At 60.0% G+C, this 56,764-nt stretch carries 51 protein-coding genes, 6 tRNA genes and 1 pseudogene (1 of these 58 running past the window's edge); 46 read left to right on the top strand and 12 right to left on the bottom strand.

The window, feature by feature from the left end:
• From gltX to OC605_RS14325, 10 genes are all read left to right on the top strand, one after another.
• Positions 1-1,445: the 3' portion of a glutamate--tRNA ligase gene (gene gltX, locus OC605_RS14370; protein ID WP_016773920.1), read on the top strand. 37 nt of this gene lie to the left of the window's left edge; the window shows 1,445 of its 1,482 coding nt (coding positions 38-1,482); the start codon falls outside the window, past its left edge; its stop codon occupies positions 1,443-1,445.
• Positions 1,446-1,690: 245 nt separating this feature from the next.
• Positions 1,691-1,766, top strand: a tRNA-Ala gene (locus OC605_RS14365).
• An 80-nt stretch (positions 1,767-1,846) separates the two neighbouring features.
• Positions 1,847-1,922 (top strand) — tRNA-Glu (locus OC605_RS14360).
• A gap of 182 nt (positions 1,923-2,104) precedes the next feature.
• The gene (locus tag OC605_RS14355) at positions 2,105-2,644 is read left to right on the top strand and encodes a TetR/AcrR family transcriptional regulator (RefSeq protein ID WP_262137828.1); all 540 of its coding nucleotides are present in this window, start codon (positions 2,105-2,107) and stop codon (positions 2,642-2,644) included.
• 30 nt (positions 2,645-2,674) lie between these two features.
• On the top strand, positions 2,675-3,508 hold the full coding sequence (locus OC605_RS14350; protein ID WP_186565644.1) for an alpha/beta fold hydrolase: 834 nt from the start codon (positions 2,675-2,677) through the stop codon (positions 3,506-3,508).
• Between the two features lie 46 nt (positions 3,509-3,554).
• On the top strand, positions 3,555-3,998 hold the full coding sequence (locus OC605_RS14345; protein ID WP_016773923.1) for an acyl-CoA thioesterase: 444 nt from the start codon (positions 3,555-3,557) through the stop codon (positions 3,996-3,998).
• Between the two features lie 174 nt (positions 3,999-4,172).
• Complete coding sequence (locus OC605_RS14340) at positions 4,173-5,132, top strand: tRNA dihydrouridine synthase (protein WP_016773924.1); 960 nt, start codon at positions 4,173-4,175, stop codon at positions 5,130-5,132.
• Between the two features lie 118 nt (positions 5,133-5,250).
• Complete coding sequence (locus OC605_RS14335; RefSeq protein ID WP_016773925.1) at positions 5,251-5,697, top strand: Hsp20 family protein; 447 nt, start codon at positions 5,251-5,253, stop codon at positions 5,695-5,697.
• A 191-nt stretch (positions 5,698-5,888) separates the two neighbouring features.
• On the top strand, positions 5,889-6,584 hold the full coding sequence (locus OC605_RS14330; protein ID WP_262137826.1) for a DUF1266 domain-containing protein: 696 nt from the start codon (positions 5,889-5,891) through the stop codon (positions 6,582-6,584).
• The gene (locus tag OC605_RS14325) at positions 6,581-9,253 is read left to right on the top strand and encodes a DUF805 domain-containing protein (protein ID WP_262137825.1); all 2,673 of its coding nucleotides are present in this window, start codon (positions 6,581-6,583) and stop codon (positions 9,251-9,253) included. Before OC605_RS14330 ends, OC605_RS14325 begins: the two co-directional genes overlap by 4 nt.
• Here the strand turns inward: OC605_RS14325 and OC605_RS14320 are convergent.
• From OC605_RS14320 to OC605_RS14310, 3 genes and pseudogenes are all read right to left on the bottom strand, one after another.
• Positions 9,250-10,941 carry a molecular chaperone HscC gene (locus OC605_RS14320; protein WP_262137823.1) on the bottom strand — a complete coding sequence of 564 codons (1,692 nt, stop codon included), beginning with the start codon at positions 10,939-10,941 and terminating at the stop codon, positions 9,250-9,252. The genes OC605_RS14325 and OC605_RS14320 overlap by 4 nt on opposite strands.
• 94 nt (positions 10,942-11,035) lie before the next feature.
• Positions 11,036-14,315 (bottom strand): annotated as a pseudogene (locus OC605_RS14315) (PAS domain S-box protein).
• Between the two features lie 63 nt (positions 14,316-14,378).
• Positions 14,379-15,269, bottom strand: a complete 891-nt coding sequence (locus OC605_RS14310; RefSeq protein WP_024012384.1) for a LysR family transcriptional regulator — start codon at positions 15,267-15,269, stop codon at positions 14,379-14,381.
• A gap of 139 nt (positions 15,270-15,408) precedes the next feature.
• Between OC605_RS14310 and leuC the strand changes: the two genes are divergently transcribed.
• From leuC to OC605_RS14195, 23 genes are all read left to right on the top strand, one after another.
• A complete protein-coding gene (gene leuC / locus OC605_RS14305; protein ID WP_041478531.1) occupies positions 15,409-16,839 on the top strand; it encodes a 3-isopropylmalate dehydratase large subunit in 1,431 nt (476 codons plus the stop codon).
• 2 nt (positions 16,840-16,841) lie between these two features.
• On the top strand, positions 16,842-17,486 hold the full coding sequence (gene leuD, locus OC605_RS14300) for a 3-isopropylmalate dehydratase small subunit (protein WP_024012386.1): 645 nt from the start codon (positions 16,842-16,844) through the stop codon (positions 17,484-17,486).
• A 132-nt stretch (positions 17,487-17,618) separates the two neighbouring features.
• Complete coding sequence (locus OC605_RS14295; RefSeq protein ID WP_262137821.1) at positions 17,619-18,386, top strand: class I SAM-dependent methyltransferase; 768 nt, start codon at positions 17,619-17,621, stop codon at positions 18,384-18,386.
• Between the two features lie 55 nt (positions 18,387-18,441).
• Positions 18,442-19,524: a 3-isopropylmalate dehydrogenase gene (gene leuB, locus OC605_RS14290; protein ID WP_262137820.1), complete on the top strand. Its 1,083-nt coding sequence runs from the start codon at positions 18,442-18,444 to the stop codon at positions 19,522-19,524.
• 66 nt (positions 19,525-19,590) lie between these two features.
• Positions 19,591-20,703, top strand: a complete 1,113-nt coding sequence (gene asd / locus OC605_RS14285; protein ID WP_071171651.1) for an aspartate-semialdehyde dehydrogenase — start codon at positions 19,591-19,593, stop codon at positions 20,701-20,703.
• 247 nt (positions 20,704-20,950) lie between these two features.
• Entirely contained in the window at positions 20,951-21,961 is a 1,011-nt protein-coding gene (locus OC605_RS14280) for an aspartate-semialdehyde dehydrogenase (RefSeq protein WP_130899643.1), read from the top strand.
• A gap of 209 nt (positions 21,962-22,170) precedes the next feature.
• Positions 22,171-24,828, top strand: a complete 2,658-nt coding sequence (locus tag OC605_RS14275; RefSeq protein ID WP_262137817.1) for a FimV/HubP family polar landmark protein — start codon at positions 22,171-22,173, stop codon at positions 24,826-24,828.
• A gap of 267 nt (positions 24,829-25,095) precedes the next feature.
• Positions 25,096-25,920, top strand: coding sequence for a tRNA pseudouridine(38-40) synthase TruA (gene truA / locus OC605_RS14270; RefSeq protein ID WP_016773937.1), 825 nt, complete (start codon positions 25,096-25,098; stop codon positions 25,918-25,920).
• Between the two features lie 64 nt (positions 25,921-25,984).
• Entirely contained in the window at positions 25,985-26,617 is a 633-nt protein-coding gene (locus OC605_RS14265; RefSeq protein ID WP_186565630.1) for a phosphoribosylanthranilate isomerase, read from the top strand.
• A 199-nt stretch (positions 26,618-26,816) separates the two neighbouring features.
• Positions 26,817-27,737 (top strand): acetyl-CoA carboxylase, carboxyltransferase subunit beta, encoded by a 921-nt coding sequence (gene accD, locus OC605_RS14260; protein WP_016773939.1) that lies wholly within the window; start codon positions 26,817-26,819, stop codon positions 27,735-27,737.
• Positions 27,734-29,041, top strand: a complete 1,308-nt coding sequence (folC, locus tag OC605_RS14255; protein WP_262137815.1) for a bifunctional tetrahydrofolate synthase/dihydrofolate synthase — start codon at positions 27,734-27,736, stop codon at positions 29,039-29,041. The genes accD and folC overlap by 4 nt, the downstream gene beginning before the upstream one ends.
• Positions 29,025-29,687: an SPOR domain-containing protein gene (locus OC605_RS14250; RefSeq protein ID WP_024012393.1), complete on the top strand. Its 663-nt coding sequence runs from the start codon at positions 29,025-29,027 to the stop codon at positions 29,685-29,687. Before folC ends, OC605_RS14250 begins: the two co-directional genes overlap by 17 nt.
• A 98-nt stretch (positions 29,688-29,785) precedes the next feature.
• Complete coding sequence (locus tag OC605_RS14245; protein WP_016773942.1) at positions 29,786-30,346, top strand: CvpA family protein; 561 nt, start codon at positions 29,786-29,788, stop codon at positions 30,344-30,346.
• 41 nt (positions 30,347-30,387) lie between these two features.
• On the top strand, positions 30,388-31,893 hold the full coding sequence (purF, locus tag OC605_RS14240; protein ID WP_016773943.1) for an amidophosphoribosyltransferase: 1,506 nt from the start codon (positions 30,388-30,390) through the stop codon (positions 31,891-31,893).
• A 69-nt stretch (positions 31,894-31,962) separates the two neighbouring features.
• A complete protein-coding gene (locus OC605_RS14235) occupies positions 31,963-33,174 on the top strand; it encodes an O-succinylhomoserine sulfhydrylase (protein WP_041478539.1) in 1,212 nt (403 codons plus the stop codon).
• Positions 33,171-33,947, top strand: a complete 777-nt coding sequence (locus OC605_RS14230; RefSeq protein WP_262137812.1) for an SDR family oxidoreductase — start codon at positions 33,171-33,173, stop codon at positions 33,945-33,947. The genes OC605_RS14235 and OC605_RS14230 overlap by 4 nt, the downstream gene beginning before the upstream one ends.
• A gap of 266 nt (positions 33,948-34,213) precedes the next feature.
• A tRNA-Val gene (locus OC605_RS14225) sits at positions 34,214-34,289 on the top strand.
• Between the two features lie 55 nt (positions 34,290-34,344).
• Positions 34,345-34,421, top strand: a tRNA-Asp gene (locus OC605_RS14220).
• 93 nt (positions 34,422-34,514) lie between these two features.
• Positions 34,515-34,591 (top strand) — tRNA-Asp (locus tag OC605_RS14215).
• A gap of 489 nt (positions 34,592-35,080) precedes the next feature.
• Positions 35,081-37,912 carry a xanthine dehydrogenase family protein molybdopterin-binding subunit gene (locus OC605_RS14210; protein WP_262137810.1) on the top strand — a complete coding sequence of 944 codons (2,832 nt, stop codon included), beginning with the start codon at positions 35,081-35,083 and terminating at the stop codon, positions 37,910-37,912.
• Positions 37,905-38,444 carry a (2Fe-2S)-binding protein gene (locus OC605_RS14205; RefSeq protein ID WP_186565622.1) on the top strand — a complete coding sequence of 180 codons (540 nt, stop codon included), beginning with the start codon at positions 37,905-37,907 and terminating at the stop codon, positions 38,442-38,444. The genes OC605_RS14210 and OC605_RS14205 overlap by 8 nt, the downstream gene beginning before the upstream one ends.
• A 2-nt stretch (positions 38,445-38,446) precedes the next feature.
• Positions 38,447-39,682 (top strand): c-type cytochrome, encoded by a 1,236-nt coding sequence (locus tag OC605_RS14200; RefSeq protein ID WP_262137809.1) that lies wholly within the window; start codon positions 38,447-38,449, stop codon positions 39,680-39,682.
• Between the two features lies 1 nt (position 39,683).
• The gene (locus OC605_RS14195) at positions 39,684-40,655 is read left to right on the top strand and encodes an XdhC family protein (protein ID WP_262137807.1); all 972 of its coding nucleotides are present in this window, start codon (positions 39,684-39,686) and stop codon (positions 40,653-40,655) included.
• 59 nt (positions 40,656-40,714) lie between these two features.
• Here OC605_RS14195 and OC605_RS14190 read toward each other — a convergent pair whose 3' ends face one another.
• Complete coding sequence (locus tag OC605_RS14190; protein WP_262137806.1) at positions 40,715-41,998, bottom strand: NAD(P)/FAD-dependent oxidoreductase; 1,284 nt, start codon at positions 41,996-41,998, stop codon at positions 40,715-40,717.
• 183 nt (positions 41,999-42,181) lie between these two features.
• Here OC605_RS14190 and OC605_RS14185 point away from each other — a divergent pair.
• Positions 42,182-42,258 (top strand) — tRNA-Val (locus OC605_RS14185).
• Between the two features lie 35 nt (positions 42,259-42,293).
• On the opposite strand, the gene OC605_RS14180 is transcribed toward OC605_RS14185, so the two are convergent.
• Complete coding sequence (locus tag OC605_RS14180) at positions 42,294-42,437, bottom strand: hypothetical protein (protein WP_262137805.1); 144 nt, start codon at positions 42,435-42,437, stop codon at positions 42,294-42,296.
• A 286-nt stretch (positions 42,438-42,723) separates the two neighbouring features.
• Here OC605_RS14180 and OC605_RS14175 point away from each other — a divergent pair, with 286 nt between their 5' ends.
• On the top strand, positions 42,724-43,179 hold the full coding sequence (locus OC605_RS14175; protein ID WP_262137804.1) for a DUF2214 family protein: 456 nt from the start codon (positions 42,724-42,726) through the stop codon (positions 43,177-43,179).
• Between the two features lie 217 nt (positions 43,180-43,396).
• Here OC605_RS14175 and csrA read toward each other — a convergent pair whose 3' ends face one another.
• Positions 43,397-43,591 carry a carbon storage regulator CsrA gene (gene csrA, locus OC605_RS14170; protein ID WP_003179932.1) on the bottom strand — a complete coding sequence of 65 codons (195 nt, stop codon included), beginning with the start codon at positions 43,589-43,591 and terminating at the stop codon, positions 43,397-43,399.
• 250 nt (positions 43,592-43,841) lie between these two features.
• Between csrA and OC605_RS14165 the strand changes: the two genes are divergently transcribed.
• Positions 43,842-44,207, top strand: coding sequence for an SPOR domain-containing protein (locus OC605_RS14165; protein WP_024012401.1), 366 nt, complete (start codon positions 43,842-43,844; stop codon positions 44,205-44,207).
• Positions 44,208-44,289: 82 nt separating this feature from the next.
• Here OC605_RS14165 and OC605_RS14160 read toward each other — a convergent pair whose 3' ends face one another.
• The 3 genes from OC605_RS14160 to OC605_RS14150 form a co-directional block, all read right to left on the bottom strand.
• The gene (locus OC605_RS14160) at positions 44,290-44,979 is read right to left on the bottom strand and encodes an endonuclease (protein ID WP_024012402.1); all 690 of its coding nucleotides are present in this window, start codon (positions 44,977-44,979) and stop codon (positions 44,290-44,292) included.
• 4 nt (positions 44,980-44,983) lie between these two features.
• Positions 44,984-45,253, bottom strand: coding sequence for a DUF1654 domain-containing protein (locus OC605_RS14155; protein WP_016774035.1), 270 nt, complete (start codon positions 45,251-45,253; stop codon positions 44,984-44,986).
• 198 nt (positions 45,254-45,451) lie between these two features.
• Positions 45,452-46,540 carry an asparaginase gene (locus OC605_RS14150; RefSeq protein WP_262137802.1) on the bottom strand — a complete coding sequence of 363 codons (1,089 nt, stop codon included), beginning with the start codon at positions 46,538-46,540 and terminating at the stop codon, positions 45,452-45,454.
• 336 nt (positions 46,541-46,876) lie between these two features.
• Between OC605_RS14150 and OC605_RS14145 the strand changes: the two genes are divergently transcribed.
• The 8 genes from OC605_RS14145 (at position 46,877) to OC605_RS14110 (ending at position 54,490) form a co-directional block, all read left to right on the top strand.
• The gene (locus OC605_RS14145; protein ID WP_262137801.1) at positions 46,877-47,326 is read left to right on the top strand and encodes a hypothetical protein; all 450 of its coding nucleotides are present in this window, start codon (positions 46,877-46,879) and stop codon (positions 47,324-47,326) included.
• A 198-nt stretch (positions 47,327-47,524) separates the two neighbouring features.
• The gene (locus OC605_RS14140) at positions 47,525-48,481 is read left to right on the top strand and encodes a sugar ABC transporter substrate-binding protein (RefSeq protein WP_262137800.1); all 957 of its coding nucleotides are present in this window, start codon (positions 47,525-47,527) and stop codon (positions 48,479-48,481) included.
• 55 nt (positions 48,482-48,536) lie between these two features.
• Positions 48,537-50,090 (top strand): sugar ABC transporter ATP-binding protein, encoded by a 1,554-nt coding sequence (locus OC605_RS14135; protein ID WP_262137798.1) that lies wholly within the window; start codon positions 48,537-48,539, stop codon positions 50,088-50,090.
• Positions 50,087-51,064 carry an ABC transporter permease gene (locus OC605_RS14130; protein WP_133338757.1) on the top strand — a complete coding sequence of 326 codons (978 nt, stop codon included), beginning with the start codon at positions 50,087-50,089 and terminating at the stop codon, positions 51,062-51,064. The genes OC605_RS14135 and OC605_RS14130 overlap by 4 nt, the downstream gene beginning before the upstream one ends.
• 3 nt (positions 51,065-51,067) lie before the next feature.
• Positions 51,068-52,087 (top strand): LacI family DNA-binding transcriptional regulator, encoded by a 1,020-nt coding sequence (locus OC605_RS14125; protein ID WP_262137796.1) that lies wholly within the window; start codon positions 51,068-51,070, stop codon positions 52,085-52,087.
• Between the two features lie 24 nt (positions 52,088-52,111).
• Entirely contained in the window at positions 52,112-53,029 is a 918-nt protein-coding gene (gene rbsK, locus OC605_RS14120; protein WP_262137795.1) for a ribokinase, read from the top strand.
• Entirely contained in the window at positions 53,026-53,430 is a 405-nt protein-coding gene (gene rbsD / locus OC605_RS14115) for a D-ribose pyranase (protein WP_130899501.1), read from the top strand. Before rbsK ends, rbsD begins: the two co-directional genes overlap by 4 nt.
• Before the next feature lie 31 nt (positions 53,431-53,461).
• Complete coding sequence (locus OC605_RS14110) at positions 53,462-54,490, top strand: nucleoside hydrolase (RefSeq protein WP_262137793.1); 1,029 nt, start codon at positions 53,462-53,464, stop codon at positions 54,488-54,490.
• A gap of 33 nt (positions 54,491-54,523) precedes the next feature.
• Here OC605_RS14110 and OC605_RS14105 read toward each other — a convergent pair whose 3' ends face one another.
• Complete coding sequence (locus OC605_RS14105) at positions 54,524-54,724, bottom strand: hypothetical protein (RefSeq protein ID WP_122506567.1); 201 nt, start codon at positions 54,722-54,724, stop codon at positions 54,524-54,526.
• Positions 54,725-54,855: 131 nt separating this feature from the next.
• Between OC605_RS14105 and OC605_RS14100 the strand changes: the two genes are divergently transcribed.
• Together OC605_RS14100 and OC605_RS14095 are read left to right on the top strand one after the other, a co-directional pair.
• A complete protein-coding gene (locus tag OC605_RS14100) occupies positions 54,856-55,158 on the top strand; it encodes a hypothetical protein (protein ID WP_262137792.1) in 303 nt (100 codons plus the stop codon).
• A gap of 166 nt (positions 55,159-55,324) precedes the next feature.
• A complete protein-coding gene (locus OC605_RS14095; RefSeq protein WP_262137791.1) occupies positions 55,325-55,642 on the top strand; it encodes an I78 family peptidase inhibitor in 318 nt (105 codons plus the stop codon).
• A 65-nt stretch (positions 55,643-55,707) separates the two neighbouring features.
• Here OC605_RS14095 and OC605_RS14090 read toward each other — a convergent pair whose 3' ends face one another.
• Both OC605_RS14090 and OC605_RS14085 read right to left on the bottom strand, forming a co-directional pair.
• On the bottom strand, positions 55,708-55,920 hold the full coding sequence (locus OC605_RS14090; protein WP_003179963.1) for a cold-shock protein: 213 nt from the start codon (positions 55,918-55,920) through the stop codon (positions 55,708-55,710).
• A 290-nt stretch (positions 55,921-56,210) separates the two neighbouring features.
• The gene (locus OC605_RS14085) at positions 56,211-56,513 is read right to left on the bottom strand and encodes a hypothetical protein (RefSeq protein ID WP_130899498.1); all 303 of its coding nucleotides are present in this window, start codon (positions 56,511-56,513) and stop codon (positions 56,211-56,213) included.
• Positions 56,514-56,764: the final 251 nt, after the last annotated feature.

Here is a 56,764-nt window from a genome sequence, read left to right as displayed (position 1 = left end):
CCGGGGACCCCCACGTAGGTACCGCTTACATCGCATTGTTCAACTACTGCTTTGCCAAGCAGCATGGCGGTGAGTTCATCCTGCGCATCGAAGACACCGATCAGTTGCGTTCGACCCGCGAGTCCGAACAGCAGATCTTCGACGCCCTGCGCTGGCTCGGTATCGACTGGAGCGAAGGCCCGGACGTCGGCGGCCCGCACGGCCCGTATCGGCAGAGCGAGCGCGGCGACATCTATCAGAAGTACTGCCAGCAACTGGTCGACATGGGTCATGCGTTCCCGTGCTTCTGCACCGCTGAAGAACTCGATCAGATGCGCGCCGAGCAAATGGCTCGCGGCGAAACTCCGCGCTACGACGGCCGCGCGCTGCTGCTGTCGAAGGAAGAAGTCGCCGCGCGTCTGGCCGCTGGCGAGCCGCACGTGATTCGTATGAAGGTGCCGAGCGAAGGCGTCTGCGTGGTGCCGGACATGTTGCGTGGCGACGTCGAGATCCCGTGGGATCGCATGGACATGCAAGTGCTGATGAAGACCGACGGCCTGCCGACGTACTTCCTCGCCAACGTGGTCGACGATCACCTGATGGGCATCACCCACGTGCTGCGTGGCGAAGAATGGCTGCCATCGGCACCGAAACTGATTTTGCTGTACGAATACTTCGGCTGGGAACAACCGGAGCTGTGCTACATGCCGCTGCTGCGCAACCCGGACAAGAGCAAGCTGTCCAAGCGCAAGAACCCGACCTCGGTGACGTTCTACGAGCGCATGGGCTTCATGCCGGAAGCGATGCTCAACTACCTCGGGCGCATGGGCTGGTCGATGCCGGACGAGCGCGAGAAGTTCTCGCTGCAGGAAATGGTCGACAACTTCGACCTCAAGCGTGTCTCCCTCGGCGGGCCGATCTTCGACATCGAGAAGCTATCGTGGCTCAACGGCCAGTGGCTGCGCGACCTGCCGGTGGAAGAGTTTGCCGCCCGCGTGCAGAAGTGGGCGTTCAATTCCGAATACATGATGAAGATCGCGCCGCACGTGCAGGGCCGGGTTGAAACGTTCAGCCAGGTCGCACCGCTGGCGGGGTTCTTCTTTGCCGGCGGCGTGAATCCGGATGCCAAGCTGTTCGAGTCGAAAAAGCTCTCCGGCGATCAGGTTCGCCAGTTGATGCAGTTGATCCTGTGGAAACTGGAAAGTCTGCGGCAGTGGGAGAAGGACAGCATCACCGCGACGATTCAGGCGGTGGTCGAATCTCTGGAGCTGAAGCTGCGCGACGCGATGCCGCTGATGTTTGCTGCGATCACCGGGCAGGCGAGTTCGGTGTCGGTGCTCGATGCGATGGAAATCCTCGGCCCGGATCTCACCCGTTTCCGCTTGCGCCAGGCGATTGACCTGCTGGGCGGCGTGTCGAAGAAAGAAAACAAAGAGTGGGAAAAGCTCTTGGGCGCCATCGCCTGATTGCTTTTGCTTCTTTGTAGGAGCTGCCGCAGGCTGCGATCTTTTGATCTTGTTTTCAAAAGGCAAAGTCAAAAGATCGCAGGCTGCGCCAGCTCCTACAGGTCTGCCCGCGTTGCAAACCGCCCAGTTTTACGGGGGAGGGCGGTAAGTGATTGTTATCCCGGCAAAAAATTTTGAAATTTTTCAAAAATAAGTTTGACAGGCTTTCGATACGCCCTTAAGATTCGCCCCGTCCTCAGCGATGAGGGGCTATAGCTCAGCTGGGAGAGCGCTTGCATGGCATGCAAGAGGTCGACGGTTCGATCCCGTCTAGCTCCACCAATTTTACACTTCGAGGTCTGGCCACACCGGCCTTGAAGCGATCAACACTCAGCGTTGATCAGTTGTATAGAAGGGTTTGTGTCCCCTTCGTCTAGTGGCCTAGGACACCGCCCTTTCACGGCGGTAACAGGGGTTCGAGTCCCCTAGGGGACGCCACGATTACCCGCTCTGCGGGATTTTATAAGGGTCATTCAATTGTTGAATGGCCCTTTTGTTTGTCTGGCGTTTGGCCAACTCTCCTTTTTCCTTACACTGTGCTTCAGACCAGCGGTCATATTCATGACTTGCGGAATATTATTATGCGAATAATATTCTAGTCGTAATATTCGGAGGCAACGATGAACGATAAAAAAGCTCAAACCCGCGAACGCATCCTCAAGGCTGCCAGCGCCGCGTTGATTCAGCGCGGCCCGGCAGACCCGAGCGTGGGCGAAGTGATGGGCGCCGCCGGCCTGACCGTCGGCGGCTTCTACGCACACTTCGAAAGCAAGGACGCGATGATGCTCGAAGCGTTCAAGCAACTGCTGGGCCGCCGCCGCGACCTGATTGCCGACATGGACGCCGATTTGACCGGCGAAGAGCGTCGCGCTTTGGTGGCTGCGTTCTACCTGTCACGCAAACACCGGGATTCCAGCGAAGCCGCATGCCCGATTCCGGCCTCGATTGGCGAATTGGGTCGTTTGCCGGAGTCGTTCCGCATCGCGTTGAACGAGCATCTGGAGCTGATGGTCGCGCAACTGGCCGCCAGCCCTGAAGACACCGACAAGGCTTTGGCCGATGTCGCGTTGATGGTCGGTGGTCTGGCCTTGGCCAGGGCGCTGAGTCCGGGAGAGTTATCCGATCGATTGCTGCGCGCCGCCAAGTCGGCGGTGCGTTGACCTGAAGGCAACAAGCCTGAGGAGAGTGCGATGAACGCGTTGAAGTGGGTTCGTGGCGTTAACGGTACCTTGGGCTGGTTTGCACCGAAGCTGGTGGCAAGCAAAATGCGTCTGGCATTCATGACGCCCCGCGCGCTACCGCTGCGGGATTGGGAGCTGCCGCTGTTGGCCAGCTCCGAACGCATCACGTTGCGCTTCGGCCTGTCGGCGCTGCGCTGGGGCCAAGGCCCTACGGTGCTGTTGATGCATGGTTGGGAAGGGCGGCCAACGCAATTCGCCTCGCTGATCAATGCGCTGGTCGATGCCGGCTATACCGTCGTCGCGCTCGACGGTCCGGCTCACGGTCGTTCCCCTGGGCGCGAAGCCAATGTAGTGCTGTTCGCCCGCGCCATGCTCGAAGCCGCTGCCGAATTGCCGCCGCTGCAAGCGGTTATCGGCCATTCCATGGGCGGCGCCAGCGCGATGCTCGCCGTGCAATTGGGTCTGCGCACCGAAACCCTGGTCAGCATCGCCGCACCGTCGCGGATTCTCGGCGTGCTGCGCGGTTTTGCGCGAATGGTTGGCATGCCGCCGCGCGCGCGTTCGGCGTTTATCCGCCAGGTCGAGCAGGACGTCGGCATGCGCGCCGCTACGCTGGACGTGGCCCACTATCAACTGGATATGCCCGGTCTAATCGTGCATGCCGAGGACGACAATTTTGTCTCGGTCAAAGAATCGCAATTGATTCACGAAGCCTGGTTCGACAGCTGCCTGCTGCGCTTGGAAAGCGGCGGCCATCAACGCGTGCTGGCCGACCCTCGAGTGATTGATGGCGTGTTATCACTGCTCGCCGGTCGCAGCCTTCAGGCGCGCCAATCGGCCTGAGCTCCGTTACACTGCCCCGGTTGAATACTTTGACCGGGAGTGGGGCATGGGCTGGGATCGGGCAACGCCGTTTACCATTGATCTGCAAGTAGGCGCCGAAGACATCGACGGGCTCGGGCACGCCAATAACGCCGTTTACGTGACCTGGCTCGAGCGCTGCGCCTGGCGCCATTCGCAGCGCCTCGGCCTGGACCTGGTCGAATACCGGCGGCTGGATCGGGCGATGGCCGTTGTCCGCCACGAAATCGATTACCTGGCCGCCGCCTATGAAGGTGATGAACTGCAACTGGCGACCTGGATCGTCGACTGGGATCAGCGCTTGAAAATGACCCGGCATTTCCAGCTCAAACGCCCCAGTGACAATGCCACCCTGTTGCGCGCGCAGACCACGTTTGTGTGCATCGAACTGTCGACCGGCAAGCCCAAGCGCATGCCGGCGGAATTTATCGAAGGCTATGGCCCGGCGATCCAGATTGCAGAGGCGATGTAAATCTCACCCTGTGGGAGCGAGCCTGCTCGCGAAAGCGTCAGGTCAGTCACGCATGCATGAACTGACAGACCGTCTTCGCGAGCAGGCTCGCTCCCACAGAGAGATGTGTTGTCCTGCGGTCTTCCACGATATCCAGTAAACTGCCGCACGTTTTTTCTTCAAGTAGTGTTTCCCATGCAAATTGCTCTGGCGCCCATGGAAGGGTTGGTCGACGACATCCTGCGCGACGTGCTGACCCGCGTTGGCGGCATCGACTGGTGCGTGACCGAATTCATTCGGGTCAACGACCAGTTGCTCACCCCGGCGTACTTCCACAAGTTCGGCCCCGAGCTGCTCAACGGCGCTCGCACCGCGTCCGGCGTGCCGCTGCGCGTGCAATTGCTCGGTTCTGATCCGGTATGCCTGGCGGAAAACGCCGCGCTTGCCTGCGAACTCGGTTCTGAGGTGATCGACCTCAACTTCGGCTGCCCGGCCAAGACCGTCAACAAATCCCGCGGCGGCGCCGTGCTGCTCAAGGAGCCGGAGCTGCTCAACCAGATCGTCGAACATGTCCGTCGCGCCGTACCGGCGCACATCCCGGTCACCGCGAAAATGCGCTTGGGTTTCGACAGTCCTGACGGCTCGCTGGTCTGCGCCACGGCGCTGGCCGAAGGCGGGGCAGAGCACATCGTCGTACATGCGCGGACGAAAATGGACGGCTACAAACCGCCGGCTCATTGGGAGTGGATCCCGCGCGTGCAGGACGTGGTCAAGGTGCCGGTGTTCGCCAACGGCGATATCTGGAGCGTCGAAGATTGGCGCCGTTGCCGCGAAATCAGTGGTGTCGAAGACATCATGCTCGGTCGGGGTCTGGTCTCCCGCCCGGATCTCGCTCGGCAGATCGCTGCGGCGCGCGCTGGCGAAGAGGTCGTCGAGATGACCTGGGCCGAGCTGATGCCGCTGATTCAGGACTTCTGGCTGCAGGCCAAAGCGCAGATGACCGCCCGGCAATCGCCCGGTCGCCTCAAGCAATGGCTGGCCATGCTGACACGGAACTACCCGGAAGCCGCCGAGCTTTTCACCGTTCTGCGCCGTGAAACCGAGCCGGATCAAGTCTCGCGTCTGCTCGGATTGCCGCTCGTCGAAGCCGCATAAAAATCTCAAAATAATCTCTTGAAATCAAAACAGTGGTCCCTATCTAAGGGTTACGCGATGCCGAATTCGGGTCGCGGAGACACAAAACCTTGCTGATTGTTTTCAGGAGATTTGAACCATGAGTACTGCATTTTCTCTCGCGCCACTGTTCCGTTCCTCGGTAGGTTTCGACCGTTTCAACGACCTGTTCGAAACCGCCCTGCGCAACGAGCCAGGCAGCAGCTACCCACCTTACAACGTCGAAAAACACGGTGATGACCAATACCGTATCGTCGTTGCGGCCGCCGGTTTCCAGGAAGAAGACCTGGACCTGCAAGTCGAGAAGGGTGTGCTGACCATCAGTGGCGGCAAGCGTGACACTGACGAAAGCGTCACGTTCTTGCATCAAGGCATCGCCCAGCGAGCCTTCAAGCTGTCGTTCCGTCTGGCCGATCACATCGAGATCAAGGACGCTGCCCTGCGCAACGGCCTGCTGAGCATCGACCTGCTCCGTGTGATCCCGGAAGAAGCGAAAGCCAAGCGCATCCCGATCAATGGAGCGCAGCAGCCGGCGTTGCAGCATTGATTCATGTGCTGACACACAATCGCCCGAACCGGCGATAAGCCGCTGAACGAAAGGCCCCGATACGTCGGGGCCTTTTTTGTGCGCGCAAAGAAAGCCGACGCAACGTTTGCCGCTGGCTTTGTGGCTCTTTACAATCCGCGCCAACAAGGCCAGCCCCCCCCTAATTCCCGCTGGCCCCGGAGCCTTTGTTCATGGACGAAATGGAACAGCGCTGGCTATACGCGCTTTCTGCGCCTTTGGTCGCCCTCAATCCCGACGCCGATTACACCGCACCCACCTATTGCTTTGACCTCAAACATGTCGATGTCAAAGGTGGTTGGGGCATCACTACGCGCGAACAGCTGTTGGACATGCTGCGTACTGCCGATGACGGCCACGCTACGCAGTTGAACGAAGCCTATCGGCAGTGGCAGAGGTGTCTGCCGTCCGAATGGCAGGCCTTGCTCGCAACACTCGACACTCGCCAGCGAGCTTTCTACGAATTCGCCAGTCGCACATTTGGCGAGTGCGGTTCAGGTGGCATCCGTGCCTGGGACCTTGGTCGCATGGGTTTTCTGCTGCGTTCTGCAGTGCTGCACGGCTGGATTGATCTCACCGAAAGCCTTTGGCTGCATGGTCGCATGGCGGCACGCGCGCGCTACTACTACGACAGTTGGACGAGCTACCTTAACGGCTTTGTCTTCGGCAAAGCCTTCTGGCATTGCCTGGGCAACAAGGATGAAGAGCTGGAGCACGAATTTGACCGGCAAGGCGATTACATAGGCACCACCGTGGTCATCAGAAAGCTTGATCGTGATGCGCGCGCGCTGTTCGCACAATTGCCTTGGGATATGCCCGTGCATCCACCCGAGCGGCCTGATTCGCTAGGGGAGTTCGACTGGTCATGAGCTGCTGGATTCGCTTGGGTATCGAGCCCACCAAAGACAACGACGTCATTCGCGGCGCCTATCGCGCGCGCTTGCCGCAGCACCATCCAGAAACCGATCCGGAAGGTTTTCAGGCGCTGCGTGAGGCTTATGAGCTGGCATTACGCTTTGCCCGCGAGGAAGCCGTGGAGCCGGATCAACCGGTTGCCGATGAGATCAGTCCTGCCGATCAGACGATGGCCGACTTTGAAGCATTGCTGCTTGATCCAGCGCGTCGCTTCCAACCGGTGGCCTGGCAGGCATTCAACCTTGAGCTGGACCGCCTGCCGCTGGAGGTGCTGGACGAAGTTTGCTGGCCATTGCTGCGCGAGTTGCTCGACGCCGGCCCGATTTCCCATGTCTGCGCCCGTTTGTTGGCCCAGCGCCTGGGCTGGGCGAGCCGCATGCTGGATCTGGATTTCGACAACGCACGGCATGTCGACGAGTTTTTGCAGCGGATCAGTGCGGCGGATCCGTTCGACACCTCGTTGATGAGCCATTGGCCCGCTGTCGCGCAGTTGGAAACTCTCTGGTATGTGCGAACCCTGAATCACCTGCACCGAGAGGCGTCGCTCGACGACTACCGTCATTTCGCCGGCCTGCACACTTGCATCCCGCTGCCTGCTGATGACGGGTTATTGCAACGCCTGGCCATACAGTTCAGTCAGGCTGATATCCCCAACAAAGACTTTCTCGACATTATCAGCGAGCAGCATCGGCTTGCGCCTGAAGATGTCGACTGGCTGTATCTGTTGGCCTGTCAGCGCAGTGCGCTGGGAATGGAAGAGTTGGCACTGCAGGCTTGGGTGCGGCTCTGGCGCGAACATCAGCATCCGAAAGCGGCGACGTGGTTACTGGCATTGTGCGCGCGACATCAGCCTCAGCGCCTGCCGCTGCTGATTCAGGCCTTTGATCGTCTGGAAAACTTCCGCGACTGGTCCGAGGATCTAGGCGATGTCACTCAAGAGTACGGCAGTCCATCACAGCGCCCGGAAACACTCGGGCGTTGGTTCAGGGCCAAGCAGCTCGAGTTGCAGGACATTGCCGGTGCATTTGTCGAATGGCGTGTCAGTGGTGACGAGTTGCCGTTGTTGGCGGCGCTGATCATTGACAGTGATGACCGTCCGTTGCAAACGCTCTACCAGCATGCCTGGGCTTTGCACCGTGGTGATGTGCCATTGCTGCGACGCGTCATGGAGGCGTCCGAGCCGGAGGATGTGCTCGATCAACTGGTGCTGGAAGGCTTGCAGTATCAGGCCGGGCAGCAGATCTGCTGGTTGACCCGAGCGCCGATTCCTCAGGCCCTGGAAGCGTTTCTGGCCAGCGACTCCGCATCGACACTGCCGTCGGCGCTGGAAAAGGGCGAACCGCTTGAGCTCAGCCTGCTGTGGATGCGCCGTTTGCGCGCTTACGACGCCCGATCGCTGGCGCGGCTTGCCGAAGCGTTCAGTCTCGACAAACGTGACGAACGGCTTGCGGGGCTCAAGTTGCAAGCGCAACTGGCCGCGCAAGGCATGCTGCTTCCGGCCGTCGATAGCTACTCTGATGTCTGGGAATGGCATCGTCAGGCGATTTACCTGCTGGCCACCCTCGACGATCCGACGCGTTGGCTGGGCGCGCAATCGGCACACTGCGTCGACGCCATGAACATTGCGCGTGAACACCCCTTGGCCCGTTTGCAGCCGCTGCTCTGTCGCCTGAGTCGCGAGCAGGGCAGCGCCAGTGGCCTGCTCGGCTGGCTGCAAGCGGCGGATCCGGTGCACTCGCTGCTCGCGCGCAAGTTGTTCAGTGTGCATGAGGCGCTCAATAGCACTCGGCTGTTGGGTAATGACCGTTTGTTCGAGTGCATGCGCAGCGACATCGCCAGCTTCAACGAAGATTTGCTCGGGCGCATGCTCTTGGGTGGAGTCCTTTACCACGATCCGTTGCTCACTGCGCAACAGCGTAAATACCTGCTGGAAAGTATCACCGAGGTGGTCAATCCACAGGACTGGTTCGACGGCTTCCGTCACAGTCTGATCAAGGGTGAGCCTGTTCACCCACCCCGTGAGGCTCTCGCGGAGGAGGGTGTCAGCGACGCCTTTTACCTGGCGCTGGATGTGCTGAAGGATCTGGTGCGTTTTGGCAATCTGGGCTTGCCAAGGCAGAAGGTTCTGTTACGCATGCAGCGGGCCAAGGATGACTCGGAAAATGGACTCGGTTTGCGCTTCGCATTCAGCGCGTTGCTGTCGTGGTCCGAGCGTTTGCTGTTAGCCAAGGCAACGACCCGTCCAACCCCCGCCGCTGCGTTCTGGAGCCTGGGTACCCGGCTGGGGCGCGGGGCGTTTATCTGGCAGGTCATTGGCGCGTTGCTGGTGACGCCCGTGGCGGCGTTGCTCAGCGGTACGCCCGTATCCGGCATCGTCGTGTTGCTACTGGGCCTGGCGTTTCTGCTCGGTGCGGTCCTGCGCCGTTTGCATGACATGGGGCGGGGCATTCCGATGTTGCTGATTTTGGTAATGCTGTCGCCGGTATTGCCGTTTCTGCCGCTGATACTGTTCGGTTTTCCCGGAGAGAAGCTGCCCAATCGTTATGGCGTGCCACCGGACAGTGGCGGTGAAGATACCTTGTCCGGTGGTTTGCAGGCGACCTTACGGCGACTTATCGGCTAGAGGCGTAACTCATCCAGAACCTTGTTGAGTTGTGAACGGTGGCTGGCGATTTCTTCCGATCGCTGGTCGCCCAGCACCGTGGTGAAACTGTCCAGCCAGTCGGCAATCCGCTGGCGTTCTTCGCCCAGACTTTGCGTCCACGCCCGTTCCAGTCGAGCCAGCAGGGTTCGATTGGGCAGAGTGTCGCGGGGGTGAATTTTCAGCGTACTCAAGCGTTCATGACTGGTTTGCCGCGATTGCGCATCGAGTCCGGTCGGGCTGCGGTCAATGCTGTGGCTGTGGCGTTCGCCCGTCCTTGGCAGGGTGACGTCAACTTCGAGCAAACCGTTGATGTCATAACTGAACCGCACATCCAGCGCCTGGATATCATCGCTGGGCGTCAGCGTGACATCGAAAGCATCGATAAAAATGTTGTCGCGTACCCACGGACGTTCGCCCTGATAGACCGCTATACGGATGACTTCCTGTCGTGGAGATGTCGTGTGGTAACGCTCCACCCTTGAGGTCGGGATGATGGTGTTACGTTCGATGATCGGCGAGAACGCGCCACTGACGCCTTCGCCACGCATGGTCGAAATCCCCAGCGTATAAGGGCAGACATCCGTCAGAATCAATTCCTCGACCGCACCGTCCCGCGCCTTGCATGCCGCCTGCGTCGCCGCCCCCAGTGCCACGATGGTGTCCGGATCAAGATGCCGATAAGGCAGGCGTCCAAACAACGTGGCGACCATTTGCTGTACCGCCGGCATGCGCGTGGCGCCACCGACCAGCACCAGGCTGTCGAGGTCGCGCGGTTTCAGTCGGGCATCGCGCAGAGCCTGTTCGATCGGCGCGCGCAAGCGGGCCAGCAACGGCTCCCATATTTTCACTGCAGCGGCTTCATCCAGTTCCCATTCGAATGTCTGCTCGGCATACCGCCAGCTCAAGTGCTGCGCGCCTTCGCCGAGTTTGCACTTCAGCTGCTCCAGGGCATCACCGAGGCTGGCCATGGCTTGTGCATCGATCGTTGAGGGTGTGAGTTGCCAGTGTTTCAGGCAGGCCTGCAACAGGGCGGCGGTGAAGTCTTCGCCGCCAAGAAAGTTGTCACCGGTGGAGGCGTGCACTTCGATCAGCGGCAATGCGTATTCGAGCACGGTGACGTCGAACGTACCGCCGCCGAGATCGAATATTAGCGTGCGTTCGAACTTCTGTTCGTGCAGGCCGTACGCCATGGCGGCAGCGGTCGGTTCATTGATCAGGCGCGTCACGGACAGCCCGGCCAGTTCGGCGGCGAACAACGTGCGCTTGCGCTGCTCGTCACTGAAATATGCCGGTACGGAAATGACCGCTTCTGTGACCGCCTGGCCGAGAAAGGCTTCCGCGTCTTGCTTGAGTGAGCCAAGTACCAGCGCCGACAACTCTTCCGGGCTGAACTGGCGAGAGCCGAGCTGGATCTGCCTGTCGCTGCCCATGAAGCGCTTGAACGCGGCGGCAGTGCGTTCCGGGTGCGTGGTCAGGCGGGCGCGGGCGGCTTTGCCGACCAGAATCGTGTCGTCTTCATCGAGGCTGACCACCGACGGTGTCAGCACATCGCCGAGGGCGTTGCGGATCAGTTCGGCGCGGCCTTCACGCCAGACGGCGATCAGGCTGTTAGTGGTGCCAAGGTCGATGCCCAGCAGGGCCGGGCGGGGAAGGGATGCATCCTGCATGGTTGATCTCGAAGCGGCGCAAAAAACGCGACCCTACAGGCTGACGCAAACCCTGGCAATTGTTGCTCTGTTGCCAGGCTGTGCGACCACCGATTCAGGGCAGCAGTTTTTTCAGATCCTCCAACCCCACTGGCCGACTGTGCAGATAACCCTGATACAAATGGCATTCCAGCCCCTGCAAAAACGCCAGCTGTGCTGGCGTCTCCACGCCTTCGGCAATCACTTCCAATTCCAGGCTGCGGGCCATCGCGACAATTGCGCGAATGATCTCCGCGACATTGGAATCGGTGGTCGCATCGCGGATGAACGACTGATCGATCTTCAAAGTGTCTACAGGCAGACGCTTCAAATAAGTCAGCGACGAATAACCGGTGCCGAAGTCGTCCATGGCGAAGCTCACGCCGAGCTTTTTCAGCCGGCGCATTTTGCTGATGGTGTCTTCCAGATTCTGGATGACGATGCCTTCGGTGATTTCCAGTTTCAGTAGCGAGCAGGGTAGGCCGTGGCTGGTCATGCTGTGTTCGATGCGTTCGACGAAATCGTTCTGGCGGAACTGTCGGGGGCTGATGTTCACGCACAGGCTGAAGTTGAGCGGGTCGACCAGTTTCAGCGCGATCAGTTGTTTAAAGGCGTTGCAGGCTTCATCGAGGATCCACGTGCCGACTTCGAGAATCAGGCCGCTGTCTTCCAGTACCTTGATGAACTCGGTGGGCGATTGCGCGCCGAGTTCGGGGTGATTCCAGCGCACCAGGGCTTCGGCGCCGATGATGCGGTTGTCGCGGGCATCGACTTGCGGCTGAAAGTGCACGTTGAACTCGCCGCGCGACAGCGCCAGGCGCAGGTCGGTCTCCATGCGCAGGCGCTCGCTGGCCGCTTTCTGCATGGTGTTGTGATACATCTGCGTGGTGTTGCGCCCGGAATCCTTGGCCCGGTACAGGGCGATGTCGGCGCGTTTGAGCAGGTCGGTCGGGGTCGAGCCGTGATCGGGAATCAGCGCGACGCCAATGCTCGGCGTCACTTGCAGGCGCTGGCCATCGAGGAACATCGGCTCCGAGAGCAGTTCGCGAATGGTGTCGGCCAGCGCGCGCACTTGTTCGCTGACTTCACTGCGCGAACCTTCGAGGCCGCTGAGCAACACCACAAACTCATCGCCACCGAGGCGCGCCACCGTGTCTTCCATGCGCACGCTGGCTTCGAGCCGCGCGGTGATGATTTTCAGCACGGTGTCGCCGACCGGGTGACCGAGGGAATCGTTGATGTGTTTGAAGTGGTCGAGGTCGAGAAACAGCAAGGCGCCGCGCAGATTGTGGCGCTTGAGCAGGGCGATCTGCTGGCTCAGGCGATCCATCAGCAGGGCGCGGTTGGGCAGGTTGGTCAGCGGGTCGTGATAGGCCAGGTGACGAATCTGCGCTTCGGCGTTCTTCAACAGGCTGACATCGCGCGCGGTCAACAACAGGCACGCGGTTTCGTTGAGGGTAATCGGCTCGACCGAGACTTCCACCGTAAGCAATTCGCCGCGCTTGTTGCGCCCGAGCATTTCCTGATGATGCACGCGTCCCTTGATCTGCAACTCGGCGAGCAAGGTCGAGCGTTGTTTCTCTTCGGCCCAGATCCCCACCTGATAAACGGTTTTGCCCACCACTTCGTCGGCGCGATAGCCGGTGAGGCGACAGAAGCCATCGTTGACCTCCAGATATCTCCCGGTGTCGCGCTCGGTGATGGTGATGGCGTCGGGGCTGGAGTGGAACGCCTTGGCGAATTTTTCTTCGCTGGCCTTTAGCGCCGCTTCCGAGCGTTGTTGCTGGGTGATGTCGCGCAGGGTGGTGACGATGCACGGCTGGTCGCCGACGCTGATCTGCCGGCTGGAAATCACGCAGGTCAGCGACTGGCCGTCCTTGTGCTGGACGAGAATGGCGACGTTGCTCAGGCCTTGTTCGCGAATGACCCGTTCGATGCGTTGCAGGCTTTTCGCCGAGGCGTCCCACAGGCCGATTTCCTCGGCGGTGTGGCCAATCACATCGGCGGCGCTCCAGCCAAAGGTCTGGCTGAAGCTGGAATTGATCTCGATGAATTCCCCGGTTTCCTGGCGCGTGACGCAGATCGGATCGGGACTGACCTGAAACAGCGTGGCGAATTTCTCTTCCGAGGCCACCAGACGCTGTTCGCGCTCGACCTGATCGGTGATGTCCAGCAACGTGCCGGCCATGCGCAGCGGTGCGCCGTTGTCGTCGCGATAGAGACGCGCGCGGCTTTCCAGATAGCGCGAGCTGCCGTCGGGCAGTTGCACGCGATAGGTCAGTTGATAATTGCCGGCCGGACCTTCGCGCAGGCTGCGGTAGGCATCGCGCATGCTGTCGCGTTCCTCGCCCGGCACGCCTTCGAAAAACTCCTCGAATGATTCATGGAATGGAATCGGCTCCAGCCCGTGCAATTGCGCAGCGCGCGCCGAGCCGTAAAGCATGCCGCTGGGGATGTGCCAGTCCCAGGTGCCGAGTTGCGCCGAGTCCAGCGCCAGGTCGAGGCGTTCCTGGCTGTCCTTCAAGGCCAGTTCGGCGGCTTTGCGTTCGGTGGTGTCGAGGAAGGTGCTGAGCAGATAGGGCTGGCCTTCGAGCTCGACCTTCTGCGCGCTGAGGATGCCGTCGTGGACCTGGCCGTTGCTGGCACGGAACTGCACTTCCATGCTGATCAATTCGCCCTTGGCTTTGGTTTTCTTCACCAGTTCGGTGCGTTGCTCGGGGTGCACCCACAGGCCCAGTTCCAGGGTGGTGCGGCCGATCGCGCTTTGCACCGGCCAGCCGAACAGGCTTTCGAAATACTGGTTGGCCTCGCTGATCAGGCCGTCCTCCTGACGGGTCAGCAAAACCATGTTCGGGCATAGGTGGAAAAGTGTAGCGAAACGTTTCTCCGAGCTGCTCAAGGCCTGCTCGCGCTGGCGCTGGTGGGTGATTTCGCGAATCACCCCGATCATTCGGGGCCGGCCGTTCTTGTCCGGCAGCAGGCTGCCGCTGATCTCCAGCCAGTGCAGGCTGCCGTCGGGCCAGCGGATGCGGTGATGCATCGCCTGCTCCAGCGGGGCGCCGGCGATCACCGCGTGGAAGGCACGCACGGTTTTTGCGAGGGTCCTCCGGTGGCAACAGGTCGAGGTATTCCAGGTCGGCGGGTAATGGCTGCCGTGGATCGAAACCGAACAACGCCTGGGTGCCTCGCGACCAGCTGATCTGCCCGCGCTCGATGTCCCAATACCAGGCACCGAGCCGCGCGCCGTTGAGCGCGGCGAGCAATTGCGGCGCGCTTTCCCAGCTCTGCTCGGAATGGCGCGGATCAACAGCCTGGATTCGCGGCATCGGCGGAATTCGGTCAACAGATTTCGGCATTGTCAGCGGGCCTTGAGCTGAGTGGCGTTAGGCACAGGAGCGGCTCTATAGAAGTAGCACAAGTCAGGCCGGGATCCCTGGCCGATCGATTTGTGCATCCAGCAGGGCCATGAAGGCGCGTGCTGCATTCGATAGCGTCCGTTCGGTGTGCAAGATATAGCCTAGCTGGCGAGTGAGCTGTATGCCCGGCAATGCGATGCTTGCCACTTGTTCGTCGAGCATGGTGCGCGGCAGCACGCTCCAGGCCAGGCCGATGGAGACCATCATCTTGATGGTTTCCAGGTAGTTGGTGCTCATGGCGATGTTCGGCGTCAGGCCCTGAGCTTCGAACAAACGCTGGACGATGTGGTGGGTAAACGTGTTGCCGCCGGGGAAAACCGCCGGATGGCCGGCGATGTCCGCCAGACTGACGGCACCGTTGTTGATCAGCGAATGCTCCGGGGCGACGACGAAATCCAGCGGGTCGTCCCACACCGGCGTGGCTTTGACCAAGGTATGCGGCTCCGGCGCGAGGGTGATGACCGCCAGTTCGGCGCGGCCGTGGAGAATTTCCTCGTAGGCCACTTCCGAATCAAGGAACTGAATATCCAGCGCGACCTGTGGGTAGCGGCGGGTGAACTCCCTTAATAGAGGCGGCAAGCGGTGCAGGCCGATGTGGTGACTGGTGGCCAGGGTCAGGCGGCCGCTGACTTCACCGGTCAGGTTGGTCAGGGCGCGGCGGGTGTCGTCGAGCACGTTAAGAATCTGATAAGCCCGTGGCAGCAGGGCACGACCGGCCTCGGTCAGGCCGACTTCGCGGCCCAGTCGATCGAAAAGGCGCACCTTTAATTGCTGCTCAAGACCGGCGATGCGCTTGCTGATTGCCGGTTGTGTCAGGTGCAGGCGTTCGCCAGCGCCGGAGAAGCTGCCGGTCTCGGCGATGGCAATAAAAGCGTTGAGGTTAGCCAAGTCCATGTCGCATTCCAGTTGGTTATCCAAAGCATAAAAAATATGAATTTGAGTTATTTAATCTAACCCCATAGGATCGGCCTCACAAGCCAAAGGGTTATTGATAAGCCCAGGGCATAGAAACAAGCTGATGAGGAACCGTCTGATGGCCGGCAAAACGCTCTACGACAAGCTCTGGGATTCGCATTTGGTCAAGCAGCGCGACGATGGCTCGGCGCTGATCTACATCGATCGTCACATCATCCACGAAGTGACTTCGCCGCAGGCTTTCGAAGGCTTGCGTCTGGCCGGGCGCAAGCCTTGGCGCATCGATGCCAACATCGCGACCCCGGACCACAACGTACCGACCACCCCTGAGCGTAAGGGCGGCATCGAAGCCATTGCCGACCAGGTCTCGCGTTTGCAGGTGCAGACCCTCGACGACAACTGCGATGAATACGGCATCGTCGAGTTCAAGATGAACGACGTGCGTCAGGGCATCGTTCACGTGATCAGCCCGGAGCAGGGCGCGACGTTGCCGGGCATGACCGTAGTCTGCGGCGACTCGCACACTTCGACCCACGGTGCATTCGGTGCGTTGGCCCACGGCATCGGCACCTCCGAGGTCGAGCACGTGCTCGCCACCCAGTGCCTCGTCGCCAAGAAAATGAAAAACATGCTGGTGCGCGTCGAAGGCCAATTGCCGTTCGGCGTGACCGCCAAGGACATCGTCCTTGCGGTGATCGGCAAGATCGGCACCGCCGGCGGTAACGGCCACGCCATCGAATTTGCCGGCAGCGCGATCCGCGATCTGTCCGTTGAAGGCCGCATGACCATCTGCAACATGTCCATCGAAGCCGGCGCCCGCGTCGGCCTGGTGGCGGCGGATCAGAAGACCATTGACTACGTCAAAGGTCGTCCATTCGCGCCGAAAGGCGAGCAGTGGGACATGGCCGTCGAAGCCTGGAAAGACCTGGTTTCCGATGCCGATGCCAAATTCGACACTGTGGTCGAGCTCGACGCCGCGCAGATCAAGCCGCAAGTCAGCTGGGGCACTTCGCCTGAAATGGTCTTGGCCGTGGATCAGAACGTGCCGGACCCGGCCAAGGAAATGGATCTGGTCAAGCGCGACTCGATCGTCCGCGCCTTGAAATACATGGGTTTGACCGCCAATCAGGCGATCACCGACATTCAGCTCGATCGCGTGTTCATCGGTTCCTGCACCAACTCGCGCATCGAAGACTTGCGCGCCGCTGCGGTGATCGCCAAGGGCCGCAAGGTGGCCTCGACCATCAAGCAGGCGATCGTGGTGCCGGGCTCGGGTCTGGTCAAGGCGCAGGCGGAAGCCGAAGGCCTCGACAAGATTTTCCTCGAGGCCGGTTTCGAATGGCGTGAGCCGGGCTGCTCGATGTGCCTGGCGATGAACCCGGACCGTTTGGAGTCCGGCGAGCATTGCGCCTCGACTTCCAACCGTAATTTCGAAGGCCGTCAGGGCGCCGGTGGCCGTACCCACCTGGTCAGCCCGGCGATGGCGGCGGCAGCAGCGGTGAACGGCCGTTTCATCGACGTTCGTGAATTGATCCAAGGAGCACAGTAAAGATGAAGGCATTTACTCAGCACACGGGTCTTGTGGCGCCTCTGGATCGTGCCAACGTCGACACCGATCAGATCATTCCCAAGCAGTTCTTGAAGTCGATCAAGCGCACCGGTTTCGGTCCGAACCTGTTCGACGAGTGGCGTTATCTGGATGTCGGCCAGCCGTATCAGGACAACTCCAAGCGGCCGTTGAACAAGGATTTCGTCCTTAACGCCGAGCGTTATCAGGGTGCCAGCGTATTGCTCGCCCGCGAGAACTTCGGTTGCGGTTCGAGCCGTGAACACGCGCCGTGGGCGCTGGAAGAGTACGGTTTCCGCAGCATCATCGCGCCGAGTTACGCCGACATCTTCTTCAACAATAGTTTCAAGAACGGCCTGCTGCCGATCATCCTCAGCGATGCAGAAGTTGATGAACTGTTTAAGCAGGTTGAAGCCGAGCCGGGTTATCAATTGCAGATCGACCTGCAAGCACAAACCGTGACCCGTCCCGATGGCAAGGTTTACAGCTTCGAGATCGACGCATTTCGCAAGCACTGCCTGCTCAATGGCCTGGACGATATCGGCCTGACCTTGCAGGACGGCGATGCGATTGCGACGTTTGAAGCCAAACATCGGGTCAGCCAGCCGTGGTTGTTTCGCGACGCGTGATTCGAGATTGATGTAGTCAGGGCGGGCCCCTTCGCGAGCAGGCTCGCTCCCACCTTGGAATGCATTCCCCTGTGGGAGCGAGCCTGCTCGCGAAGACGGCAGCCCAAACAACATAGATACCAGGATGTGACCATGACCAGCACCGCCCAGCACACCCAGGTCGTCCAGAAGCAATTCGGCGAACAGGCCGCCGCTTACCTGAGCAGCGCCGTTCACGCCCAAGGCAGTGAATTCGCACTGCTACAAGCTGAACTGGCCGGGCAGGGCAGTGCGCGGGTGCTGGATCTGGGGTGTGGCGCCGGTCACGTCAGCTTTCATGTGGCACCGCTGGTCAGGGAAGTGGTGGCTTACGACCTGTCGCAGCAAATGCTTGATGTGGTTGCCGGCGCTGCCGTCGATCGCGGCTTGAGCAACATCATTACCGTCAACGGTGCTGCCGAGCGCTTGCCGTTCGCCGATGGCGAGTTCGATTTTGTGTTCAGCCGCTATTCGGCGCATCACTGGAGCGACCTCGGTCTGGCCTTGCGCGAAGTGCGCCGGGTGCTGAAGCCGGACGGGGTGGCGGCGTTCGTTGATGTGTTGTCACCGGGCAGTGCGTTGTTCGACACTTACCTGCAAAGCGTTGAGGTGTTGCGCGACACCAGCCATGTCCGCGACTACTCCGCCGGCGAGTGGCTGCGCCAGGTCAGCGAAGCCGGTCTGCATGTGCGCAGTACCACCCGGCAGCGCCTGCGTCTGGAGTACAGCAGTTGGGTCGAGCGCATGCGCACACCTGACGTGATGCGCGCGGCGATCCGCCAGTTGCAGCAGTCGATGGGCAACGAAGTGCGTGAGTATTTTGAGATAGATGCCGACGGCTCGTTCAGTACCGATGTAATCGTACTGATGGCTGAGCGATAAGAATTTTTCCCGGCGCGCCGTTCACTGGCGCACCGCTTGAAGACACGAGGAAAGCATGAGCAAGCAGATTCTGATTCTCCCGGGTGACGGTATTGGTCCGGAAATCATGGCCGAAGCGGTCAAGGTGCTGGAATTGGCCAATGACAAGTACAGCCTGGGCTTCGAGCTGAGCCACGACGTGATCGGTGGCGCGGCCATCGACAAGCATGGCGTGCCGCTGGCCGACGAAACCCTTGATCGCGCCCGCGCTGCCGACGCTGTGCTGCTGGGCGCTGTCGGTGGGCCGAAATGGGACACCATCGAGCGTGACATCCGCCCTGAGCGCGGCCTGCTGAAAATTCGCGCGCAACTGGGCCTGTTCGGCAACTTGCGTCCGGCGATCCTCTATCCGCAACTGGCCGATGCGTCGAGCCTGAAGCCGGAAATCGTTGCCGGCCTGGACATCCTCATCGTCCGTGAGCTGACCGGCGGCATTTACTTCGGCGCGCCGCGTGGCACCCGTACGCTGGACAACGGCGAGCGTCAGTCCTACGACACCCTGCCGTACAGCGAAAGCGAAATCCGCCGCATCGCCCGTGTCGGTTTCGACATGGCCATGGTTCGTGGCAAGAAGCTCTGCTCGGTGGACAAGGCCAACGTCCTGGCGTCCAGTCAGTTGTGGCGTGAAGTGGTCGAGCAAGTGGCCAATGATTACCCGGAAGTCGAACTGAGCCACATGTACGTCGACAACGCCGCCATGCAACTCGTGCGCGCACCCAAGCAGTTCGACGTGATCGTCACCGACAACATGTTCGGCGACATCCTCTCCGACGAAGCGTCGATGCTCACCGGCTCGATCGGCATGCTGCCGTCGGCCTCGCTGGATTCCAACAACAAGGGCATGTACGAGCCTTGCCACGGTTCGGCGCCGGACATTGCCGGTAAAGGCATTGCCAACCCGCTGGCGACGATCCTGTCGGTGTCGATGATGCTGCGTTACAGCTTCAATCTGCACGACGCTGCCGATGCCATCGAAAAAGCCGTCAGCGTCGTGCTCGATCAGGGCTTGCGCACCGGTGACATCCACTCGGCCGGTTGTACCAAAGTCGGTACGCAGGAAATGGGCGACGCAGTAGTCGCCGCGCTGCGGAATCTGTAATCTCTCGGGCCCGCTGCGAAATTCAATACAAAGCAGCGGCCCACTTTTCAAGAAGGTGTAGTTGCGATGAAACGTGTAGGTCTGATCGGTTGGCGCGGGATGGTCGGTTCCGTGCTCATGCAGCGGATGCTGGAAGAGCAGGATTTCGATCTTATCGAGCCGGTGTTTTTCACCACGTCCAATGTCGGTGGCCAAGGCCCGTCCGTGGGCAAGGACATTGCTCCGCTCAAGGACGCTTACAGCATTGACGAGCTGAAGACCCTCGACGTGATCCTGACCTGCCAGGGCGGCGACTACACCAGCGAAGTATTCCCCAAGCTGCGCGAAGCCGGCTGGCAGGGTTACTGGATCGACGCGGCGTCGAGCCTGCGTATGAACGATGACGCTGTGATCATTCTCGACCCGGTCAACCGCAAGGTCATCGACCAGCAGCTGGACGCGGGCACCAAGAACTACATCGGCGGCAACTGCACCGTCAGCTTGATGCTGATGGGTCTGGGCGGTCTGTTCGAGGCCGGTCTGGTCGAGTGGATGAGCGCCATGACCTATCAGGCGGCCTCCGGTGCCGGCGCGCAGAACATGCGTGAACTGATCAAGCAGATGGGTGCGACCCACGCCGCTGTCGCCGATCAGCTGGCCGACCCGGCCAGCGCGATCCTCGACATCGACCGTCGCGTGGCCGAGGCCATGCGCAGCGAAGCGTACCCAACCGAAAACTTCGGTGTACCGCTGGCCGGCAGCCTGATCCCGTGGATCGACAAGGAACTGCCGAACGGCCAGAGCCGCGAAGAGTGGAAGGCCCAGGCCGAGACCAACAAGATCCTCGGTCGCTTCAAGAGCCCGATCCCGGTCGACGGCATCTGCGTGCGCATCGGCGCCATGCGCTGCCATAGCCAGGCACTGACCATCAAGCTCAACAAAGACGTACCGATCGCCGATATCGAAGGGCTGATCAGCCAGCACAACCCGTGGGTCAAGCTGGTACCGAACAACCGCGAAATCAGCATGCAGGAGCTGAGCCCGACCAAGGTCACCGGCACCCTGAACGTACCGGTCGGTCGTCTGCGCAAGTTGAACATGGGTTCGCAATTCGTCGGCGCCTTCACCGTCGGCGACCAACTGCTGTGGGGCGCGGCCGAACCGCTGCGGCGCATGCTGCGGATCCTGCTGGAGCGTTGATCGCTTGAAGCAATGAAGAAGCCCGTGCCTTGTGAGAGGTGCGGGTTTTTTTATGCGCAATGATCGTTCCCATGCTCCGCGTGGGAATGCATCCCGGGACGCTCTGCGTCCCTTCCAAAGCAGAACGCGGAGCGTCCGTTGAGGCATTCCCACGCAGAGCGTGGGAACGATCGGTACGGGCAGAAATTGCCTGTGCGCCACCCACCCGGTAAAGTGCCGCTCCCCCCGTTTTGCCAGAGGTAGCTCCATGACCCAGACTTTCGATATCGCCGTTATCGGCGCCACCGGTACTGTCGGCGAAACCCTCGTACAGATTCTCGAAGAGCGCGACTTTCCGGTCGGCAACCTGCACCTGCTGGCCAGCAGTGAATCGGCCGGCAGCTCGGTGCTGTTCCGCAACAAAAACGTCCGCGTGCGCGAGGTCGACGAGTTCGATTTCAGCAAGGTCAGACTGGTGTTCTTCGCCGCTGGCGCTGCGGTGTCGCTGAGCTACGCCGCTCGCGCCCATGCTGCCGGTTGCTCGTTGATCGACCTGTCCGGCGCGCTGCCTGCGGATCAGGCGCCACAAGTGGTGCCCGAGGCCAATGCCGATATTCTCGCCAGTCTGAAAAGCCCGTTCCAGGTCAGCAGCCCAAGCCCGTCGGCCACTACGCTTGCCGTGGTGCTGGCGCCGTTGCTCGATCTGCTCGATCTGCAATACGTTAACGTCACTGCCAACCTGGCCGTTTCGGCGCAAGGCCGCGAGGCGGTCACCGAGCTCGCGCGGCAGACCGCCGAGCTGCTCAACATGCGTCCGCTGGAACCGACGTTCTTCGACCGGCAGATGGCGTTCAACCTGCTGGCACAAGTTGGTACGCCTGATGCTCAGGGTCACACGCTGCTGGAAAAACGTCTGGTACGCGAGCTGCGCCAGGTGCTGGCAAAACCTTTATTGAAGATTTCTGCCACTTGCGTTCAAGCCCCGGTGTTTTTTGGCGATAGCTTTAGCGTGACCTTGCAGTCAGGCAGCGCTGTTGACCTGAAAAAGGTCAACGCCGCGCTCGAGGCTGCACCGGGCATCGAGCTGGTCGAGGCCGGCGATTATCCGACCGCGGTCGGCGATGCGGTGGGGCAGGACGTGGTCTATGTCGGCCGCGTGCGCAGTGGTGTCGACGACCCGGCGGAACTAAATCTTTGGCTGACGTCAGATAACGTACGCAAAGGCGCGGCGCTCAATGCCGTGCAACTGGCTGAGTTGTTGATAAAAGACCTGCTGTAAAAGATACTTGGCAACAATTTGTCGACTGATTCTAGGTGAGCGCTATGCTTGCCCGAAGCGCGTCGATGACGAGTCACCCTCCGGGACTTTCCGGGGCAGCACCGAAATGATCGCGCGCGGCGACCCCCGTCGTCGCGTGCAATGCCTTACGGCAGCGGTATTCAAAAGCTTCTCGCTGGCCGAGGAACGTTCAAACAAAGGATGAGGCTATGGTTCAAGTTCGCAAACTGGTGTTAGCAATAGCGGCCGCCTCGGCGCTGTCCTCCGGTATGGCGCATGCCCTCGGGCTCGGGGAGCTGACCCTGAAGTCGACCCTGAACCAGCCGTTGGTGGCTGAAATCGAGCTGCTCGACGTCAAGGATCTCACCGCCGCCGAGGTGGTGCCGAGCCTGGCTTCCCCTGAAGACTTCGCCAAGGCTGGCGTCGATCGGCAGGCCTTTCTCAATGATCTGACGTTCACCCCGGTACTCAACGCCAGCGGCAAAAGCGTGTTGCGCGTGACCTCGAGCCAACCGCTGTCGGAACCGATGGTGAAGTTCCTCGTGCAGGTGATGTGGCCCAATGGCCGCCTGCTGCGTGATTACAGCGTGCTGCTCGACCCGTCGAAGTTCTCGCCGCAGACCGCAGACGCCGCCGCGCAGCCGGCGCCGTCGCAGACCATCACCGCGCCAACCACTGGCGCCACCCATCGCAATCAATACACCACCACGCCGCGCGACACCCTGTGGGAAATCGCCGCCAAGGCGCGCAACGGTGGCTCGGTGCAGCAGACCATGCTGGCGATTCAGGCGCTCAATCCGAATGCCTTTATCGACGGCAACATCAACCGTCTGAAAACCGGCCAGGTGCTGCGTCTGCCGGACCCGGTACAAAGCACGGCGCTGCCACAGTCGGCAGCCATCGCTGAAGTGGCGGCGCAGAACGAAGCCTGGCGTCAGGGCCGTCGTTACGTGGCCAAGCCTGGCACCGGTCAGCAGCAGTTGGATGCGACCAATCGTGGCCGTGGCAATACCGGTGCAGCGGCCAACACTCAGGACAACCTGAGCCTGGTCTCGGCGGAAAGCGCCAGGCCCGGTGCGAAAGGCCCGGCCGGCGACGCCAAGGCGCTGAGCAACAAACTGGCAATCACTCAGGAAAACCTCGACACGACCCGTCGTGACAACGAGGAACTGAAAAGCCGCATGGCTGATCTGCAGAGCCAACTGGACAAGCTGCAAAAGCTGATCGAGCTGAAGAACAATCAACTGGCGAAGATGCAGGCCGACGGCGCCGGCGCTGCGCCTGGCGCCACTGCTGCTGTGCCGCCGGTGCCGGCGATCACTGCCGAACTGGCCGCAACACCGCCAGCCACTCCGGCCGACGCCGCAGCGGCTTCACCGACTCCAGAGTCGGCCATCGCGCCGCCGGCGGAAACCCCGGTTGAGCCAGTCGTCGAGCCGGTGGTCGAAACCACGCCTGCTGCCGCCGATGACGACAAAGCCTTCAATGAACTGCTGACCAATCCGATCCTGCTCGGCCTGATCGGCGGCGGTGCGGTGGTTCTGCTGCTTCTGCTGTTGCTGCTGGCGCGCCGTCGCAAAGCCCAGCAGGAAGCCGAAAAGCACCTGCGCATGGCCCGCGCTCTGGCTGAAGAGCAAGAGTTCTCCGCTGAGCAGGATCTGCCGGAAAGCAGCTTCTCTGGCCTGGAAACCCCGGCAGCCAGCGTCAAACTCAACACGCCAGCTCCGGCACCTGCGCCAGCCCCTGCACCGGTCGTCACTCCGGTGGTGATGGCTGCGCCGATTGCCGCACCTCTGGTGGCTCCGGCCGGCGAGCGCTCTGATGATGTGCTCGACAAAGCGCAATCGCACATCAACGCCGGCCGCCTTAATCAGGCCGCCGCGCTGCTGGAAGAGGGCGTCAGCCTTGAGCCGGAACGCAGCGATCTGCGCCTGAAGCTGATGGAAGTCTACGGCCAGCAGGGCGATCGCGATGCGTTCGTTGCGCAAGAGCGTCAACTGGTGGCTAATGGCGATAACTTCGCCAAGGTCGAAGCGCTGAAAAGCCGCTTCCCGGCCATGGCCGTGGTTGCTGCCGGTGGACTGGCGGCTGCCGCCGTCGCTGCCGAGCTGGACGCGCAGTACGTCAAGGAACTGCTGCAAGACGAGCCGCAAGCGCCCGAGACCGCCGCTGACGACCTCGACACCGCGTTCGATTTGAGCCTGGACGACCTCGACAACATCACCCCGGTCAATCCTCCACCAGTAGCCGAGCCAGAAGCGCCGGTCGAGCTCGACGCGTTTCCGGCCGAAGACGACCTGAGCTTCGCTTCGGTGCTGCAAGAGCAGACCGAGATGAAAGACAATCTCGACGATCTGTCGGACTTCGATCTGGATATGGATCTGGGCGCCGAACCATCGCCGGCCACGTTGGCTGAAGATGACTTCCTGCTGGATCTGGACGACGGCGTGAAGGACTTGCCCCCGGTCGAGACGCCGGTTGTCGCTGACGTGCCGCAGGACGATCTGGAGCTGCCAGCTGATTTCGACCTGTCGCTGGCGGACGAAATGGACAGCAACCCGGCTGCTGAGCCGGATGCCTTCTCGGCCGAGCTGGACGACGTCAATGCCGAGCTGGATCGCCTGTCGCAAAGCATGGCCGAGCCGAGCTTCACCGAAGCGGACGCGGCGATGGGTGACGATCTGGGCGAAGACGATTTCGACTTCCTCGCCGGCACCGACGAAGCGGCGACCAAACTCGATCTGGCCCAGGCCTACATCGACATGGGCGACGCCGACGGTGCCCGTGACATCCTCAACGAAGTGTTGACTGAGGGTGACGAGAAGCAGCGGGGCGAGGCCAAGGAAATGCTTTCCAACCTGGCGTAAGTTCAGCGGTAAACAACAAGTGGCAGCCCGGCGGGGCTGCCGTTTTTGTTGGTGCCGGATTCGGCGGTGTCTGATCGATTGCTTTCGCGAGCAGGCTCGCTCCCACAGGGGGATGCATTGCAAATGTGGCAGCGAGCCTGCTCGCGAAGGCGGCGGTACTGCCGATAGAGAACTCTGGCATCCCCGGCCCACCGCCTTATAATGCCCGCCTTTGCAAAATCAGCAGGCTGTCCCACCTTGGCAAACATAGATAACCCGGTCGCCGAAATGGCGCCCGACGGCTTTTACCGCGTCGCGCTGGGCGTTGAGTACAAAGGCTCGCGCTACAGCGGCTGGCAGCGTCAGTTGACCGGTGTGGCGACGGTGCAGGAAGAGCTTGAAAAAGCCCTGTCGAAAGTCGCCAATTCACCGGTTTCCCTGCAATGCGCCGGGCGTACCGACGCCGGCGTGCATGCCTGCGGCCAAGTGGTGCACTTTGACACCCAGGTTGATCGCTCGCTGAAAGCCTGGGTCATGGGCGCCAACATCAATCTGCCTCACGACATCAGCGTCAGTTGGGCCAGGGTCATGCCGGCGCATTTTCATGCGCGCTTCAAGGCCATTGCCCGGCGTTATCGCTATGTGATCTACAACGATCAGATTCGCCCGGCGCACCTCAACGAAGAAATCACCTGGAATCACCGCCCGCTCGACGCCGAGCGCATGGCCGAGGCCGCGCAGTACCTGATCGGTACCCACGATTTCAGCGCGTTCCGGGCCGGTCAGTGCCAGGCCAAGTCGCCGATCAAGAAGATGCATCACCTGCGCGTGACCCGTCACGGCAAGATGATCGTGCTCGACATTCGTGCCAATGCCTTCCTGCATCACATGGTGCGCAACATTGCCGGTGTGCTGATGACCATTGGTGCCGGGGAGCGCCCGGTGGAGTGGATGAAAGAAGTGCTGGAGAGTCGCGAGCGTCGCTCCGGCGGGGTGACGGCGCATCCATATGGGCTGTATCTGGTGCAGGTCGAGTACCACGACGAATTCCCGTTACCCGAGCGCTTTATCGGGCCACATTTCCTTACGGGTTTCTCCGAACTTGACGGCTGACGCCCTCGGACGCTTTTGTTACCATCCGGGACGTTTTCGGATTTTGCCTTGAGGTTTTCCTGACATGTCAGCTGTTCGCAGCAAGATCTGCGGCATTACCCGCATCGAAGATGCGCTGGCCGCCGTCGAAGCCGGCGCCGATGCGATTGGTCTGGTGTTTTACGCCAAGAGCCCGCGTGCAGTGAATGTGCAGCAGGCAAGGGCGATCATCAAGGCGTTGCCGCCGTTCGTCACCACCGTGGGGCTGTTCGTCAATGCCAGTCGATGCGAGCTGGGAGAAATCCTCGATGCGGTGCCGCTGGATCTGCTGCAATTCCATGGCGATGAAAGCGCGCAGGAGTGCGAAGGCTGGCATCGTCCATACATCAAAGCGCTGCGGGTCAAGGCTGGCGATGACATTGCCGCTGCCTGCGATGCCTTTCCCGGCGCCAGTGGCGTACTGCTCGACACCTATGTCGAAGGGGTGCCCGGCGGAACCGGCGAGGCGTTTGACTGGTCACTGATTCCGCAACACCTGAGCAAGCCGCTGATTCTGGCCGGCGGCCTGACGCCGGATAACGTTGCCGACGCGGTAGCACGGGTCAAGCCCTACGCGGTGGATGTCAGCGGCGGGGTAGAAGCGAGCAAAGGCATCAAGGATCACCACAAGATTCGCGCATTCATCAACGCGGTGCGCGGCAATACATCGTCGATGTGACGGCTGGCAGTCTGCCGCCGTCCATCAATGCACTTGCACAAAGCAGGCGCGGCTGAGGGTTGCTGAATCGTACGCAGGTCATGTTTCGCGCTGACCGCGACTGTTCAGCAACCATCGCCACACACATGAATTTAGCTCAAGGGCATACGCGGGGCTGCGAACCAGAGCGTTCGGGCCGCCGGTACTGGAGAAAGAAAGCATGAGCAACTGGTTAGTAGACAAACTGATCCCTTCGATCATGCGCTCGGAGGTCAAGAAGAGCTCGGTGCCTGAAGGTCTGTGGCACAAATGCCCGTCCTGCGAGGCGGTGTTGTACCGTCCGGAGCTGGAAAAGACCCTGGACGTTTGCCCCAAGTGCAACCACCACATGCGCATCGGCGCACGTGCGCGCATCGACATCTTCCTCGATCCGGAAGGCCGCAACGAACTGGGTGCTGACCTGGAGCCGGTTGATCGTCTGAAATTCCGCGACGGCAAGAAGTACAAGGATCGCCTGGTTGCTGCGCAGAAGCAGACCGGCGAAAAAGACGCGCTGATCTCGGTCAGCGGTACGTTGCTGGGCATGCCGGTAGTGGTTTCGGCATTCGAATTCAACTTCATGGGCGGTTCCATGGGCGCCATCGTCGGTGAGCGCTTCGTGCGCGCTGCCAACTACGCCCTGGAAAACCGCTGCCCGATGATCTGCTTCGCCGCTTCCGGTGGTGCACGCATGCAGGAAGCGCTGATCTCGCTGATGCAGATGGCCAAGACTTCGGCCGTGCTGGCGCGTCTGCGTGAAGAGGGCATTCCGTTCATTTCCGTACTCACCGACCCGGTTTACGGCGGTGTCTCCGCCAGTCTGGCGATGCTTGGTGACGTCATTGTTGGCGAACCGAAAGCCCTGATCGGCTTCGCCGGTCCGCGGGTAATCGAGCAGACCGTGCGCGAGAAGCTGCCGGAAGGCTTCCAGCGCAGCGAGTTCCTGCTGGAGCACGGCGCCATCGACATGATCATTCACCGTCAGGAGCTGCGCCCGCGTCTGGGTAACCTGCTGGCACAGATGACTGGCAAGCCGACGCCGAAATTCGTCGCCGCGCCGATCGAGCCGATCGTGGTTCCGCCGGTGCCTGCCAACGTATGACCCAGCGCACCCTTGGTGAATGGCTCGCCTACCTCGAGCAGTTGCATCCGTCGGCCATCGACATGGGCCTGGAGCGTTCGCAACAGGTAGCGTCCCGCATGGGGCTGGGCCAGCCGGCGCCTCGGGTGATCACGGTCACCGGCACCAACGGCAAGGGTTCGACCTGCGCGTTCATGGCTTCTTTGCTGCGTGCGCAGGGCCTTAGCGTTGGCGTCTACAATTCTCCGCACCTGCTGCGTTATAACGAGCGGGTGCAACTCAATGGCGTCGAAGCCACTGACGTCCAGCTGTGCGAAGCCTTTGCTGCGGTCGAGGCGGGCCGCGGCGAGACTTCCCTGACTTACTTCGAAATGGGCACTCTGGCAGCGTTCTGGCTGTTTCAGCAGTCTGCACTTGACGCTGTAGTGCTTGAAGTGGGTCTGGGCGGGCGTCTGGACACGGTCAATGTGGTCGATGCCGATATCGCGCTGGTCACCAGCATTGGTGTCGATCACGCCGATTATCTGGGCGACACCCGCGAATCCGTCGCCTTCGAGAAGGCCGGTATCTTCCGCCAGGGCAAACCGGCCCTGTGTGGCGACCTGAATCCGCCGCAACCACTGCTCGACAAGGCGCGCGAACTGGCTTGCCCGTTTTTTCTGCGTGGACGCGATTTCGATCTTGGCACCACCGAGCAGCATTGGCAGTGGCGCGGTACCGATGCACAGGGCGAGGCGGTCGAACTGCGTGACTTGCCACTGCTTGATCTGCCGATGGAAAACGCCGCGCTGGCGCTGCAAGCCTATCTGCTGACAGGTTTCCCGTGGAATGCCGAACAGATCGTATCTGCATTGCAGGCGACGCGCGTGGTCGGGCGCCTCGATCGTCGTTCGTTCGAATGGAACGGTAAGCGCCTGAACCTGTTGCTGGATGTCGGTCACAACCCGCACGCCGCTGAATATCTCGCCCGGCGTCTGGCCGCGCGGCCGCCGTCTGGCAAGCGTCTGGCGGTGTTCGGGTTGCTGGCGGACAAGGATCTGGATGGTGTTGTTGGCGAATTGAATGCTAGTGTCGCGCATTGGGCTGTCGCGCCGCTGGATTCGCCACGTGCGCGTCCTGTGGCTGAGCTTGAGGCCGCGCTGCAGAACCTTGGCGCTTCGGTTACGTCCTATGCCAGCGTTGCGGCCGCTCTGGAAGGGCAGTGCGCGATTGCAACCAGCGACGACGAGATTCTGTTGTTCGGATCATTTTATTGTGTCGCCGAGGCCCTTGAATGGCTGGCCCGGCTCTCCACGGAGGAAGCGGCAAATGGCTTTGCTGGATAAAGCGTACAAGCAGCGCATGGTTGGCGCGCTGGTGCTGGTGGCGCTGGCGGTGATCTTCCTGCCGATGCTGTTTTCCCGTCAGGACGAGCAGCGTCAGGTGACCGTCGAGGCCCCGGCTGCGCCTCAACCTTCGGCCATGCCGCAAGTGCAAATGGACCCGGTCGCCGTGCCTGAGCCCCAGGCTTTGCCGCAAGAGCCGGTGCCAACGGACGAAGAGGTCGCTGAAGAAGTGGTGCCTGCTGCTCCGGCTGCTGCTCCGGCCGCCCCGGCACCGACCATCCCGGCGCAGATTGCCCGCCCGGCGACGCCGCCACCGGTGGCCAAGCCGATTCCGGCGCCGGCTCAGCCGATCACCTCGGCAACCAGCAAGCCTGACACCACGCAGAGCCGCGTCGATGCCAACGGTCTGTCGGTGAGCTGGTCGGTGCAACTGGCCAGTCTGTCGAGCCGCGCCAGCGCCGAAAGCCTGCAGAAGAACCTGCGCAGCCAGGGTTATAACGCCTACATTCGTTCGGCGGATGGCAAGAATCGGGTTTTCGTCGGTCCGCTGATCGAACGTGCCGAAGCCGATCGTCTGCGTGATCTGCTGAGCCGTCAACAGAACCTCAAGGGCTTCGTTGTCCGTTTTCAGCCTGAACGTGGCTGAAATCTATCACCTCGATTGAAAAGCACTGACGATCGCAGCTTACCGACAGCCATGCGCTCTGCTAAAATGCGCCGCCTTATCCGTCTGTAGGCTGCACTGTGCCATTTACCTGGGTTGACTGGGCGATCGTTGCAATCATCGCCATCTCCGCATTGATCAGTCTGAGCCGCGGCTTCGTAAAGGAAGCGTTATCGCTGCTGACCTGGATCATCGCAGGAGCGGTTGCCTGGATGTTTGGTGGCTCACTGTCCGAGTACCTCGCCGGATACATCGAAACCCCATCGGCTCGCGTGATCGCGGGCTGTGCCATCATGTTTGTCGCCACACTGATCGTGGGCGCAATGATCAATTATCTTATCGGCGAGTTGGTTCGCGTCACCGGGTTGTCCGGGACCGATCGATTCCTCGGCATGGCCTTCGGCGCAGCGCGTGGCGTGTTGCTGGTGGTCGTGGCGGTCGGGCTGTTGAGCCTGGGGCCGGTACAGCAGGACGGGTGGTGGAAAGAATCACAGCTCGTGCCCAAGTTTCTATTGGTCGCCGACTGGTCCAAAAACCTGATACTCGGGTGGAGCAGTCAGTGGCTTGCCAGCGGAATCAGCGTACCCGCTGAGATTCCGTTCAAGGAGCAGCTCTTGCCGACGGCGAAAACGCCTCAGTGAGTGTTGTTCAGTTCAGATCCATTAAGTAGGGGTTGCGTCGCATGTGTGGCATCGTCGGTATCGTCGGTAAGTCGAACGTCAATCAGGCGCTGTATGACGCGCTAACCGTGCTCCAGCACCGCGGCCAGGACGCTGCCGGTATCGTGACCAGCCATGATGGCCGGTTGTTCCTGCGCAAGGATAATGGCCTGGTGCGTGACGTGTTCCAGCAGCGTCACATGCAGCGTCTGGTCGGCCACATGGGTATCGGCCACGTCCGTTACCCGACTGCCGGCAGCTCGACGTCGGCCGAAGCCCAGCCGTTCTACGTCAACTCGCCGTACGGCATCACCCTGGCGCACAACGGTAACCTGACCAACGTTGAACAGTTGGCCAAAGAGATCTACGAATCCGATCTGCGTCACGTCAACACCAGTTCCGACTCGGAAGTGCTGCTCAACGTGTTCGCCCACGAGCTGGCCCAGCGCGGCAAGCTGCAGCCGACCGAAGAAGACGTGTTTGCCGCTGTGACCGATGTGCACAACCGCTGCGTGGGTGGTTACGCCGTTGTGGCGATGGTCACGGGTTACGGCATCGTCGGTTTCCGCGACCCGCACGGCATTCGCCCGATCGTGTTCGGCCAGCGTCACACCGACGAAGGCGTCGAGTACATGATCGCCTCGGAAAGCGTTTCCCTGGACGTGCTCGGTTTCACCCTGATCCGCGACCTCGCGCCGGGCGAAGCGGTTTACATCACCGAAGATGGCAAGCTGCACACCCGTCAGTGCGCAACCAACCCGTCCCTGACCCCGTGCATCTTCGAACACGTCTACCTGGCGCGTCCGGATTCGATCATCGACGGCGTGTCGGTGTACAAGGCGCGTCTGCGCATGGGCGAGAAGCTCGCCGAGAAAATCCTGCGCGAGCGTCCTGAGCACGACATCGACGTGGTCATCCCGATTCCGGACACCAGCCGTACTGCCGCGCTGGAGCTGGCCAATCACCTGGGCGTGAAATTCCGCGAAGGCTTCGTCAAGAACCGCTACATCGGTCGCACCTTCATCATGCCGGGCCAGGCGGCACGCAAGAAGTCGGTACGCCAGAAGCTCAACGCCATCGAGCTGGAATTCCGCGGCAAGAACGTCATGCTGGTCGATGACTCGATCGTGCGCGGCACCACTTGCAAGCAGATCATCCAGATGGCCCGCGAAGCCGGCGCGAAAAACGTCTACTTCTGCTCGGCGGCACCTGCGGTGCGCTTCCCGAACGTCTACGGTATCGACATGCCGAGCGCCCACGAACTGATCGCGCACAACCGTTCGACTCAGGACGTGGCCGATCTGATCGGCGCTGACTGGCTGATCTATCAGGACTTGCCTGACTTGATCGAAGCGGTCGGTGGCGGCAAGATCAAGATCGAGCACTTCGATTGTGCGGTGTTCGACGGCAAGTACGTGACTGGTGACGTCGACGAGGCTTACCTGAACAAGATCGAACAGGCGCGCAACGATGCCTCGAAGGTCAAGACCCAGGCAGTCAGTGCGATCATCGATCTGTACAACAACTGAGTTTCCACCGGCCCTGAGGGGCCGGTTTTGTATCTGATATTTATTGTTCGTGAACAAAGGAGAGACAGCATGAGTCAGGAATGGGATGCCGGTCGGCTGGACAGCGACCTCGAAGGCGTAGCGTTCGATACCCTGGCCGTGCGTGCCGGTCAGCACCGCACGCCGGAAGGCGAGCACGGTGATCCGATGTTCTTCACCTCCAGCTATGTGTTCCGCACCGCTGCCGATGCGGCGGCGCGCTTTGCCGGCGAAGTGCCGGGCAACGTCTACTCGCGTTACACCAACCCGACCGTGCGCGCATTCGAAGAGCGCATCGCCGCGCTGGAAGGCGCCGAGCAGGCCGTCGCCACGGCCACCGGCATGGCCGCGATCATGGCGGTGGTGATGAGCCTGTGCAGTGCGGGCGATCACGTGCTGGTGTCGCGCAGCGTGTTCGGCTCGACCATCAGCCTGTTCGAGAAGTATTTCAAGCGCTTCGGCGTCGAAGTCGATTACGTCCCGCTGGCCGATCTGTCGGCCTGGGGTGCGGCAATCAAATCCAACACCAAACTGCTTTTTGTCGAATCGCCGTCCAATCCGTTGGCCGAACTGGTGGATATCGCCGCACTGGCAGAAATCGCGCACGCCAAGGGCGCGCAGCTGGTGGTCGACAACTGCTTCTGCACTCCAGCGTTGCAGCAGCCGCTGAAGCTCGGCGCGGATATTGTCGTGCACTCGGCGACCAAGTTCATCGACGGTCAGGGCCGCTGCATGGGCGGCGTTGTTGCCGGTCGCGGTGAACAGATGAAAGAAGTAGTGGGTTTTCTGCGGACCGCCGGGCCGACTCTCAGCCCGTTCAATGCGTGGATCTTCCTCAAAGGCCTCGAGACCCTCAACCTGCGCATGAAAGCGCACTGCGCCAATGCTCAGGCGCTGGCCGAATGGCTGGAGCAGCAGGACGGCATCGAGAAAGTCCATTACGCCGGCCTCAAGAGCCATCCGCAACACGAGCTGGCCCAGCGCCAGCAGAAGGGCTTCGGTGCGGTGGTCAGCTTCGAGGTCAAGGGCGGCAAAGAAGGCGCCTGGCGCTTTATCGATGCCACGCGGTTGATTTCGATCACCGCCAACCTTGGCGACAGCAAAACCACCATCACCCATCCAAGCACCACCTCCCACGGTCGTCTGGCACCGCAGGAGCGTGAGGCGGCGGGGATTCGCGACAGCCTGATCCGTGTCGCGGTCGGTCTGGAAGATGTGGCTGACCTGCAAGCCGACCTGGCGCGCGGTCTGGCGGCATTGTGATCGAGTTGTCCACACCGGCGACCAATACCCATGGCCGCGTGGCGATGGTCACTGGCGCTGCACGCGGTATCGGCCTCGGAATTGCCGCCTGGCTGATCAGCGAAGGCTGGCAAGTGGTGCTGACTGATCTCGATCGGGCGCGTGGTTCGAAAGTGGCGAAGGTGCTCGGCGAGAATGCCTGGTTCATCGCCATGGACGTCGCCGACGAAAATCAGGTCGCGCTGGGCGTGGCCGAGGTATTGGGGCAGTTTGGTCGCCTTGATGCATTGGTTTGCAACGCGGCGGTGGCCGATCCGCACAACATCACTCTGGAAAGCCTCGATCTGGCGCATTGGAATCGGGTGCTGGCGGTGAATCTCAGCGGGCCGATGTTGTTGGCCAAGCACTGCGCGCCGTACCTGCGTGCGCATAACGGTTCGATCGTCAACCTGGCCTCGACCCGTGCGCGACAGTCGGAGGCGGACTCCGAGGCGTATGCGGCGAGCAAGGGCGGGCTGTTGGCGCTGACCCATGCGCTGGCAATCAGCCTTGGGCCGGAAATCCGCGTGAACGCAGTCAGTCCGGGCTGGATCGACGCGCGTGATCCCTCGGTGCGTCGCGCCGAACCTTTGGCCGATGCCGATCATGCTCAGCATCCGGCGGGCAGGGTGGGGACGGTCGAAGACGTGGCGGCGATGGTGGCGTGGTTGCTGTCGCGCAATGCGGGATTTGTCACCGGGCAGGAATTTGTCGTCGATGGCGGCATGACCAAGAAGATGATCTACGAGCAGTGAAAGGCAGCTTCAAGCTTCAAGCTTCAAGCTTCAAGCTTCAAGCTTCAAGCTTCAAGCTTCAAGCTTCAAGCTTCAAGCTTCAAGCTGCAAGCTTCAAGCTTCAAGCTTCAAGCTGCAAGCTTCAAGTTAAAGCAAGACGCTGGTCTGCCTGGTTTAGGTGATCATCCTTTTCTTGAAGCTTGAAGCCGTTTTTGAAAAAAACTCCAATCCTGCTATTGACTTAGCTTCGCCACCTGCGTAAATTTCGCGGCCTCGGAGATGCAAACGGGTGATTAGCTCAGCTGGGAGAGCGTCTGCCTTACAAGCAGAATGTCGGCGGTTCGATCCCGTCATCACCCACCACTCCCGAGAAGCTTGCGCAAGCAAGAGAGTAGGCTGAAAGTGCCTGCACCGACGCGCAGCGGTAGTTCAGTCGGTTAGAATACCGGCCTGTCACGCCGGGGGTCGCGGGTTCGAGTCCCGTCCGCTGCGCCATATTTTACGAGTCAGATTGATCTGGTTCGCGATTACCAGGCACCGAAGCCGGTAATCAAAACGAGTTACTTGAGCGCAAGCTCAAAGCGATACGCAGCGGTAGTTCAGTCGGTTAGAATACCGGCCTGTCACGCCGGGGGTCGCGGGTTCGAGTCCCGTCCGCTGCGCCATATCTGTTTCAAGGACCACTGAACGCCTTGAAGCGCCGAAACCAGTCATAGGCTGGGTCGGATCGATAGCAAAGACCCTGGTCGAAAGACCGGGGTTTTTTGTGTCTGAAATTTGGTTATTCCTCTTCCTCTCTCCTTAAGTCCACGCGAATCCCTGTGGGAGCGAGCCTGCTCGCGAAAGCGCCGGCACATTCAAAATCTGTATTGCCTGGAAAAACGTTTTCGCGAGCAGGCTCGCTCCCACATAGGCTCGCTCTGTTATCTCGGCGGATCGGATGCGGTGCCACGTCGCATTGATTTTTTGATTATTTAGTCAGGTTTTTGTAACTGGTTGTTTGCTGTGGGCGCAGAAATCTTTAAAGTTAACCTTTCGGTCAGCTTTGCACTGTCAACACAGCTCTTTGCTTCGCCAGAAAGAGCTTCTGCACGACTCGAGATCCCCAGTAGATAACCACAAGGGCGGACCTATAACCGCCCAGAGGATGATCCATGTCCAACCGTGAAATATCCCGGCGCTCGTTCCTCCAGGGCGGGCTGGTGGCGGGTGTGAGCGTTACGCTTACGCCGCTCAGCAGTCATGCGCTGGCTGCCTTGATGGAAAACAGCGTCACCGTGCCGTCCGAGAAATGGCTCGGCAATAACGGCAAGGCCCGTCAACGCAACGATGCCTTGTCCAAGGTCTGCGGCAGCAAGGTGTTTGCCCGCGACATCCGCGCCAAAGACATGCCTGGCTGGCCTGAGCAACAAGGCCACGCGATGCTGCTGAAAACCATCAAGGCCGACCGTATCTACGCAGGTTACGACCTGTCGTGGCTCGGCGCCGATCTGCAGCCGGACCGCATCGTTACCGCTGCCGATCTGGACAAGGACGGTATCGTCTTCCCCGAAGAGCACGCGCCTGATCCATTGCTGCCGGAAGGTAAAGTGCCGATGTTCATCGGGCACCCGGTGGCGATCCTGATCTGGAACGATTTCGAGCGTTTCCGTCAGGCAAAGAATCAACTCAAATTCAATGACAAAGCGATTCGTTACGGCGCCAAAGTGCCGTTCTACGAAGGCGACCCCTACGGCAGCTTCCGCTACGTGCGCGTCGGTGGCGCGACCTCGGCGGACGAAGACGAGTTCGCCAGCCTCAAGGATTCGATCCTGTTCCCGATGCTGAAGAACCGCCGTCCAGTGTGGAATGCATCGCCGAACCTGCATGGCAACCTCACCGAGCGCGGCCTGTTCTACGCCGACCGCATGAAGCAGGAAATCGACACGCTGCCAGACAACTGGCTGGTGTTCGATGAGCGCTACAAGACGCCGTCGATCGAACCGGCCGCCCTCGAGCCGGACAACGGCAACGGCTGGTACGACCCGAAAACCAAAACCCTGCATTTCGTCGTGGCGACGCAATGCCCGCTGGAAGTCGCGACCGAGACCGCGAAGATGATCGGGCCGTCGCGTTTCGGCCTGGCCAACCTGAACATGCACCCGGGCTATACCGTCGGCTATGGCTCCAAAGACCACAACATTTTTGTCTACTACGCAGCCCTGGCTGCGCTGTACGGCGCCGGTGTGCCGGTGCGTCTGGCCAACGACCGCTACGAGCAGTTCCAGAGCGGCATCAAGCGTCACCCGTTCGACATCCGCTACCAGTTGGCCGTGGACAAGAATGACTACACCTTCAAGATTTTCCGCGCGGAAATGAGCGTCGACGGCGGCGGTCGGGTCAACTACAGCCCATCGGTGGCGGCGGTTGGCGCCACGGCTGCGCAGTCGATCTACTACATGCCGCAGAACGATCTGCAGGTCACCGCGTATCACTCGCGGGCGGTCGAGGCGGGTTCGATGCGCGGTTACGGCACTCTGCAAAGTATGGCGGCCACCGAAATGATGGTCGACGAAATCGCTAATCGTCTGGGTGTCGACGCCATCGATTTGCGCCGCAGGAATGCCCTGCGATCCGGTATGAAAAACACCCAGGGCGCAATCCCGGCCGGTGCGCTGCGCCTGCACGAAATTCTCGACAAGGCCTCGGTGCACGAAGTCTGGAAAAACCGCGACACGATCAAGCGACAACGTGAAGCGGCAGACCCGGATAACTGGTACGGCATCGGTTTCGCCATCTGCCAGAAAGACTTCGGCACCGGCTCCGAAGCGCCGATGGCCAGCATCGAATTCACCGCAGACGGGCGCATCACCCTGCGCCACATCGGTATCGAAATCGGCACCGGCATGTCCACTTCGCAAGCCTTGGTTGTCGCCGATTTCCTCGGCAGCCCGGCGCACGAGGTGAAGACCGGAGAAACCGAGTGGCAGGAAATGCAGCTGATCAGCAGCGGCAACCCGTACATCATGAGTCAGGCCGAGCAGGACAATCTGCTGCGCAATCCGCGCTGGGTCGGCAAGCTGGCGTCGGCGTCTTCGGCGACCAACTCCGCCTACTACTTCAGTCATGCGACCCGTGAAGCGGCGCGTGTGCTGTTCAACCACGGCTTGTGGCCGGCGGCACTGGAGATCTGGCGTCAGGGTCCGTACGGCGGCCAGGCCAACCCTTACGTGGTGCGCCGCGAAGATGCGCATTGGGTCGATGGCAAGCTGACCGCCAACGGCATGCAGCCGCTGAGTTTCGAAGAGCTGGCCAAGCGCGCCCACGAACGCGGTCTGGTGACGGGCGCCACGGTGCACGGTTTCAACCGTTGGAGCTGGGCCGAAGCCGAATACAGCATCGACGGTGTGCGCGAGCGCTTGCCGCTCGACGGTCTGGCGGTGAAATACGGCGATGGCGCGCCGCAAGCGAAGAAAGCGCAGATGAACAGCGCCGGCTTCCACTTGCTTGATCGGCAGAACGTCAACTACCCGGTAGTGCAGTTGAACAACGCTGCCGTGACCTATTACAGCCCGGTCGCGACGCTGGTCGAGTTGAAGGTCAATAAAGGCTCGGCGGAAGTTCAGGTGCTCAACCACCATTCGTGGATCGAGTGTGGTCGGGTACTGGTTGAAGAGTTGGTCAAGGGCCAGCTCGAAGGCGGTATCGCCATGGGTATTGGTCATGCGCTGATGGAAGAGATGCCGTTGTACGAAGGCGGGCCGGGGGAGGGTGACTGGAACTTCAACCGTTACCGTCTGCCGATGGCGCGTCATGTTGCCGTGTGGAGGCAGACTGCGGAGATCCTGCCGCCGCTGTCGCCGAGCGATCCGTCCAAGGGCATCGCCGAAGTGGTGATGATCCCGATTGTCGGTGCCATCGGTAACGCCGTGGCGCACGCCATCGGGAAACGTGTTCGTGACCTGCCTATCACCGCTGCGCGCATCAAGGAGGCCCTCAATGGCTAACCGTCCGCTTCAACTGACCCTCAATGGTCAATCCGTCGGCCCGGTGGACATCCCTGATGACCTGCCGATGATCGACTACCTGCACGAATACAAAAACCTCACCGGCTCGCGGCTGGGCTGCGGTCAGGGGATCTGCCACGCCTGTGTGGTGATCGTCGATAACCCCGACGGTACCAGCGAAGAAGTGCGCACCTGCATCACCGGCGCGCACTACTTCGAGGGCAAGAAAGTCCGCACCATCGAAGGCCACGCCACTCGCGACGAGCAGGGTCAGGTCACCGAGCTCAATCCGATCCAGCAGCGCTTTGTCGACGAGTTCGCCTTCCAGTGCAGCTACTGCGCGCCAGGCTTCGTCAACGCTGCCACCGTGCTGGTGGAGAAGCTGCAACGCCAGCCAACCGTACAGAGCAAGCTGGAACAGGTGATCGAGGACAGCCTCGGCCATCACGTCTGCCGCTGCACCGGGTACGTGCGTTATTACAACGCCACGCGCAACGTGCTGACCGATCTCGGCCTGGTCAAGGAGGGTTGAGCATGAAGCATTTACTGACCCGCCTGACTTTTGCGGTCGGACTGGCTGTGCCGCTTTTGGCGGTCCAGGCTGATGATCAGGTCAAGCGCGGCGAATACCTCGCCCGCGCCGCCGACTGCATGGCTTGTCACACCGCACCCGGTGGCGCGCCCTATGCCGGCGGCCTGCCGATCGTCTCGCCATTCGGCACGATCTACGGCACCAACATCACCCCGAGCAAAGAGCACGGCATCGGTCTGTACAGCGATGACGAGTTCTTCGCTGCGCTGACCGAAGGCAAGCGGCGCGACGGTGCGAATTTGTATCCAGCGATGCCGTACACCACTTATCACCTGATGCCGCGCGCCGATTCCGATGCGATTCACGCGTATCTGAAAACCATCGAGCCGATCGAACGCGCCGCGCCGGTGACCAGTCTGAGCTTTCCGTTCAATGTGCGTCTGGGCCTGACGGGCTGGAACATGCTCTACGGCAAAGACGTCAAGCTGGAATCGGCGGAAGGCAAAAGTGAGGCGTGGAAGCGCGGCCAGTACATGGTCGACGTTCTCGGTCACTGCGGCGAATGCCATACGCCACGCGGCCTGCCCGGCGCGATGCAAATGGACAAGCGTATGACCGGCGGCATTCTCAATGGTTATCTGGCGCCGAGCCTGCTGGCTACCGACCTGGCCACGCGCGGCTGGAATCAGCAGGATCTGAGCACGTTTCTCAAGCACGGCATGAGCGCGCAAGGGACGATGTTCAACGAGATGTTTCCGGTGTTTCACAACAGCACTCAAAGTCTGAGCAATGCTGATCTGGCAGCAATGGCGACATTCCTGCTCGGCGAGCAACCGCCGCCAGCCAAAGAGCTCGTCGAGGTGCCGCTCGACAAGCTCAGCCCGAGTGCGCAGCGCGGCCGTCAGGAATACCTGAACGTCTGCGCCGGTTGTCACGCGGCGGGCGGTGAAGGCAAACCGCACATCGCCGTGGCCATGCGCGGCAACACCACGTTGCGCCTGGAAGATCCGCGCAACCTGTTGCGAGTGATCGAGGATGGTATCGGCGAACAGAAGTTCTCCGGGTTCGAACACATGCAGCCGATGCCGGGTTTTGCTGAAAAGCTCAGTCCTGAGCAATTGACCGATCTGCTCAACTATTTGCGTCAGGGTTGGGGCGGGCAGGGCGCTGAACTGGCGGTGAGCGAAGTGCAGAAGCTGCAAGCCGACGCGCCGAGCGTCGAGCACAAGGCCCACTGATATGCAGCATCTCGATCTGCAAGTGGTGCGTCGGGCGCTGGAATGGTCGGTGGCCGGGCAGCGAATCTGGCTGTGCACGGTGCTGACCACTTACGGCTCGGCACCGCGCGCGCCGGGTTCGCTGCTCGCGGTGAACGAAGGCGGGCAGTGGATCGGTTCGCTATCGGGCGGTTGCGTCGAGGAGGATTTCCTTGAGCGCGTCGCCGAAGGTGCGTTTCTCGAAGCGGTAAGCGTCGTGCGTTACGGCGAAGGCGATGATCCGCGCTCGCGGGTCAGTCTGCCTTGCGGCGGCATTCTTGATGTGCTGGTTGAGAAACTTGACGCCGACTGCGCGGTGCAGGCGCACCTGCGTGAACTGGAGTCGGCGCTGCTGGGTCAACGTCGTCTGCTTCGCGAAGTCGATCTGGCCAAAGGTGCGCGCGCTCTGTTTGCTGATCGCGAGCAGGGCGCGCGGATCGAGCGTGAGATCGATCGGGTGCGCATTCGTGTCGGTGCAGCACAGCGCTTGTTGCTCGCTGGCTACTCAAGCGTGGCGCAGGCCTGTGCCGAGTTCGCGGTAGGGCTTGGCTTCGAAGTGATTCTCTGCGATCCGCGTGATGAAGTGCTTGAAGGCGTGGTGCTCAATAGCGTGGAAATCCGTCGACAGTTGCCTTCGGTGTTCATTGCCGACGGAGGCTGCCATCGCGACACGGCAGTGGTGGCGCTGACCCATGATCCGCGCATCGACGATTTGGCGATGATGGAAGCGGTGCGCACCGAAGCGTTTTACATCGGTGTGATGGGATCGCAGCAGACGTCGCAGAAACGCTTCGAGCGCTTACGCCGCATTGGTGGCTTGAGTGAGGCAGAGCTGGCGCGGGTTCATGCGCCGATCGGCCTCAACCTCGGCAGCAAGACACCGGCGGAAATTGCGCTGGCGGTGCTGGCGGATATCCTGCGCATTCGCACCGGGATCGCTCGGGATCAGCTCTGATCCTAAGCCTTGCTGAATCTACTGTGGCGAGGGGATAAATCCCCTCGCCACAATGGTGTTTATAGGCCGTACTTATCGCGCAGCCCGTAATACCAGGCGCCCAGCGCGGCAAACGGTGTGCGCAGCAATTGCCCTCCGGGGAAGGGATAGTGCGGCAGGTCGGCAAAGGCATCGAAGCGCTCGGCCTGACCACGCAACGCTTCGGCGAGGATCTTGCCCGCCAGGTGCGTGTAGGTGACGCCGTGACCGCTGCAGCCCTGCGAGTAATAGATGTTGTCGCCCAGGCGCCCGACCTGCGGCAAGCGCGAAAGGGTCAGCAGGAAGTTGCCGGTCCAGGCGTAGTCGATCTTCACGTCCTTGAGTTGCGGGAAAGCCTTGAGCATCTTCGGGCGGATGATCGCTTCGATGTTCGCCGGATCGCGAGCGCCGTAAACCACGCCGCCACCGAAGATCAAGCGCTTGTCGGCGGTCAGGCGATAGTAGTCGAGCAGATAGTTGCAGTCCTCTACGCAGTAATCCTGCGGCAAAAGCGCCTTCGCCAGCTCATCGCCCAGCGGCTCGGTGGTGATCACCTGGGTACCGCACGGCATCGATTTGGCCGCCAGTTCTGGCACCAAATTACCAAGGTAGGCGTTGCCGGCGACGATGATGAACCTGGTCCTGACCTTACCCTGCGGCGTATGCACGATAGGATTGGCGCCGCGCTCGATGCTCACGGCAGGTGATTGCTCATAGATGGTGCCGCCGAGAGACTCGACTGCCGCCGCTTCACCGAGCGCCAGATTGAGCGGATGGATGTGGCCGCCGCTCATATCGAGCATGCCACCGACGTACTGATCGCAACCCACCACTTCACGGATGCGGCGTTGATCCATCAGTTCCAGCTGGGTGTGGCCGAAGCGTTCCCACAGGCGCTTTTGCGATTCCAGGTGCCCCATTTGTTTGGCGGAAAGGGCGGCGAATACACCGCCGTCCTTCAGGTCGCACTGGATATTGTATCTGGCCACGCGCTCGCGAATGATCCGGCCGCCTTCAAAGGCCATCTCACCGAGCAGTTGCGCCTGCTTTGGGCCGACCGTGCGCTCGATGACATCAATGTCGCGGCTATAACTGTTGACGATCTGTCCACCGTTGCGGCCCGAGGCGCCAAAACCGACTTTCGCCGCTTCCAGCACGGTTACGCGAAAACCGTTCTCCAACAGGAACAGGGCGGACGACAGCCCGGTATACCCGGCGCCGATCACACAGACGTCCGTCTCCACATCATCCTGCAGCACAGGGCGTGGTGGTACGGCATTGGCCGACGCAGCGTAATAAGACTCTGGGTATTGGGTGTTCGCCATCCTGCCGCCTCTGTTTAATATATTTTACGAGTGCGTCGATCCTACCCGAGTTGAAAAACCTCCGCCAGCCACCGGAAAATCTTCCTCGCTGCGCCGAAATTAAATATTTTGCATATTCATAGGGTTAGGTGAAAAAAAGGTGTTGACACCCCTCCGGAATTCCGTAGAATGCCGCCTCACAGCAGGCACGTAGCTCAGTTGGTTAGAGCACCACCTTGACATGGTGGGGGTCGTTGGTTCGAGTCCAATCGCGCCTACCAAACAAAATCCGCTCTGCTGGGCGGTCTGGAAGGGCTCACCGAAAGGTGAGCCCTTTTTTGTTGTCTTCGATTTGCGCAACGCTTGTTCCCGGTCCTTTCCGCTTCGCTCTGATCAGCTCTCCATTCATTGCTGTTAGCGCAAAGCGATCAAGCGCCATTTTGGTGCGTTCTTCTTCCATTTCGTTGTGGAAAACACCTGAATATCCAAAGGCTTACCGCTGTTTTTCTCCTACCGGTTATCGAAAAAGCCTTGTTGCATGTTGGGAATTTAAGTAGCATCCGTTCCGCGTTCACCACCACGGTTTATGCATTTTTAAATCCCAAGCTTCCATCAGCTGCTTGGGATTTTTTTTGCCTGCGATTTGGCGTTTGGGCGCCTATCCCTCCATCACCTTCAAGCGAGGCGCGGTTTTTTCGTCTACTACTGACTGGCCGATTTTCAACTCTTTATAAAGGAGTGCGTCGATGCTGAGTCAGTGGGTCCTTGCCGCTATTCATCTATTCGCGTTTGCCTTGGCTTTCTGGGCGGCGCTGACGCGCGGCACAGCTTTCCGAAAACTCTCGGCGGGCACGGGAGAGGTCAAGCGCGTTCTGCTCGCGGATAACCTTTGGGGGCTTTCAGCTTTGACGCTGCTTATCACCGGAGCAATGCGTGGGTTTGGTGGTTACGAGAAAGGCTCTGGCTATTACCTGCATCAGCCGCTGTTTCATCTGAAGATGACGCTGTTCTTGCTGATACTACTGATGGAGCTTGCACCGATGATCACGCTGATCAAATGGCGCATCGCATCCTCGCGCGGTGTGGCGCTTGATAGCGGACGTGCGAAGTTGTACGCGCGAATCAGTCATGTTGAAGCGCTGCTGCTGATCCTGATGATGGTCGCGGCGACAGGCATGGCGCGTGGCGTGATATTCGCTTAGAAGGCGAAATTCGCCGTGCTCTATCGGAAACGTCCGACAGCCAGCTCCAGAGGTGAAAGGTAATATCGGCGCAACAGAGGAGGGGATGGAAGTGACGGGGATCTGCATGCTTCAGGCGCCGTGCCCAGCGGGGTGAAATGCGGATGGCTAAACGGCGCGCGAATCTTTAGCCAGTCTTGCGCGGGGCATAGGGACTGGCTACGTAATGCAAAGTGGCTCAGGGCGTTTGCGGCTTGTCCGGAGCGGTCAGGCCGGCCTGGATGCGTTGGTAAATTTCTTCACGGTGCACTGCCACGTTTTTCGGAGCGTTGATGCCGATGCGGACTTGTTGGCCGCTGACTCCGAGGATGGTGATCGTGATGTCATCACCAATGTTTATGCTTTCACCGACTTTGCGGGTGAGTATCAGCATGGTCTTCTCCTTGATTGCTTGGTAGGGCACCTGATTCAGACAGTGCAGAGGTCGGTGGTATCTATAGATTAGTGCGAAGTCTCACGGTTTGGGTGCCTCTTTCTGACGCGCAGAAGCGGCATTAATTCCCAGGGCGTAACTATACAGAGGCTGCAATCATCATTCTCGTTGTTTTGTGCCCATTTTGCGGGGCTCGCGAAGTATTTTTGAATGATAAGATCGCGGCTTTACGAATTCCGAGGAAAGCGTTGTGCGCAAATTGGTTTGGCTGGTAGCGGCACTGGCATTGGCAGGCTGCGGTGAAGGCAAGAATGTAGATGCGCCGAAGCCTGAGACGAAGGTCGCGGCAGCGCCGGCGGCCGCCGCGCCACAGTGGGATCTGGAAGTTCGGGGCGAGACCCCTCAGGCCGTCAGTGACCTGAGCGGCTGGTTGATCGAGCATGCTTTCGTTCCGACGGTCGTCAAGGACGGCAGCGGTAAAACACGAATTCTGATCGGTCCGTTCAATTCCCAGGCTGATGCCGAGGCGCGAAAGGTGCAGGTCGATGCAGCGCTGGTAAAAGCCAAGAAACAAAATATCGAATCCGTGGTGATCGAGCATCCGCTAACGCCATAAGCGAAGCGCCTTCAAAACACGCTGAACAGACATTAAAAAGGCCTTGAGCATAACGCTCGAGGCCTTTTTATTTCCGCTGCAATCAGCCGCAGGCTTTCAGATTTACCGAGCCGACAAACTCGTTGCCGCGCCCCATCACGCACGCCACGCTCTGGTTGCGCTGACGTTCCCAGTCCTGCACTGGATAGGTCTTGTCCCACGCTTCGTACAACTGCCGATCCTGCTTCGATAGGCGAAGTCCGTATTGTTTGCTCATATAAAAATAAGTGCGGGCGATCATGCCGCGAATCGAAGGGCGGGGCATGACCTTCTTGGCCTTGAAGTCGACCTGCGTCAGGCAGGAACCATACTGACCGGACTGCACCGGCAACCAGCCGTAGCTGAAGTTGCTGCGGTCACCGTTGACCTCACCGATGCTTGGTACCAGGTTGTGCAGATCAGCTTCGGCTTTTTGATACACCGGATCGTAACGCGTGCAATTCTTGCGTCCGCCTTGCTGCCAGCACTGTCGCTGATGTCCGATCTGCCAGGCCGGCACGATGTGCTCCCATTCGATTCTCGATGCACGCTTGGCGTTCTTGCGCGGCACATAGCCGCAAGCCTTCAGGTCGACCTTGTTGCCGGTGTACTTGCAGCCGCAGTAAAACTCGGTGGATTGCGGCGCATAAAGTTTCCACGCGGCTTTCTTGGCTTCGGAAAATGTACGTGGGGCGCCAGCCTGGGCACCCATGGCGAAAAACAACAACAGCAAAGCAACGCAGCGGACACTCATTGAATCAATCTTCCTTCGGCACAACCCAAAAAATCTGCACGCCACCGTCGTCGCGATAAGCGAGGGTAACGTTGTCGTTCTCGTCGATTTCCTCGAGCAAGCGCTCCCAGTCGTCCATCGGCTCATCCGGCAGACGGAAAATCAGTGCGGCTTTGGCTTTTTGTGCGGTGGGGGAATTGATGATTTTCTGAACGCGCATACCCATGCGTTCGTAAGCGTCAGGAGCAGCAGGAGAGGTGGCCACGAGGTTATCCTTATTAAGCTGTACGTGCATACAGTATTTAACTGTAAGCGATTTCGCAACTGCTTAAAATTCAAGAAAATCCTCTGACAGCGTGTTTCCGGTTTTGGTGTAGGACTCGGCAAATTTTTTTGTGGGAAAAATGCTTGAAGGGTGTAAGCCGGGCACCACCTGCCAAGCTGGCAGGTGGTGCGCAATTGCCCGATCGAGACGTGATCAGGCGAAGGACAATCAGTATTCCCAGAACATCCGTTGCAGCTCTTTGCTGTCGTTGGTCTTGGTCAGCGCGACCATCGCCAGGATGCGGGCTTTTTGCGGGTTCAGATCGTGAGCGACAACCCAGTCGTATTTGTCGTCAGGCTGTTCGGCGTTACGCAGGACAAAGCCGCCGGCGTTGACGTGGGACGAGCGAATGATCTGCACGCCATCCTTGCGCAGCGCTTGCAGGGATGGAACCACGCGAGAGGATACCGAACCGTTGCCAGTGCCGGCGTGGATGATGGCTTTGGCGCCGGCTTGCGCCAGTGCCTTGTAGGCGGTATCGCTGACGTTGCCGTAGGAGTAGGCAATTTCTACGTCAGGCAGGCTCTTGATGTTTTTGCTGTCGAATTCCGAATCCATGGTGTGACGCTTGGCCGGCAGGCGGAACCCGTAGGATTTGCCTTCGACCACCATGCCCAGTGGACCCCAGGCGCTTTTGAATGCTTCGGTCTTGATGTTGATCATTTTGCTGACGTCGCGGCCGGACTGAATCTCGTCATTCATGGTGACGAGTACGCCTTTGCCGCGGGCGTCTTTGCTGCTCGCCACGGCGACGGCGTTATACAGGTTGAGCATGCCGTCTGCCGACATGGCAGTGCCCGGACGCATCGAACCGACGACGATGATCGGCTTGTCGGTTTTCTCGACCAGATTCAGGAAGTACGCGGTTTCTTCCAGAGTGTCGGTGCCGTGGGTAATGACAATACCGTCGACGTCCTTGCTGTCAGCCAGTTCGGCAACCCGGCGGCCAAGTTGCAAGAGGTTGTCGTTGGTGATGCTTTCCGATGCGATCTGCATGACTTGCTCGCCACGCACGTTGGCCAGCTTGCTCAACTCGGGAATACCGGCGATCAGTTGTTCGATGCCGACTTTTGCCGCTTGATAGGTCGCACTGTTGGCAGCGCTCGCGCCAGCGCCGGCGATGGTGCCGCCGGTGGCGAGTACAACGACGTTGGCCAGTTTGGTCTGGGTTTCGACTTCTTTTGCCTGAGCGGCGGTTGGCAGGAGCAGGAGGAGGGCCAATGCGCCCGGAATCAAGGTATTGAAAGCAGATTTCATTATTTTTCTCTCTAGTCGTGAGACGGTGCTGATGCAGGTTCATCTAGATGCGCCCCAAGCCGATCTGAATGCTTGGGGTGCAAGGAGGGGAGCAGGATTCATACCATGCGTAATGCGCCTGCGGAAAATGTTTAACTTGATGATTTAAATCAATATTTGTCGAGAGCCAGAGCATTGCTGCGGTCTCGTCCATCCGGGATTCCGAACGACGGACGGATTCTTGTTCGGCTCACCGATAGGCGGTGTTTTGAAATGCCGGCCTGTGACAAATCCCTGCTAAAGAAAAGTGCTCTCAGGCCGATGCGTCCTCAAGGAAACCAAATCTTAGGAGTTCACATGTCACTGACGGTCGGTTTTGCCAATCCCGCTGCTGTCACCATCGGCGGTAAAACTGCAGCGACGATCAACACCCTGAACGAAGCGGCCGACGAGGCATCGACGCAGGCGCTGGGTGCCGAGAAGACTGAGAAGAATCAGGTCAGAACCGGTGGTGGTCCTGTGCAGGAAAACAGTGAAACCGAGGCCGACAGCAATCTCAGCATTACCGTCAAGACACTGCTCAAGCGGATGAAGGAGTTGCAAAAGCAACTTCAGGAGCAGCAACAGCAACTGGCTGCGGCTCAGGCTGCAAGCTATCCGACTCCCGAAGCGAAGTCCCAGGCAGTGATGTCGATACAGGGCCAGATCGCGCAAACCAGCGCCGCACTGGCGGAAGTGGCGGGTGCGTTGGTCAAGGAGATGTCGAAAAGCGCTACCAGCGGTGGCCTCGTCAATACGACTGCCTGAAGCGCCAAATTGCCAATTCGGCGATTCGGCCTACAACAAAAGACGATTTCTGATTGTTGACAAATGCCGGCGGGATTCTCATAGTTCGGTCTACGCAAACGTTTGCGCGGCTTGGAAGGGCATTTTCTCCCGGAGCCGTGACGTAGCTTACGTCAGCGCAAACGTTGCTCACAATAATCATAAGATCGGAGTGAACCCATGAAGCTGCCATTCGCCGCACGTCTTCTTGCTGTCGCTATGCTGGCTGCCACAGCCGCCGCACTACCTGTCTCCTCGGCGTTCGCCGAATCCGCAGAAAAACCCAAAGTCGCGCTGGTCATGAAATCCCTGGCCAACGAATTCTTCCTGACCATGGAAGACGGCGCCAAGGCCTACCAGAAAGAACACTCCGCCGATTTCGATCTGATCTCCAACGGTATCAAAGACGAAACCGATACCGCCGGCCAGACTCGCAACGTCGAACAGATGATCCTGGCCAAGGTGAATGCACTGGTGATCGCGCCTTCTGACTCCAAGGCCATGGTGCCGGTTATCAAGAAGGCCGTAGACGCCGGTATCACGGTCATCAACATCGACAACCAGCTCGATCCCGCCGTTGTCAAAAGCAAAAACATCAACGTGCCTTTCGTAGGTCCGGACAACCGCAAGGGTGCGCGTCTGGTTGGCGAATACCTGGCCAAGCAACTGAAGGCGGGCGACGAGGTCGGCATCATCGAAGGCGTGTCCACCACCACCAACGCGCAGGCGCGCACGGCCGGTTTCAAGGACGCGATGGAAGCCGCGCAGATCAAAGTGGTCTCGCTGCAATCCGGTGATTGGGAAATCGACAAGGGCAACAAGGTTGCCGCTTCGATCCTCAGTGAATACCCGGATGTCAAAGCACTGCTGGCCGGTAACGACAGCATGGCGGTTGGCGCCGTTTCCGCAGTCCGTGCCGCTGGCAAGGCAGGGCAGGTAAAAGTCGTCGGTTACGACAACATCAATGCGATCAAGCCAATGCTCAAGGACGGTCGTGTGCTGGCGACGGCTGACCAGTTTGCAGCCAAGCAGGCCGTGTTCGGCATCGAAACCGCACTGAAGATCATCAAGGGCGAGAAAGTCGACAGCGGTGCCAACGGCGTGATCGAAACACCGGTCGAGCTGGTCACCCAGTAAGTCATCTGGCGACACAACGGCGCTCGTCCGTCCGGGCGAGCGCATGGAGATTTCTATGTCAGTTTCCGCCCCGAACGCTGTCCTCTCGGTCAGCGGTATCGGCAAGACCTATGCGCAACCGGTGCTCACCGGCATCGATCTGACGCTGATGCGCGGTGAAGTACTGGCGCTTACCGGCGAAAACGGTGCCGGCAAAAGTACCCTGTCGAAGATCATTGGTGGTCTGGTCACGCCCACTACCGGCCAGATGCAATTCCACGGCAAGGACTATCGTCCTGGCAGCCGTACCCAGGCTGAAGAGCTTGGCGTGCGCATGGTCATGCAAGAACTCAATCTGTTGCCGACGCTGTCGGTGGCGGAAAACCTGTTTCTGGATAATCTGCCGAGCAGCGCTGGCTGGATCAGTCGCAAGCAGTTGCGCAAGGCGGCGATCGAAGCCATGGCGCAGGTCGGCCTCGATGCGATCGACCCGGACACACTGGTTGGCGAGTTGGGTATCGGTCATCAGCAGATGGTCGAAATCGCGCGCAACCTGATTGGCGATTGCCACGTGCTGATCCTTGATGAGCCGACCGCGATGCTCACGGCGCGCGAAGTCGAAATGCTCTTCGAGCAGATCACCCGATTGCAGGCTCGCGGCGTTTCCATCATCTATATCTCTCATCGTCTCGAAGAACTGGCGCGGGTGGCCCAGCGTATTGCCGTGCTGCGTGACGGCAATCTGGTCTGCGTCGAGCCGATGGCCAACTACAACAGCGAGCAACTGGTGACCTTGATGGTCGGTCGCGAACTGGGCGAACACATCGACATGGGGCCGCGCAAGATCGGCGCTCCGGCGTTGACGGTCAAAGGCCTGACGCGCTCTGACAAGGTCCGCGACGTTTCCTTCGAGGTGCGCGCCGGCGAGATTTACGGCATTTCCGGATTGATCGGGGCAGGGCGCACGGAATTGCTGCGGCTGATATTCGGTGCCGATGCTGCCGACAGCGGCACCATCGCACTCGGCTCGCCGGCCAAAGTCGTGAGTGTTCGCTCGCCAGTCGATGCGGTACGCAATGGCATTGCGCTGATCACCGAGGATCGCAAGGGCGAAGGGCTGCTGCTCAGTCAGTCGATCAGCGCCAACATCGCCTTGGGCAACATGCCGGAAATCTCCAGTGGCGGTTTCGTCAAAAACGGCGACGAAATCTCCCTGGCGCAGCGTCAGATCGAAGCCATGCGTATCCGCAGTTCTAGCCCGACGCAGTTGGTTTCGGAGCTGTCCGGCGGCAATCAGCAGAAGGTCGTGATCGGCCGCTGGCTGGAGCGCGACTGTTCAGTGCTGCTGTTCGATGAGCCGACTCGTGGAATCGATGTCGGTGCCAAGTTCGACATTTACGGTTTGCTCGGCGAGTTGACCCGCCAGGGCAAGGCATTGGTCGTGGTTTCCAGTGACTTGCGCGAATTGATGCTGATCTGCGACCGGATCGGCGTGCTTTCGGCGGGACGTCTGATCGACACCTTCGAGCGCGACAGTTGGACCCAGGATGATTTGCTTGCCGCCGCTTTCGCCGGCTACCAGAAACGTGATGCGTTGCTCAATGAAGCAGCGCCTAGGGATCTCCCATGAAAACTGCATCTTCTGCCAGTAACCGTAGTGGCAATTTCTTTGGCCTGGGTACTTATCTGGGCCTGGCCGGTGCCTTGCTGGCGATGATTGCGCTGTTCTCGGTCCTGAGCAGCCATTTCCTCTCGTACAACACCTTCAGCACCCTGGCCAACCAGATTCCCGACCTGATGGTGCTGGCGGTGGGCATGACCTTTGTGCTGATCATCGGCGGCATCGATTTGTCCGTCGGCTCGGTCCTCGCGCTGGCCGCATCGACGGTCAGCGTTGCGATTCTCGGCTGGGGCTGGAGCGTTTTGCCAGCGGCGCTGCTCGGCATGGCGGTGGCGGCTCTGGCCGGGACCATCACTGGCTCAATCACCGTGGCCTGGCGGATTCCGTCGTTCATCGTCTCCCTCGGCGTGCTGGAAATGGCCCGTGGTGTGGCGTATCAGATGACCGGGTCGCGCACCGCGTACATCGGCGATGCGTTCGCCTGGCTGTCGAATCCGATCGCGTTCGGCATTTCCCCGTCGTTCATCATCGCTTTGCTGGTGATATTCATCGCGCAGGCAGTTTTGACCCGCACGGTTTTCGGCCGCTACCTGATCGGCATCGGCACCAACGAAGAAGCCGTGCGGCTGGCCGGGATCAATCCCAAGCCCTACAAGATTCTGGTGTTCAGCCTGATGGGGCTGCTGGCGGGCATTGCCGCTCTGTTTCAGATTTCGCGTCTGGAAGCAGCTGACCCGAACGCAGGTTCGGGCCTGGAACTGCAAGTGATCGCAGCGGTGGTCATCGGCGGCACCAGCCTGATGGGCGGGCGCGGTTCGGTGATCAGCACTTTCTTTGGTGTGTTGATCATTTCCGTACTCGCGGCCGGTCTCGCGCAGATTGGTGCGACGGAGCCGACCAAGCGCATCATCACCGGCGCGGTAATCGTTATCGCTGTGGTGCTCGACACCTATCGCAGTCAACGCGCCAGTCGCCGGGGCTGAACCATGGCAACGATCAAGGATGTAGCGGCGCTCGCGGGCATTTCCTACACGACTGTGTCGCACGTGGTGAACAACACCCGCCCGGTCAGCAAGGAAGTGCGCCTGAAAGTCGAAGCAGCAATCAAAAGCCTCGACTACGTGCCCAGTGCCGTGGCGCGCTCGCTGAAAGCCAAAACCACGGCGACCATCGGCCTGCTGGTGCCTAACAGCCTCAACCCGTACTTCGCGGAATTGGCGCGAGGAATCGAGGATTACTGCGAGCGCAACGGCTATTGCGTGATCCTCTGTAACTCCGACGACAACCCGGACAAGCAGCGCAGCTATTTGCGTGTCTTGCTGGAAAAGCGCATCGACGGTTTGATCGTCGCCTCCGCCGGCGGTGACAGTGGTCTGGCGCAAGGGCTGGCCGGCGTGAAGACGCCGATGGTCATCGTCGACCGGGGTCTGGAAGGTGTAAATGCCGATCTGGTGCGCATCGACCACGAATACGGCGCTTATCTGGCAACCCGTCACCTGCTCGAGTTGGGGCATCGCGACATCGCCACGATCGGCGGTCCGGCCAGTACCAGCGTGGCGCAAATGCGTCAGGCCGGTTATTGCCGAGCGCTGCAAGAGGCGGGAATCGAGGTGCGCGAAGAGCGCATGCTGGAAAGCGACTTCACCAGCACCGGCGGTTACAACGCCGCTGCCCGGCTGCTTGAAAGCAATCCGCCCAGTGCGATTTTTGCCGGCAACGACATGATCGGTATCGGTGTGCTGCGTGCGGCGGCCGAACGTAACGTCCGGGTGCCGGCCGAGCTGTCAGTGATCGGCTTCGATGACATTCAGATGAGTCGTTATGTCTATCCGGCGCTGACCACGGTCGGCCAGTCGATCCTGCAACTGGGCGAGATGGCCGCCGAAGTGCTGTTGCGCAGAATTGCTGCGCCGGACTCGGGCACCGATCAACGCATCGTGACCCCGAGCATTGTCCTGCGCGAATCGACCGCGCCGCTGTCCGGCGTGTTCACCGAATATCGCTGAAACCGAATTGATGAGTAGTGATGTATGCGAGCAAATGTAGTGGTAATAGGCAGCCTGAACATGGACCTGGTCACCCGGGCGCCACGGCTGCCGCGCGACGGTGAAACGCTGATCGGTCATTCCTTTGCCACCGTGTCGGGCGGCAAGGGCGCCAATCAGGCGGTTGCCGCTGCGCGGTTGGGTGCGCAGGTGGCGATGGTTGGCTGCGTTGGCAATGACGACTATGGTGTGCGATTGCGCGATGCCTTGCTCGCTGAGCAAGTCGACTGCACGGCCGTCAGTGTTGTGGAGGATTCCAGCGGCGTAGCGCTGATTGTGGTGGATGACAACAGCCAGAACGCCATCGTGATTGTCGCCGGTGCCAACGGCGCGATGACGCCGGCAGTGATCGACCGCTTTGACGCGGTTTTACAGGCCGCCGATGTGGTGATCTGTCAGCTCGAGATTCCCGATGCGACGGTCGGGCATGCGCTCAAGCGTGCGCGTGAACTGGGCAAAACCGTCATCCTCAATCCGGCGCCGGCGAGCCGCCCACTGCCGGCGGACTGGTTTGCCGCCATCGACTACCTGATTCCCAACGAGAGCGAAGCCGCCGCGTTGAGCGGGCTCGCTGTCGACTCGTTGCAGTCGGCAGAAGCGGCTGCCACCCAATTGATTGCCATGGGCGCCGGTAAAGTCATCGTCACCTTGGGCGCGCAGGGTTCGTTGTTCGCCAATGGCGAAGGCTTCGAACATTTCCTCGCGCCGACCGTGAAGGCGCTGGATACCACGGCTGCGGGTGACACCTTTGTCGGCGGTTTCGCCGCAGCGCTGGCCAATGGCAAATCCGAGGATGAGGCGATCCGCTACGGTCAAATCGCCGCTGCGCTGTCTGTCACCCGCGCCGGTGCGCAACCGTCGATTCCAACCATGTCCGAAGTACAGGCGTTCAAACCCGTATGAAAAAGACTCCTTTGCTCAACGTCGCGCTGTCGCGACTGATCGCTTCGCTTGGCCACGGTGACATGGTCGTGATCGGCGACGCCGGTTTGCCCGTGCCACCGGGTGTCGAGTTGATCGATCTGGCACTGACCCATGGCATCCCTGATTTCGTCAGCACGCTGAAAGTCGTACTCAGCGAGATGCAGGTGGAAAGCCATGTGTTGGCCAAAGAGATCTTCGATAAGCAGCCCTCGGCGCTGGCCGATCTGGACGCGTTGAACGAAGAGGGCGCGCTGGGCCGTAGGGATCTGCTCACTCACGAGCAGTTCAAGGTACTGAGCCGACAAGCCAGGGCGATCATTCGTACAGGAGAATGTCAGCCGTACTGCAACATCGTTCTGGTCGCCGGGGTTACATTCTGATTTCCGATTTCACCTGCACAAGGAATGCGCCATGCAACGCTATGCTGAAAAAATTCACCAACTGATCCGGAGTCTGCTGCTCTTGTCCGTGATAACTGCGACCGGCGCCCAGGCGGCGCAAAAGATCGACCTGATCATCGACACCGATCCGGGCGCTGACGATGTGGTCGCCTTACTGTTCGCTCTGGCGTCGCCGGATGAATTGAATATTCGCGCTCTGACTACCGTGGCCGGCAACGTGCGCCTGGACAAGACTTCGCGTAACGCGCGGCTGGCTCGCGAATGGGCAGGGCGCGAAGATGTGCCGGTTTACGCTGGCGCACCGAAGCCGCTGATGCGCACGCCGATCTACGCCGAGAACATTCATGGCAAGGAAGGCTTGTCGGGCGTGACGGTTCACGAGCCGAAGAAAGGCCTGGCGAAAGGAAATGCGGTCAATTATCTGATCGACACTCTTAAATCGGCCAAACCGCACAGCATCACCATCGCCATGCTCGGCCCGCAGACCAACCTGGCTCTGGCGTTGATTCAGGAGCCGGAGATCGTTCGGGGCATCAAGGAAGTGGTGATCATGGGCGGGGCGCATTTCAACGGTGGCAACATCACCCCTGTGGCTGAATTCAACCTGTTCGCCGATCCGCAGGCTGCCGAGGTGGTGCTCAAGAGCGGGGTGAAACTCACCTATCTGCCGCTGGACGTGACCCACAAGATCTTGACCAGTGACGCGCGCCTGAAGCAGATCGCCGCGCTGAACAACAATGCGAGCAAGATCGTCGGCGACATTCTCAACGAATACATCAAGGGCGATATGGAGCACTACGGCATTCCCGGCGGCCCGGTGCATGACGCCACCGTTGTGGCGTATCTGCTCAAGCCTGAGTTGTTTACCGGTCGGGCGGTCAACGTCGTGGTGGATAGCCGTGAAGGACCGACATTCGGCCAGACCATTGTTGACTGGTATGACGGCCTGAAAGCACCGAAGAATGCATTCTGGGTCGAAAATGGCGACGCCCAAGGCTTCTTTGATCTGCTGACCGAGCGCCTGAAACGCCTGAAATAAGTCGTCAACCCGCAGGCGGTTGCCTGCGGGTTTTCACTGCGCCTGTTCGGCCTGACCAATTGGGTATCGCTCGAATACCTGATTGATAAAATGCTGCGCCGCTTCTATTCCCAACTCCTTGACCAGCAGATCGATGCCGATCAGCGCCAGTTCTTCCGTCGTGCCGGGGCTGTAAGAGCTGTGTCCTTCGGCCCATTTGGCGTTGATGGCGGCGTCGATGCTTACACTGGTCATGAGGAGGCTCGAAAGGTCGGGATGTCTGTTTTTCGAGTTAACCATTTTGCGCGGCGTTTGGCACTGCGACTTAGGCATGAGCGGAGCGCTATGCGACACTTGGTCTTTTCCGGCTTACCAAGGACCCTGTTGTGCAGATCGATCTGAATAGCCCTGACGGCCTCACACTCGAAGCAGTGCGCCAATTGCTCGCCTCGGCCAGTGACGACGTACACAACCAATTGCGCGTGACCAAAGACGGCATCGCCTATCTGTCCACCGTGACCGGTGGACAGGATATCGACGGTCTGCTGTTTCGCTTGGAAACCTGGGCAAAGGGCTCGGGCTATGTGGGTAACGTCGCAGCCAGCGATGAAGTCTGGGTGATGCAGATTTACAACGCGCTCAGGGACAACTGGCCGAATCCGCCGTATGACTACATCGACGTTTATTGAGGTCGTTAATATTCAGTCACGATTGTTTGCTGAGTCGCCGCGCGCAGCTCAGGCACACTCGGCATTTTTCCACTCGTGGGGCAGGGCATGGCTTGAGCCTTGAAACCAAACGCCGCATTGGCGGTCGCACGATCTCTGCTTAAATATTTGAAAACAAGGAGGCTTCATGCCTTTGAAATTCGCGACACTGGGTGCACTGATGGCCGCTGCGCTGTTGGCTGGTTGCAGCACAACCTCCAGCGAGTTGGCAAAGGAGCCCGTGGCGGCTGAATCAGGAAATAGCCGCTGCGAAGCATCGGCAGCGCAATTCGCCATCGGCAAGAAAGCATCCCCTGAGTTGCTGGATCAGGCGCGGGCCAAGGCTGGGGCGCAAAATGCGCGCTTCCTCAAGCCGAACGACATGATCACCCTGGAATACCGCTCCGATCGCCTGAACCTGAACACCGACAACAACCTGATAGTCACCCGCGTCAACTGCGGCTGAGTCCTTTTGTCTCAGGCATAAAAAACCCCGTCACTTGGACGGGGTTTTTTTAGTGCGCCGAGAAATTACTCTGGGCGAACCTGTGCAGCTTGCATACCCTTTTGGCCTTTCTCAGCCACGAAAGAGACGGTCTGGCCTTCTTTCAGGCTTTTGAAACCGTCGGATTCGATAGCTTTGAAGTGTACGAACAGGTCGTCACCGCCACCTTGAGGAGTGATGAAGCCGAAGCCTTTTTCATCGTTGAACCATTTAACGGTGCCGGTTTGGCGATTAGACATGGTGTATCTCCAAGAAACATATATTTTCAGTAGTACTGTGCTGCTCAGGCCAACTGGGCACACCCGGGTATCATAGTCGAAATGTTCGCTTTGGGAGCCCCCCGGACGTGCTGTTTGCCAATCAGTCGTGTTTTCTTTACCGCCCGTTTCTGCTGAAAGCCCCGGTTTGAAAGGCTTTCAGCGAAACGTAAAGACGATAAAAAAACCTGTAAAACCTGCATAAATCGTCTGAAAAGGCTCATTTCCAGCACTTTTTTCCGCCTTTCAGCCGATGTTAATACCCGATTTTATTATTTTTTCGGGGCGGTATTTGCCTTGCATTTGGCGATCTGGCCAAGGGCTTTCTGTTGCAATTCAGGAGTCGCCTTGTTGTCCATCAGCGCCTGAATGTCGCTGGCCGGATAGGACTTGATGGCGTCAGCTCCGCAAGCGCAGTGGGATTTCGCCGCTGCAGCACCGATCTGCTGGGTCGCAGCCTGAGTGCACTGGGCCATGTACTTCTCGCGCTCGCCTTTCGGCCAGTCGGCATGGGCGCTCAGTGGCAGCAGCAGAACGACGGGGGCGACGATGGCGAATAAGCTTTTCAGACGCATGCGAGGATGCTCCTTGTGGGTCAATGTCTTGTTATCTGAGGGCGCAAGGGCCGATCAAGTTCAGCACTCTGGCATAAAATCGGACATTTCGCCTTCTGCCAAATCAGGGCGTGAGCGACCGCTCATCTGTGCTAGCATGCCGGGCTCAAGCGTTCTCAGGCTTCGGATGACCTTCAGTCCCGAGGCGGTCGGCGTGCGAATTTTTTCGATTTGAATCCCAGTCACTCTGGTTCGGTTTTCCGGTTGGCCGC

It is taken from the genome of Pseudomonas sp. Marseille-Q5117 (assembly GCF_946901175.1).
Classification (GTDB): domain Bacteria; phylum Pseudomonadota; class Gammaproteobacteria; order Pseudomonadales; family Pseudomonadaceae; genus Aquipseudomonas; species Aquipseudomonas iranensis.
This window is presented reverse-complemented; position numbering and strand designations above follow the sequence as displayed.

Excerpts from the sequence above, each read along its gene's own strand:
- OC605_RS14150 (WP_262137802.1), bottom strand. The coding sequence starts at position 46,540 with ATGAAATCTGCTTTCAATACCTTGATTCCGGGCGCATTGGCCCTCCTC.
- OC605_RS14195 (WP_262137807.1), top strand. The coding sequence starts at position 39,684 with ATGCAGCATCTCGATCTGCAAGTGGTGCGTCGGGCGCTGGAATGGTCG.
- OC605_RS14345 (WP_016773923.1), top strand. The coding sequence starts at position 3,555 with ATGGGCTGGGATCGGGCAACGCCGTTTACCATTGATCTGCAAGTAGGC.
- OC605_RS14335 (WP_016773925.1), top strand. The coding sequence starts at position 5,251 with ATGAGTACTGCATTTTCTCTCGCGCCACTGTTCCGTTCCTCGGTAGGT.
- OC605_RS14085 (WP_130899498.1), bottom strand. The coding sequence starts at position 56,513 with ATGCGTCTGAAAAGCTTATTCGCCATCGTCGCCCCCGTCGTTCTGCTG.
- OC605_RS14155 (WP_016774035.1), bottom strand. The coding sequence starts at position 45,253 with ATGCACGTACAGCTTAATAAGGATAACCTCGTGGCCACCTCTCCTGCT.
- OC605_RS14125 (WP_262137796.1), top strand. The coding sequence starts at position 51,068 with ATGGCAACGATCAAGGATGTAGCGGCGCTCGCGGGCATTTCCTACACG.
- csrA (WP_003179932.1), bottom strand. The coding sequence starts at position 43,591 with ATGCTGATACTCACCCGCAAAGTCGGTGAAAGCATAAACATTGGTGAT.
- OC605_RS14355 (WP_262137828.1), top strand. The coding sequence starts at position 2,105 with ATGAACGATAAAAAAGCTCAAACCCGCGAACGCATCCTCAAGGCTGCC.
- OC605_RS14190 (WP_262137806.1), bottom strand. The coding sequence starts at position 41,998 with ATGGCGAACACCCAATACCCAGAGTCTTATTACGCTGCGTCGGCCAAT.
- OC605_RS14210 (WP_262137810.1), top strand. The coding sequence starts at position 35,081 with ATGTCCAACCGTGAAATATCCCGGCGCTCGTTCCTCCAGGGCGGGCTG.
- leuC (WP_041478531.1), top strand. The coding sequence starts at position 15,409 with ATGGCCGGCAAAACGCTCTACGACAAGCTCTGGGATTCGCATTTGGTC.
- OC605_RS14160 (WP_024012402.1), bottom strand. The coding sequence starts at position 44,979 with ATGAGTGTCCGCTGCGTTGCTTTGCTGTTGTTGTTTTTCGCCATGGGT.
- accD (WP_016773939.1), top strand. The coding sequence starts at position 26,817 with ATGAGCAACTGGTTAGTAGACAAACTGATCCCTTCGATCATGCGCTCG.
- OC605_RS14310 (WP_024012384.1), bottom strand. The coding sequence starts at position 15,269 with ATGGACTTGGCTAACCTCAACGCTTTTATTGCCATCGCCGAGACCGGC.
- OC605_RS14325 (WP_262137825.1), top strand. The coding sequence starts at position 6,581 with ATGAGCTGCTGGATTCGCTTGGGTATCGAGCCCACCAAAGACAACGAC.
- OC605_RS14105 (WP_122506567.1), bottom strand. The coding sequence starts at position 54,724 with ATGACCAGTGTAAGCATCGACGCCGCCATCAACGCCAAATGGGCCGAA.
- OC605_RS14275 (WP_262137817.1), top strand. The coding sequence starts at position 22,171 with ATGGTTCAAGTTCGCAAACTGGTGTTAGCAATAGCGGCCGCCTCGGCG.
- asd (WP_071171651.1), top strand. The coding sequence starts at position 19,591 with ATGAAACGTGTAGGTCTGATCGGTTGGCGCGGGATGGTCGGTTCCGTG.
- rbsK (WP_262137795.1), top strand. The coding sequence starts at position 52,112 with ATGCGAGCAAATGTAGTGGTAATAGGCAGCCTGAACATGGACCTGGTC.
- purF (WP_016773943.1), top strand. The coding sequence starts at position 30,388 with ATGTGTGGCATCGTCGGTATCGTCGGTAAGTCGAACGTCAATCAGGCG.
- OC605_RS14175 (WP_262137804.1), top strand. The coding sequence starts at position 42,724 with ATGCTGAGTCAGTGGGTCCTTGCCGCTATTCATCTATTCGCGTTTGCC.
- OC605_RS14135 (WP_262137798.1), top strand. The coding sequence starts at position 48,537 with ATGTCAGTTTCCGCCCCGAACGCTGTCCTCTCGGTCAGCGGTATCGGC.
- OC605_RS14250 (WP_024012393.1), top strand. The coding sequence starts at position 29,025 with ATGGCTTTGCTGGATAAAGCGTACAAGCAGCGCATGGTTGGCGCGCTG.
- OC605_RS14205 (WP_186565622.1), top strand. The coding sequence starts at position 37,905 with ATGGCTAACCGTCCGCTTCAACTGACCCTCAATGGTCAATCCGTCGGC.
- OC605_RS14145 (WP_262137801.1), top strand. The coding sequence starts at position 46,877 with ATGTCACTGACGGTCGGTTTTGCCAATCCCGCTGCTGTCACCATCGGC.
- OC605_RS14265 (WP_186565630.1), top strand. The coding sequence starts at position 25,985 with ATGTCAGCTGTTCGCAGCAAGATCTGCGGCATTACCCGCATCGAAGAT.
- OC605_RS14320 (WP_262137823.1), bottom strand. The coding sequence starts at position 10,941 with ATGCAGGATGCATCCCTTCCCCGCCCGGCCCTGCTGGGCATCGACCTT.
- truA (WP_016773937.1), top strand. The coding sequence starts at position 25,096 with ATGGCGCCCGACGGCTTTTACCGCGTCGCGCTGGGCGTTGAGTACAAA.
- OC605_RS14180 (WP_262137805.1), bottom strand. The coding sequence starts at position 42,437 with ATGGAAGAAGAACGCACCAAAATGGCGCTTGATCGCTTTGCGCTAACA.
- OC605_RS14130 (WP_133338757.1), top strand. The coding sequence starts at position 50,087 with ATGAAAACTGCATCTTCTGCCAGTAACCGTAGTGGCAATTTCTTTGGC.
- OC605_RS14090 (WP_003179963.1), bottom strand. The coding sequence starts at position 55,920 with ATGTCTAATCGCCAAACCGGCACCGTTAAATGGTTCAACGATGAAAAA.
- OC605_RS14295 (WP_262137821.1), top strand. The coding sequence starts at position 17,619 with ATGACCAGCACCGCCCAGCACACCCAGGTCGTCCAGAAGCAATTCGGC.
- OC605_RS14200 (WP_262137809.1), top strand. The coding sequence starts at position 38,447 with ATGAAGCATTTACTGACCCGCCTGACTTTTGCGGTCGGACTGGCTGTG.
- OC605_RS14280 (WP_130899643.1), top strand. The coding sequence starts at position 20,951 with ATGACCCAGACTTTCGATATCGCCGTTATCGGCGCCACCGGTACTGTC.
- leuD (WP_024012386.1), top strand. The coding sequence starts at position 16,842 with ATGAAGGCATTTACTCAGCACACGGGTCTTGTGGCGCCTCTGGATCGT.
- OC605_RS14140 (WP_262137800.1), top strand. The coding sequence starts at position 47,525 with ATGAAGCTGCCATTCGCCGCACGTCTTCTTGCTGTCGCTATGCTGGCT.
- leuB (WP_262137820.1), top strand. The coding sequence starts at position 18,442 with ATGAGCAAGCAGATTCTGATTCTCCCGGGTGACGGTATTGGTCCGGAA.
- OC605_RS14095 (WP_262137791.1), top strand. The coding sequence starts at position 55,325 with ATGCCTTTGAAATTCGCGACACTGGGTGCACTGATGGCCGCTGCGCTG.
- folC (WP_262137815.1), top strand. The coding sequence starts at position 27,734 with ATGACCCAGCGCACCCTTGGTGAATGGCTCGCCTACCTCGAGCAGTTG.
- rbsD (WP_130899501.1), top strand. The coding sequence starts at position 53,026 with ATGAAAAAGACTCCTTTGCTCAACGTCGCGCTGTCGCGACTGATCGCT.
- OC605_RS14110 (WP_262137793.1), top strand. The coding sequence starts at position 53,462 with ATGCAACGCTATGCTGAAAAAATTCACCAACTGATCCGGAGTCTGCTG.
- OC605_RS14330 (WP_262137826.1), top strand. The coding sequence starts at position 5,889 with ATGGACGAAATGGAACAGCGCTGGCTATACGCGCTTTCTGCGCCTTTG.
- OC605_RS14235 (WP_041478539.1), top strand. The coding sequence starts at position 31,963 with ATGAGTCAGGAATGGGATGCCGGTCGGCTGGACAGCGACCTCGAAGGC.
- OC605_RS14340 (WP_016773924.1), top strand. The coding sequence starts at position 4,173 with ATGCAAATTGCTCTGGCGCCCATGGAAGGGTTGGTCGACGACATCCTG.
- OC605_RS14350 (WP_186565644.1), top strand. The coding sequence starts at position 2,675 with ATGAACGCGTTGAAGTGGGTTCGTGGCGTTAACGGTACCTTGGGCTGG.